Source organism: Enterobacter sp. Ap-1006, from assembly GCF_011752835.1.
In the GTDB taxonomy this organism is placed as follows: domain Bacteria; phylum Pseudomonadota; class Gammaproteobacteria; order Enterobacterales; family Enterobacteriaceae; genus Cedecea.
Window position 1 is genome coordinate 279,361 of record NZ_VWWU01000003.1, and the last position, 57,299, is coordinate 336,659.

Below are 57,299 nucleotides of genomic sequence, written 5' to 3' on the forward strand. Positions count from 1 at the left end.
GCCCGTTAAGCCCGCTGCATAAACAACACACCCATTTCTCCGTGCTGGCAGAACATTGCGAAATGTTTGTGGCCATCGGCGGGCTACCGCTTAGAAATGCTCAGGTCAACGGCGGCGGCGCAAACGACCACATGCTGAAGCACTGGCTTGAGCGTCTGGCGCAAAATGGCGTGCAGTTCGTGAACATCAGCCCGGTACAAAACGATCTCAGCGCCGTAGAAAGCGCCCGCTGGCTGGCGATTCGCCCCGGCACCGATACCGCACTGCTGCTGGCGCTTTGCCATACATTGATTGCAGAGTCTCTGCACGATGCAGCCTTTATCCATAGCCATACCGTTGGCTTCGAACAGCTGCGCCGCTATCTTTTCGGCGAACACGACGGCGTGCCTAAAACCGCTGACTGGGCGGCAGATATCACCGGCATTGATGCCGAACAAATCTTAACGCTCGCGCGTACCATGGCGGGCAAGCGCACGATGATCAATATTTCCTGGTCCATTCAGCGTGCTCGCCAGGGAGAACAGGCGTACTGGGCAACCGTGGCGCTGACTTCTCTTCTAGGCCAGATAGGCACGCCTGGTGGAGGTTTGGCTTTCGGCTATGCCTGTACCAATCTTGCAGGTGCTGCGCGTGTGCCGTTTTCTGGCCCTCGCCTTCCTGCCGGCGAGAATAAGATAAAAACGGCTATTCCCGTGGCTCGCCTGTCGGACATGTTGTTGCATCCCGGCGGTGAATATGAATTTGATGGCAAGCTCTGCCATTACCCCGATATTCGCCTCGTCTATTGGGCTGGCGGCAACGCTTTCCATCATCATCAGGATCTCAACCGCCTGGTTGAAGCCTGGCGTCGACCGGAAACCATCGTTGCCCACGAGCAGTACTGGACGGCGCAGGCGAAGTTTTCCGACATTGTGTTGCCGGTGACGACTTCTCTTGAACGCGACGATATCGGCAGCGGCAGCCATGACGGCTTTATGATTGCTATGCGCCAGCAGATCCCGGCCCTCGCGGAAGCGCAGGATGATTACACCATTTTCTGTGCGCTCGCGAAAAAATTGGGCTTTTACGACACCTTCAGCGAAGGGCGGACCGCCGCCGACTGGTTGCCGCATCTGTATGAATCGTCACGGGAGAGAGCGCAGGAAGACGGCGTAGAGCTTCCCTCTTTTGACACCTTCTGGGAGAAGGGAAAACTGGAGTTCACGCCGCCCGCTAAGCCACAAGTTTTTCTGGCCGATTTCCGTGCAGATCCGCAACGGTTCCCGCTTTCCACCCCGTCGGGAAAAATTGAGCTTTATTCAGACACCGTGGCCGGTTTCGGCTATCGGGAGTGCCCCGGCTTTCCCTTCTGGGATGAAGAAGAGGCCGCTTATCAGCAACAGCAGGCCAGGCAGTGGCCTTTGCACCTGCTTTCCAGCCAGCCACGCACCCGACTGCACAGCCAGTATGACCACGGCAGCGTCAGCCGGGCCACTAAAATTCAGGGACGCGAGCCGCTGTGGATGCACCCGGCTGATGCGCGCAAACGCGGGATCCAGGAAGGGGAAGTGGTAAAGGTATTTAATGGCCGGGGTGCCATTCTGGCTGGCGTTCACATCAGTAACCAGATCCTGCCGGGAGTGGTTCAGATCTCGACCGGAGCCTGGTATGACCCGATGGATCCTTCCACGCCGGGCTCTTTAGATAAACACGGCAATCCGAATGTGTTGACCGAGGATCGGGGCTCTTCGCGCCTGGGTCAGGGTTGCAGCGCCCAAAGCTGCCGGGTAGAAATTGAGCTTTGGAAAGAAGCAATTCCGCCGATTACCGCGTTTGATCCCCCCGAGTTTGTGGCCTGAGAGCCTGGCATAGGTAAAACGCCGGTGATTCTGCTGGCGTTTTTAGCGTTTAATCAGCGCTTGTAAATGTTGCACAGTGTCATGACCCCATACCCTCTTTAGCTCGTGGCAAAGGGAAACGGCGAGGTCGTACTCATCCTGGCTAACGGGCACATCGTCTTCATGCAAATAATCACAAATCGTTTCAAAGGCCAGTCCCGTTTCATTGTAATCGACATAATCAATTGCAAACTGGAGACGTTCGTTATCCAGCCGTCCCCGGAATAACTCGCCAAATTTTTTGACTCGACTTTCCAGGCCCGGCATCTCCTCTGCTGATGAACGCTCACTGGAAAGGAACGCCATCAATTGTTGAAAATGAGTTCGCTCATTATTTTTCATATAAATCCTGAAAACTTTCCGCGAGTGCCCCTTTCAAAAAAGCAACGCAGGCACTGACCTCACGGGAGGCTTTATTGATCGGTGGATACAGCAAAAACGCACTAAACGGCGGCACGGTGTATTCCGGCAACAGCGCGACAAGCTGGTCGTTTTTCAGCGCTTGTTGACACACTTGATACTGCAACACGCCGAGCGCTTCACCCGCCATCAGAAACGTGTAGAGCGGCCGCCAGTGATTGGCGCTGAACACCACGTTCAGCCGGGCGTTAACAATCTGGTTATGTTGTGAAATAAGCGGCAGACGGCTGTCGTTAAACAGGCCGGATACCCGTGCAAAAGCATGGTGAATCAGGTCGTCGGGGGAAGCTGGCGTGCTATTTCGCACCAAATACTCCGGGGAAGCCACCAGAATCCGCCGTACATCACCCAGTGGATGTGCCACGAAATCGCCCTCACCTGGGTCACCAAGCCTGAGTGAAATATCAACGCCCTCCGTCACCGGATCGACTACGCGATCGTTCAGGACCAGCTCAATATTCAGATCGGGATGGGTTGCTCTCAGCTTCAGCAAGGCGGGCATCAGAATTTCTTCACCCACGCCAAAGGGTGCTGCGATGCGAATCAGCCCTTTTAGCCCCACCCGCTCATCCACGACCGCCAGCGCAAGATCTGCCGCCGAAATCACGACTTTACTGCGTTCATAGAATAGCGCTCCGCTGTCGGTCATGGACATTCGGCGCGTGTTTCGCCGCAGCAGACGGGTGCCCAGGTGAGCTTCCAGCCGCTCAATCCTCTCACTCACCGCCGGCTGTCCGATGCCGATATCGCGCGCGGCGGCGGACATACTGCCCCGCTCCACCACCCGCACATAAATTCGCATTGCCGCCAGAAGATCCATGGACTGAGTATATTGGTTTTTCCGATAGATGAAAGCAGCAACAGATATCTACTGCGCCAGTGCAATTTACATAAAACTGACGGCTTATACGTTATCAAATGCTCTTACTAATCAGGAATATAATCATGGCAGAGATCAGACTTTATCTTTTCCAGTCCGGCACTCAACGCTGTAAATATCACGATATCAGGATGAATCAGGGTGAAGGGAGCCACTATGAAATCCCCGTCCCTTGGTTCCTTCTGACTCACCCCAAAGGCCATACCATTATTGACGGCGGGCTTGCGGCAGAGGGGTTGGCCGATCCTCGGGCATACTGGGGAGATACGGTCAAACATTATCAGCCGTTAATGACCGAAGAACAGGGATGTGTGGCGCAGCTGCGTGCGCTGGGCATTGAGCCGGAAGAGATTCGCTATGTATTACTTTCCCACCTGCACTCTGACCACACCGGCGCCATTGGGCGCTTCCCTAACGCTTTGCATATCGTGCAGCGGCAGGAATACAACTATGCCTTTCAGCCGGACTGGTTCACCGCAGGCGCCTATTGCCGCAAGGATTTTGCCCGCCAGAATCTGAACTGGCAGTTGCTGGATGAGGACGGTTTTGATTTGTACGGCGACGGGACGCTGCGCTGCATTTCGACCCCGGGACATTCGCCGGGGCATCAGTCGTTTCTGGTGACGCTCACCAGCGGCAAGGCATTCACGCTGGCGATTGATGCGGCCTATACGCTGGATCATTTTTATGACCGCGCGCTTCCGGGCTTGATGACCTCAGCCAGCGACGCTGCACGCTCGGTGGCAAAATTGAGAAACCTGACCGAGTGCAACGGGGCAAGGCTGATTCCCGGCCACGATCCCGATGCCTGGCCGCAGTTCACCCTGGCACCAGCCTGGTACGAGTAAGTCAGGTTCCATCTTCACTGAGCGGCACGGGCAAATTTATCGTCATCAGCAACCCGCCCTCAGCAGGCAGGCTGGCGTGGATATCCCCGTGGTGCGCATGACAGATTTCTCTGGCAATAGAAAGCCCCAGCCCACTGCCGCCTGAATCCCTTGCCCGCGAGCGCTCCCCGCGGGTGAAACGCTCAAAAATATGCGGCAGATAATCCCCGGCGACGCCAGGCCCGGTATCAAGAAACTGGATTTCAATGCCCTGCTTAAGATGGCGAAAGCGAATGGACATGCGATCGCCCTTGCTGCAATAGCGAAGCATGTTCTCAATGATAATGGTGAAGACCTGCCCCAGTCGGGCTTCATCTCCTGAGTAATAGAATTCATCTTCCGCCTCCATCGAGACGGACATCCCGGCCGCTTCCAGCTGGGGTTTTAGCCATGCTACCCGTTCATTCAGGACTTCAGAAAGCGAGAATACGCCGTGCTGGAGCGAGAGTTGCCCCGCACTCGCCAGGGAAAGGAAATGCAAATCATCGGTCAGGTGGCTGAGGTTTTTTAGCTGCGTCATCACCATATTCAGCTGTTTTTCATCCGCCGGAAACACATGGTCGATCATGCCCTGCAGCCGCCCCATAGCGGCGGTAAGCGGCGAGCGCAGTTCATGTGCGGCCGCGACGTGCGCGGCCTTAAGCTCGCGTTCGTACAGCGCCAGCTGGCTAATCATTTTATTGAAGTTGCTGGCAAAGCGAGTCACCTCCGCCGGGCATTCGTCCACCCGTTTTGCCTGTTGATTGAAATCCCCCTGAGCCACTATCTCCGCGACGTCCGTCAGGCTGCGAAACTGCGCGGCAAGCGGACGCGTGGCGCGTAAACAGCTGACGATCACAAACGGGGTCGCCATGGAAATAAAGATAAACAGCCAGCCCCAGTTGAGAGAGCTGATGGAAGGCGTGCTGTATTCAATTCCCCAGCGGGCATCCACAATTTGATGAAAACGAACAATGTCTAAGTCAGGGTTCGCCCGCAGCGTCAGAAATTCCTGGTAAGCGGCAGGCGACATGTGATGTACAACCCAGTAATACTGAACCGCGTAGATGCTCCACATCGCCAGCACGATGAAAAACAGTACGCTGACGGCCACCACGATGATACGAATCGATATCCACAGCAGGAGCGATTTGCTCTTTTTGTTGTTCATGGTTTGCAGAACCTGTAGCCAATGCCGCGCACGTTCAGAATGAGATGATCAACTCCCGCCGCCTCAAGCTTTTTCCTTAAGTTATAGACATGCGTGTCCACCACTCGCTCCAGAGCGTCGCTTTCCGGGAGACACTCTTCGAGCAAAAACTGGCGGCTGAGCGGCCTCGTCGAGGCACGCATTAACGTTTTCAAAATAGAAAACTCGGTGAGCGTTAAATCCAGGCGCAGGGGAGAATGTCCCTCATGCAACACCTGCGCAGCCAAATTGGTGACATCAACCTCCAGTGGACCCCAGCGTAAAACATCCTCTGCGGGGAGTTGGCTGGCCTGGCTGCGCCTAAGCACGGCCTGCACCCTGGCCATGACTTCGCCGGGATTGTAGGGCTTAACCACATAATCATCGGCGCCATAGCGTAAAGCGCCGATCTTGTCATAGGGTTCGCCCATGGCGGTGATCATGATGACGGGCGTATTGCCCTTTCGCCTGACGGCCGCAAGAATTTCCGTGCCGTTCATCCCGGGGAGCATGACGTCCAGCAAAATAAGATCGGGCTTCCAGGTAACCACCGTGTTCATGCCCGCCAGGCCATCCCCGGCCACCGAAACGCTATAGCCTTCGCGTTTAAGATAGGCCTCCAACACATTTGCCGCATCAGCGTCGTCTTCAATCACCAGGACCCGTTTATTTTTCATTTAATGTTACCTTGACAGTTTCTTCACAAATCCCTGGTCGTTCATTGATAAGCCCTCAGCATAATCCTTTTACTTACTGAGCTAAGTATGCACAAAAATATAAACACCTGACGATGAGAATCATTATGTTAACGAAGAAAAGCACAAAATACATAATTGCACCGCTGATAATTTCCAGTATTTCATCATCGTATGCAAGTGAATTTAATTCTGATGAAACCGTGACAACCTTTGGCCTTGGAGCTATATCCTCTCCGCGATACAGTGGAGCTAATGAACAAAACACCAGTGTTATTCCACTGATACACATTCAGATGAGTAATATCTTCTTTGATTCCATGAATGGGCTTGGCATTCATCTTCAAAGCGATAGTGGTTTATATTTCGAGCCAACATTGGGTTACGATTCAGGCCGCACGGATAAAAATTCAGGCTGGCGAAAAGGCTCGAATAAACTTAAAGGCATGGGGGATATTTCGTCTACGGTCAATTCGGGTATTGCACTTGGCTGGGCCGTCGCCCCCTGGCTGGTTTTTGAAGGTAAAACAACTCTGCCGTTAAATGATGGTCAGGGCGTATCTTATTCCACAGCAATAAGTTATATCCCGATTATGAACGAAGCTAATACGCTTACATTTCAGGCCAGCGCATTATTTGGCGATGCCCGTTATATGAATACCTGGTACGGCGTCAACGAACAGCAGCACAACCGATCAGGTTTCTCGCGCTACAGCAGCGCCGGTGGGTTTTACGGCACGGATATCAGCCTGACGCTGACCCATCAGTTCAGCGAACACTGGGGAGGCTTGTTTAGCCTGAGCTATGCCTGGCTTGATAAGAAGGCCTCCAACAGCCCCATCGTCATGAGGAAAGACGGTACGTCCGGTATGCTGGCCCTCAATTATACTTTCTGATTTCTTTTTCCATTGTGTATTCATTACAACAACAGGCCGAAGCACCGTTATGAAGATCGCGCTTATTGTGATTTTCACCTTCGTGGCATTTCTCTCCTCCACGGGAGTTCATGATTTTAAAGCGTGCCTGTACGAAAAGGGTGATTTTAACGTCTGTAATAATACAGACGTTAAAAGTATATATACAAAACACCCTCCGAAATCACCCTTATATAAAAACAACGTCAGGCGTTGTCATTCAGATAAAACAAAAAACATCGATCGTTATATTTTATCCTGCCATCTTAGAAATTTCATTAAGTCGCTACTGCAGCGCTCAACGCATAACTAAGCATTTACTAACACTGAGAGATATCAGCATGAAGATTTCCGCCAAAGTCATAGAAACCATCACCGGCTGGATAGATAATAATATTCATCGTCGATTACGAATAGAGGATGTTGCTCGCTATTCTGGCTACTCTAAATGGCACTTCCAGAGAATTTTTTTATATTATAAAGGCGAAAGTATTGGCCGATACATCAGAATCAGAAAATTACAGCTGGCGGCACAGGATCTCAAAAATACCCAGGAGCGAATCGTCGATATTTCGGTGAAGTACGGCTTTGACTCACAGCAGAGCTTTAACCGGCTGTTTACCCGCAGCTTTAAGATGTCGCCAGGAACTTACAGGAAGGCTAAAGGTGTACGGGGGTGATGTACAAAGCCTGCACTTGCGGCGCGTTGCTCCAGCGCCAAAGCAAAAGGAGCTGCCTTTCGGCAACCCCTTCGAATGTTGGCGGAAGCGCAGAGATTCGAACTCTGGAACCCTTTCGGGTCGCCGGTTTTCAAGACCGGTGCCTTCAACCGCTCGGCCACACTTCCAACGAGGCGAACTATAAACATACCCATACTTCATGTAAAGCACGATTTTGTTCAATCGCCTGAAATTTCATCATATTTGTGTTATTTGCCTGAAACAGCAGCAACATGCTCAGTTTCAAGCCGCTTTTTCTGCCCTCCGGAGAGGGCAGCGTCAGCATTAGTGCTTTTTGATGTAGAGATCCTGGGTTAAATATTTACCCAGCGTGCTCGGTGCATAACCTCCTACGTAAGGTTTCACCAGTTGAACCTTCACATAGTGGTAGATAGGGATGGTCGGGACGTCTTTCGCAAGAATATCTTCGGCCTGCTGATAGTACTTCGCACGCTCTTCCTGGGTGGTGGCCTGTGAAGCCTTAGCGATGATCTCATCGTAGGCAGGATTGCTGTATTTGGAACTGTTCTGGCTATCGCCGGTACGGAAGTTATTCAGGTAGGTCGCCGCATCATCGTAGTCGGCAATCCAGCCGTAGCGCACCAGGTCATAATTGCCGGTACGTTTGGTATCCAGCATGGTTTTCCACTCCTGGTTTTGGAGCTTCGCCTCGACGCCGATGTTCTTCTTCCACATTGAACTGGCCGCAATGGCGATGCGCTGGTGAGATTCCGAGGTGTTATAAAGCAGGTTGAACTGCAGCGGATGAGATTCGTTAAAGCCCGCCTCTGCCAGCAATTTCTTCGCCTCAGCGACACGCTTATCGTGGCTCCAGCTACCGTACTCCGCAGGCTTAAGCGTTATCCCACCAATTTTAGGTTGGCTCACCAGCCACGCAGGCTTTTGCCCCTGCCCTAACACCTTACCGGCGATGATATCTTTATCCAGCGCCAGGTTTAATGCCAGACGAACGCGTGGGTCGTTAAACGGCGCTTTGGTGGTATTGAATTCATAATAGTAAGTGGACAGATAAGGCGTGATATGGACCTGGTCCGGAATCGATTTTTTCAGTGAGGCAAAGAGCGTTTCCGGCACGGTATAGGTGATGTCAATCTCACCCGCTTTATAGCGGTTTATATCTGCTGTACCGGAAGTCACTGGCAGATAAGTCACCTTATTAATCACCGTATGAGCATCGTCCCAGTACTGCTTATTACGCTCGCCGACGACTTTCTCGTTCACCACCCACTGCGACAGCTTATACGGGCCGCTGCTCACGAAGTTGGCCGGCTGGGTCCATTTATCCCCAAATTTTTCTACCGCAGCTTCGCTCACCGGTACCATAGACGTATGGCCAAGCATCAGCAGGAAGGCCGACGTTGGCTGGTCCAGAGTCACCTGAACGGTGTTGGCATCCAGCGCCTTCACACCCAGGCTATCGACCGGCTTTTTGCCTTCGGCAATGTCATTGGCATTTTCGATATGCATCGTGCCGGGATAAGTTGCGTAAGGGGAGCCCGTTTTAGGATCGACTAAACGCTTCCAGCTCCAGACCACGTCCTGCGCGGTGATAGGTTCACCGTTGGACCACTTAATCCCCGGACGCAGATGGAATGTCCAGACTTTGTTGTCCTGGTTATCCCATTTTTCGGCCAGATGAGGTTCGATAGAACCATCGTTTTTGACGCGAATCAGGCCGTCAAAAAAGTCGCCGATAATATTACTTTCAACGTCGCTCTCCACTTTGTGGGGATCCAGCGACGCCGGTTCACTGCCGTTGTTACGTACCAGCTCCTGTTTGGCTGCAAGCTCGGTTCCTGGCGGAACGTCTGCTGCCCATGCGCTGGAAATAGCGCTGAGCAGACCCAGAGCAACCAATGATTTTGAGAATGTGTTGTTGTTTGCTTTCATGACCTACGCCTTATTAATGTTATTTAACGACGGTACGGCTAACACTCTTAGTCGGCTTTAGGTAATAAAGCAATATTTTTCAGCCACCTATAAGTGGGTGTTATGGCATTAATTTTTTACAATGTGATAAACTGCACGAGGTAAAGATGGGTAAAAAGGCTTTTGTCTAATAAAGGCGGGCATTATGCTCATGACCATAAAACACCTGTAAAAGAGAGAGTTTAGAATGGATCGCATTATTACCTCCTCGCGTGACCGTTCGTCACTGCTCAGCACCCACAAGGTGCTACGTAATACCTATTTCCTGCTGAGTTTAACGCTGGCATTTTCCGCGTTGACTGCAACCGCCAGCACCGTACTGATGCTGCCTTCTCCAGGGCTGATTCTGACGCTGGTCGGCATGTACGGCCTGATGTTCCTGACCTACAAAACCGCGGATAAACCAGTGGGCATTTTGTCTGCATTCGCCTTTACCGGCTTCCTGGGCTATATCCTGGGGCCAATGCTGAATGCGTATCTGTCCGCAGGCATGGGTGATGTTATTGGCCTGGCGCTGGGTGGTACCGCACTGGTCTTCTTTAGCTGCTCTGCTTATGTTCTGACAACCCGTAAAGACATGTCCTTCCTCGGCGGCATGCTGATGGCGGGCGTGGTGGTTGTGCTGATTGGTATGGTGGCAAACATCTTCCTGCAGCTCCCGGCTCTGCACCTGGCGATTAGCGCGGTGTTTATACTGATCTCTTCTGGCGCCATCCTGTTTGAGACCAGCAACATTATCCGCGGCGGCGAAACAAACTACATCCGCGCGACCGTAAGCCTGTATGTTTCTCTTTACAACATCTTCGTTAGCCTGCTGAGCATCCTTGGTTTTGCCAGCCGCGACTAACTGATGCCGTAATCCCTAAAAGAGAATGCCTTGTGCATTCTCTTTTTTTTGCCCTCAATCCTGCCGCATTCCGCCCTTAAGCCTACAGAGAAAATTTGCTACACTTCGCCCGATTTGACGTAAATAGCGGATAACTATGTTGACCTTTGAAGGCAGAGAAATAGAGACAGATGCCGATGGCTACCTGAAAAATAGCCAGGAGTGGAGCGAGCCGCTGGCGGAAGAGATTGCCGCCAAAGAAGGCATTACCCTGGCGGTAGAGCACTGGGAAGTGGTTCGCTTCGTACGCGAGTTTTATCTGGAGTTTAATACCTCCCCGGCCATTCGCATGCTGGTTAAGGCTATGGCGAACAAGTTCGGCGAAGAGAAAGGCAACAGCCGCTATCTTTATCGCCTGTTCCCGAAAGGCCCGGCCAAACAGGCCACAAAAATCGCTGGCCTGCCAAAACCGGTGAAGTGTATCTAGTAGCGGATACCAAAGTTGATCCATTCGCGTTCGGGTTGATACGGTTCAGTCAGAACTTTATCAACCCTGGCGCTACGTGGCCCGCCGGCTTTTAGCCACGCCAGCAGCTTTTCAACCTGCTCCGCCTCTCCGCAGGCCACCACCTCCACGCTGCCATCATCCAGGTTACGGGCATAGCCGGTTAAGCCAAGCTTTTCCCCCTCACGCTTAGTGCTGTAACGAAAGCCCACGCCCTGAACCATGCCGTGTACCCAACACTTCACGCACTGTTTGTCTGAACTCATCATTGCCTCCGCCTGAACGCTCAAAACAGTTCTAAGTCTAACAAACCCCGTCTTTTTTTCTTTGGCAGTAACCCACTCTGTGAGGCTTTCACGTGAATAAATTGCAATTAGCGGCCCTAAACCGGAAAATGGCGCCCATTTCTTAGCGAAGCAGCAAATAAATTATGAGCGTACGTTTAGTGTTAGCCAAAGGGCGTGAGAAGTCGTTATTGCGCCGTCATCCATGGGTTTTCTCTGGGGCTGTTGCACGCCTGGAAGGCAAGGCCAGTCTCGGTGAAACGGTTGATGTGGTGGACAGCCAGGGCAAATGGCTAGCCCGAGCGGCATATTCCCCTGAATCGCAAATCCGCGCCCGCGTCTGGACCTTTGATCAGGCTGAAAGTATTGATATCGCCTTCTTTACCCGCCGCCTGCAGCAGGCCCAGCAGTGGAGAGACTGGCTGGCTAAGCGTGATGGGCTGGACAGCTACCGCCTGATCGCCGGTGAATCTGACGGTTTACCGGGCGTGACTATCGATCGTTTTGGCAACTTCCTGGTGCTGCAGCTGTTGTCTGCCGGCGCAGAATATCAGCGCCCGGCCCTCGTTGCCGCCCTGCAGTCTCTCTACCCTGAATGCTCTGTTTACGATCGCTCCGATGTGACCGTACGTAAGAAAGAAGGCATGGCTTTGACTCAGGGGCCGGTCAGCGGTGAACTGCCTCCTGCCCTGCTGCCTATCGAAGAACACGGTATGAAGCTGCTGGTAGACATTCAGGGCGGGCATAAAACAGGCTATTACCTCGATCAGCGCGACAGCCGTTTCGCCACTCGCCGCTACGTTGATAATAAACGCGTCCTGAACTGCTTCTCCTACACCGGCGGTTTTGCCGTTTCTGCGTTGATGGGTAACTGCAGCCAGGTGGTAAGCGTGGATACCTCTCAGGACGCGCTGGATATCGCCAGAAAAAACGTAGAGCTGAACAAGCTTGATCTCAGCAAAGCCGAGTTTCTTCGTGACGATGTGTTCAAACTGCTGCGCAAATATCGCGACCAGGGCGAGAAATTCGACGTCATCGTCATGGACCCGCCTAAATTTGTTGAAAACAAAAACCAGCTGGCGGGCGCCTGCCGGGGCTATAAAGACATCAACATGTTAGCGATTCAGTTACTGAACCCTGGCGGCATTCTGATGACTTTCTCCTGCTCCGGGCTGATGACCACAGATTTATTCCAGAAAATCATCGCCGATGCCGCCGTAGATGCCGGGCGTGATGTACAATTTATAGAACAGTTCCGCCAGGCGGCCGATCACCCGGTGATCGCAACCTACCCGGAAGGGCTGTATCTGAAAGGGTTTGCCTGTCGAGTCATGTAGCTTGAAAAGGCGGAAATTGCCCGCATATTCGTATGCAGAGTAATGTTCCCGGGAGGTGACTATGATTGCCAGCAAATTCGGTATTGGCCAGCAGGTTCGCCATTCTTTACTGGGCTATCTGGGCGTGGTGGTCGACATTGACCCCGAGTATTCGCTCGATGAGCCGCAGGAAGACGATCTGGCCGACAATAGCGCACTCCGCGCGGCGCCGTGGTACCACGTTGTCATGGAAGATGAGGATGGCCAGGCGATTCATACCTATCTCGCCGAAGCTCAGCTCAGTTCTGAAGATGACGACGAGCACCCTGAACAGCCGTCAATGGACGAACTGGCTGCCTCGATACGCCAACAGCTTCAGGCCCCACGCCTGCGTAACTGATAAAAAACCCCGCCGATGCGGGGTTTTTCTTATTTCGCCAGCCCAAGACGAGGGATTTCAATCGCCGGGCATTTATCCATCACAACGCTTAATCCCGCATTCTGTGCCAGCACCGCGGCCTGCTCATTAATCACGCCAAGCTGCATCCATAGCGTTTTCGCTCCCACGGCGATGGCATCCTGCGCGACTCCCCAGGCGGCATCAGAATTACGGAACACATCGACCATATCAATTTTCTTCGGTACGTCCGCAAGCGTGGCATAGCCCTGCTGCCCTAACAGCGTTTTACCCGCGACCTTCGGCGACACAGGAATAACCTCATAACCTTGTTTGAGCAGGTAATCCATCACCCGATAACTCGGACGATCGGGCTTGTCGCTGGCCCCCACCAGCGCAATGGTACGGGTGGTTTTCAGGATATTTTCGATATCACTTTGTTTCATAGCGCCCCCTAAGATGTTGTCTGAAGTGTATGCCAAACCCCGTCACCCAGCCATCTTTCTACTGGATACTCAGGCGCGCAATTTCTGAAAATATGTCTATATGTTAATAAACAGGTCTCAGGAAAAACTTTGAAATATCCACTCAGCATGTTCACCAGGGAGAGTGAAATGAGAGCAGGTCTGCCACTTGCAGGGCTAATATTGATGCTACCAACCCTGGTATGGGGAACCACACTTCGCCTTTCCGCCGATGTGGATTTACTGGTTCTGGATGGTAAAAGAGTTTCCAGCTCGCTCCTTAAAGGGGCGGACAGCATTGAAATAGATAATGGGCCACATCAGTTGGTTCTGCGCGTTGAAAAAAAAATAAACAACGCACGCAGCCGATCTTCTGGGGTTTCCCCCCCGACGGTGATCAGTTTTGACACCAAAGAGATAGATCAGGTCAATATTGTTCTACCGCTAAAAGATCCCAATCATTCTGGAGCCGCCTTTCAAATTAAGCTGCAGGACGGACAGGGTCATTCCATTCCCATCCGAACCGATATTTTGGAGATAAAACCCGATCCAACCGGAACGGATTATGAAGAAGAGACACAGCGCTATAACAAATCAGGAAAAAAAGCGTCAATGCCCGGATTCGCAAACCGCATGACCAACGAAGGTATTCTGCAATTTGCCCAGGCTAATCCAGACCTTCCACCGGCGCAGTCTGAAGTGCTGACAGAGCAACGGCTGAGATACTGGTTCAGTCAGGCCGATAATCCGACCCGGGCGCGTTTTTTACGCTGGGCAAATGAGGCACCCAACCCATAGCAATGCCTCGAGATACCTCGCTTTTTTGACGTTCTGCTCTTGCAGCCCCTGGCGCTTTTAGTAATCTGTTAGCAGCCTAAAACTACCCAGGAAAAGAGAATGGAACTAACAACCCGCACCCTTGCGGTAAAAAAACATATCGCACTGGTTGCCCACGATCACTGTAAGGACGCGCTTTTGAAGTGGGTACAGCGCCACAAAGCAACGCTTGCCAACCACACTCTCTATGCCACCGGGACAACGGGTAATTTAATTCAGCGAGCAACAGGGCTTGAAGTCAACGCCATGCTTAGTGGCCCAATGGGGGGCGACCAACAGGTAGGCGCGTTAATTTCCGAAGGCAAAATTGATGTCCTGATTTTCTTCTGGGACCCGCTCAATGCCGTTCCTCACGATCCCGACGTTAAGGCCCTGCTGCGCCTTGCGACCGTCTGGAATATCCCGGTCGCCACCAACCTTTCTACCGCAGACTTTATTATTCACTCTCCGGGCTTCAATGAGAGCGTGGATATTCTTATTCCGGATTACCAACGCTATCTGAATGAACGCCTGAAATAATCACGGACGATTAGCCGCGGGCACACCCAGCCGCTTAAGTGCCTCAACAAAGACAGAAGGTTCCTGCTTGTTGAACATAAGCCAGACCCGATGACGTGCTCGCGTCAGCGCGACATAAAGTAAACGCCGCTCCTCTGCGTCCGGGAAATCCTCCGGCTGTGGCAGGAGCGCCTGCTCCATGATTGACTCCCGCGCGGGTGCCGGAAAACCTTCTTTTCCTTCCTGCAAACCAAGAATGATCACATAGTCCGCCTGCTGCCCTTTGCTGGCGTGGATAGTCATAAAATCGATGTTGAGCTTAGGCCATCGCGTTGAGGCTTTTTCCAGACTTTCCGGACGCAAATAGTGATACCGCGCCAGCACCAAAATTCGCTGTTCGGGTAAGGCATACCCACTAAGTTTGTCCAGCAAATCATCGAGCCTGTCATCGGCAAGCAGAGTTACCGCTTTTTTGTCCCCTTTAGAGAGGCTATTGAGCGGCTTACGCAGTTGATACGGATTTTGCTGCACAAAACCGTTAGCAATCTCGCCGATTCGGTCGTTAAAACGATACGTGGTATCCAGAGCGCAGCTGTCACCCTCCCCAAAATGGTGGCTAAATGCCGTGGTGAGCGTCATTTCTGCTCCGCTAAATCGATAGATTGCCTGCCAGTCATCTCCCACGGCATAAAGCGAAGTATGGGAATTCTGCCGTCTTAAAGCAGCCAGTAAGGCGGCCCGCTGGGGGGATATGTCCTGAAACTCGTCGACAAGGATATGCTTCCACGGGCTGATAAAACGCCCCTTTTCGAGCACGTTAATTGCCTGATGAATCAGCCCGGAGAAATCTACCGCCTCTTCGGCTTTCAGGGCGGCTTTCCAGCTTTTTAACAATGGCGCCATCAGCTTAATACGTTTAGTGAAGAGTTCTCTGACCTCTTCTGGCGCGCTGTCTATCATTTCAGCCTGTGAACCTCCATGCATCCGCATCAGGCCGAGCCAGCGGTCGAGCCGGCTGGCAAGCCGCTTCGCCAGGCGTTTGTCCTGCCAGTATTCACCTTCTGGAACATCCCACTCAAGCTCTTCGCTCAGCCATTGCCGCCAGCCTTTGGCCATCGCCTTCTTTTCCCGGCATTGCTGCTGCCAGCTGTCGATCAGCAACTGATGGCGAGCCGCTGTGTCGCTCTCAAGTTCACTGACTCGAGGGGCTTTTTTGCTCCCCTGTTGAATAATGTGTAGCGCCAGTGAATGGAAAGTTCTGGCAGAAATCGCTTCGGTATTAAGGCGGCTGGCTATACGCTCATCCATTTCCTGCGCGGCCTGACGGCCAAAGGCTAACAGCAGGATTTGCTCCTCTGTTGCTTCACCGCGCTGTAACAACCATCCGGCACGCGCCATAAGAACGGAGGTTTTGCCGCTACCGGCCCCAGCCAGCACCAGGAGCGAATCTTCTCCATTCACCACGGCCCTGGCCTGAGACGGATTCAGCGGCGAACTTTCAACCTGCTCAAAGAAAGCGGCATATTTTTCCAGCATCCGTTCGGTATAAGCGCTATTACGCTGGTGTCGGCGTTCTTCACCCTGTTCAAGCCAGGCTTTACATATGGACCACGCTTCCCGGCAATTTTCGAACTCACCAAGTCGGGCATGCGGTAGCGGGAGGGCTGAAATAGCTGCGCGGAGGTTATCTTGTAACGCCTGCATATCACTTCTCCGGAACCACACCTCCTTGCGGGTGCGCTGAGCAATCTCCTCTCGCTGAGCGGTTAATACTTCGGCGGCAACTTCACTCATCTCCGTGCTCCAGTTGAGCCAGAGCGAACTCAGATGATGGAAAAAGCGCTGAGTCTCCGCCCATTCGGTACCGTGCAGGCGAACTACTTTGTCATCAGGAAGAACGAATTCAAGCTCTCCCCAAACCAGGCCACGCTTACAGTTAATCGCGATTAACTGATTGAATGGAATGAGATATTCGTGGCGATCGCCTTTAACCTCAACGCCGGCAAGCAGCAGTTTGACCCGGTTATAAGGGTGCTGGGCTAAATGCTTGCCAAGAGAAGTTGCTTTGAGTTCCATTACGTTGCCCGATCCAATGTAAGAGTTATGGCTCAAGTTTAACTGCCGATGGAATGACGCTCCAGAGTAAAAACGCGTTATAATTTCTGCGGTTAATCACTCTTTATTTTTCTGTCAGGGAAGCGTCACTATGCGTACCGTACTTAATGTTCTGAACTTCGTGCTGGGTGGCTTCTTGACCACCCTCTCCTGGCTATTTGCCACGCTGGTGAGTATTGTGCTGATTTTCACCCTGCCACTGACTCGCTCCTGCTGGGAAATCACCAAGCTTTCCTTTGTGCCCTACGGCAATGAAGCCATTCATGTGGATGAGCTTAATCCACAGGGTAAAAATACGCTGCTAAATACGGGGGGGACCCTGTTGAATGTTCTCTGGCTGATCTTCTTCGGCTGGTGGCTGTGCATTATGCATATCATGGCGGGCATCGCGCAGTGTATTACCGTAATTGGGATCCCTGTAGGAATTGCGAACTTCAAGATTGCTGCCATTGCGTTATGGCCCGTTGGTCGCCGGGTTGTTCCAGTCGAAGTGGCAAGAGCAGCACGCGAATCCAATGCACGTCGCCGTTTCCAGTAAGGAGCCGTTGTGCTGACCCTAAGCCCACTGGTACGTCGTTACACCTGGAACAGCGCCTGGCTTTACAACTTGCGCATATTTATTGCCCTTGCAGGCACTGCGGCACTGCCGTGGTGGCTCGGTGAAGTCAAGCTGACGATTCCCCTCACGCTTGGCGTTGTGGCTGCCGCCCTGGCCGATCTCGACGACCGGGTAAGTGGTAGGCTACGAAATTTACTGATCACTTTAGTCAGCTTTTTCATTGCTTCAGCGTCTGTTGAGCTGCTGTTTCCATGGCCGTGGCTGTTTGCAGTAGGCTTAACGGTCTCCACCAGCGGATTTATCCTCCTTGGAGGGCTGGGCCAACGCTATGCCACCATTGCCTTTGGTGCATTGCTGATTGCTATCTACACGATGCTCGGTATTTCCCTCTACGAGCACTGGTATCAGCAACCACTATTCCTTTTAGCCGGCGCCGTCTGGTATAACCTCCTGACCTTAGCTGGCCATTTAATTTTCCCGATTCGTCCCCTGCAGGACAACCTGGCACGCTGTTATGAAAGCCTCGCTAACTTTCTGGAAATTAAAGCCGCACTGTTTGATCCTGATATCGAAGAAGAAAGCCAGGCTCCAATGCTCCAGTTGGCCATGGCTAACAGCCAGTTAGTCACCACGCTAAACCAGACGAAAAGCTCATTACTGACTCGCCTCCGCGGCGATCGGGGGCAGAGAGGGACTCGTCGAACACTTCACTATTATTTCGTAGCCCAGGATATTCACGAGCGGGCAAGCTCGTCTCATATTCAGTACCAGGCCTTACGCGATAAGTTTCGCTATAGCGACGTGATGTTCCGCTTTCAGCGTCTGCTAACGATGCAATCTCATGCCTGCCAGCAGCTCTCTCGATCAATCCTGCTGCGAGTCCCTTATCAGCACGACCCACGGTTTGAACGCGCATTTACCCATCTGGACTCCGCTCTGGACCGAATTCGTGCCAGCCATGCAACCACTTCTGAGATAAAAGCGTTAGGCTTTCTGATTACAAACTTGAGGGCAATTGATGCGCAACTGGCAAACATTGAATCAGAACAGGCCATTGCTGAGCCGCAGAACGATCCCGAGAATCGTTTAGCCGACGACAAGCTGACCGGCTTCGATGATATCTGGCAGCGGCTAAAGCTTAACCTCACGCCTGAATCCGCACTCTTTCGTCACGCAGTGCGTATGTCCCTGGTTCTCTGTGTGGGCTATGCGTTTATTCAGTTTACGGGTTTGCAGCATGGTTACTGGATACTTCTGACCAGCTTGTTTGTCTGCCAGCCCAACTACAGTGCAACCCGGCGACGCTTAGCGCTGCGTATCATCGGCACACTGGTTGGGGTGGCCGTTGGCCTGCCCTTACTTTGGCTTGTCCCATCTCTCGAAGGCCAGTTGATACTGATCGTCATTACTGGCGTGCTGTTCTTCGCTTTCCGAAATGTGCAATACGCCCACGCCACCATGTTTATTACTCTGCTGGTATTACTGTGTTTTAATCTGCTAGGAGAAGGTTTTGAAGTCGCTCTCCCGCGCGTGATTGATACCCTCTTAGGCTGCGCAATAGCCTGGGCGGCGGTGAGTTTCATTTGGCCTGACTGGCGATTCCGCCGGCTTTCACGGGTCGTTGAACGTGCGTTCAACGCCAACTGTCGCTATCTGGATGCAATTCTTGAGCAATACCATCAGGGACGTGATAACCGCCTGGAATATCGCATTGCCCGGCGGGATGCCCATAACAGAGACGCCGAGCTGGCCTCCGTGGTTTCAAATATGTCTTCCGAGCCTCGAGTCTCCGCTGAGGTGCGTGAAGCGGCGTTCCGTCTGCTTTGCCTGAACCACTCGTTTAACAGCTATATCTCTGCATTAGGTGCGCACAGGGAAAAACTCAACCACGGCGATACGTTGATGTTGCTTGATGACGCCGTCTGCTACGTTGATGACGCACTGCATCACTTGCCTGTCGATGAAGGACGCGTTCAGGCTGCCCTTACAGGGCTCTCCGCCCGCATCTCGCAGCTTGAGACTCGGGCAGACACAAAAGAACCCCTGGTTCTGCAACAAATTGGGTTATTAATTGCTCTTCTGCCAGAGATCTCTCGTCTTCAGCAACAAATCTCTCAGTGCTCCGAGTAAGGCTGGCGCCGCTGCTCATAGCGGCGCCACCAGTCCGTCAATTCTTTGCGAACATCAGCAGGCAGTACAGCCTCATGAACACCACGAATAGCGCCTGCAAGCGCGAGCAGTACTTTAATACCTACCGTTTTCCGGGTACTGCGTAATTTTAGCCATGACCGTTTTGCCCCAAAGAGTTGAAGCGTTTGTGGATCATTAATGCCCACCTCACGAAGCATAACTTCAATATTCAGGGAAAGATTGGGGAGATCCTTAAGGCGGCGAGAACGTATCTTAATTTGTGTCTTCTCCCGTTGGGCGCTTCGTAAAGCCAGGGAAGAGAGCTGGACGAGTTTATCGGGATTTTCCCAAAGCTCTTCATCGACACGATAGTAATTCAGTGCAACTGGGAGCCCCCGTTTACTGTACATCAGCGGTGGGGCCGACTTTTGGATGAAATATTCCGCGCACTGTTCACAAGCTCGAAGGTAAAGCTCATCTTCCGCCACCATAGCAAAAACCACACCGTCGACGGTCAGACTATAACCGCCAAATAACGGTCTGTAGCTGATTTTACCCAGTGACGAAAGATATTTCCGTGATTTATGAATTCTAAGAAATGTCACCTTTTTCATAATATGTCCTTATATATCAGCTGGTAAATAGCTGCTTTAGTTACTTATCCTCTTAATCCCTGAAAATAAGTAAGGTTAAAGCTAATGGCAACGACAATTTCATCGGTGTCGCTTTTGCGTACGGAAAATGCGAGACACTTTCCGAAATTCCGGTTGATCTTTGTTCGTACAGACATTACTGTATATGCATACAGTAACCCATTAGGCGGGACTCACTATGCACTCACATAACGTTCAAACTCACTTTCGTCATGTTGCAGTTACTGCGCACACCCCGGCGCAGTCTCTCTCTGATAACAGCGTACAGGGGTTAATCAGTGAAGTGGTCTACAGCGAAGAGAGCCCATGTGTTACGCAGTTTATTCTGCTACCTTTATTACAGCAGTTGGGACAACAATCCCGCTGGCAACTATGGCTAACGCCGCAGCAAAAACTCAGCCGTACATGGCTGCAGGCGGCTGGGCTGCCGCTGGCAAAAGTGATGCAGGCAAATCAGTTAGATCCTCTCTGCACCGTTGATGCAATGGTGAAAGCTTTGCAGACGGGAAATTACAGCGTAGTCATCGGCTGGCTAACGGAAGAATTAACAGATGAAGAACATTTACGGCTGACAATAGCAGCCGAAGCTGGCAATGCGATGGGCTTTATTATGCGTCCAACCAGCACAGGGACATCCGGTTCAAGACCACGAAATGGCCTAAAAATTCATTCTAGTTTGTATCATTAAGTAAATTTAGGAGAAATCCTGGAATTTTTTACGTATGCCATATAATCCGCTGTCATGATTCAAAAAGTCCCGTCATATGGCGGTTTGACGGGGTTTATTGGATAGGCGTGCCGCTCAAAAAACAGTCCATTCTGTAAAAAAATATGTATGCAAGTCGTTTTTTTTCATATGCCTGACGGACTTCACACTTGTAACTTTCCAACTACGTTGTAGACTTTACCTCGCCAGGGTTGCTCTTCATAACACCGATATATCGGTAGAGTAACAATTGAGCGTAAACCCGGGCGAAGGATTTAACCCTGGGCTTTAAATTGGTTTAGAGCTCATGGCCTTTTGGATGATAATGAGGCGCAAAAAATGAAAAAGACAGCTATCGCGATTGCAGTGGCACTGGCTGGCTTCGCTACCGTAGCGCAGGCCGCACCGAAAGATAACACCTGGTATGCAGGTGGTAAACTGGGCTGGTCTCAGTTCCACGATACCGGCTGGTATAACAAGGACCTGCAAAACAACGGTAACACCCACGAAAGCCAGCTGGGCGCTGGTGCCTTCGGTGGTTATCAGGTTAACCCGTACGTTGGTTTTGAAATGGGTTACGACTGGCTTGGCCGTATGCCTTACAAAGGCAGCGAAGTTAGCGGTGCCTTCAAAGCTCAGGGCGTACAGCTGACCACCAAACTGGGTTACCCAATCACTGACGACCTGGACATCTACACCCGTCTGGGCGGCATGGTATGGCGTGCAGACTCTACAAACACCATCGCTGGTAAAAACCACGACACCGGTGTTTCCCCAGTATTCGCTGGTGGTGTTGAGTGGGCAGTTACCCGTGACATCGCTACCCGTCTGGAATACCAGTGGGTTAACAACATCGGTGATGCACAGACCGTTGGCGTTCGTCCTGACAACGGCATGCTGAGCGTAGGTGTTTCCTACCGCTTTGGCCAGCAGGAAGAAGCTGCACCAGTTGTAGCTCCAGCTCCAGCTCCAGCTCCAGAAGTACAGACCAAACACTTCACTCTGAAGTCTGACGTTCTGTTCAACTTCAACAAAGCAACTCTGAAACCAGAAGGTCAGCAGGCACTGGATCAGCTGTACACCCAGCTGAGCAACCTGGATCCTAAAGATGGTTCCGTTGTTGTTCTGGGCTACACCGACCGTATCGGTTCCGAGCAGTACAACCTGAAACTGTCTGAAAAACGTGCACAGAGCGTTGTTGATTACCTGATCTCTAAAGGTATCCCAGCGAACAAAATCTCTCCACGTGGCATGGGCAAAGCTAACCCAGTTACCGGCAACACCTGTGACAAAGTAGCGCCTAAAGCTAAACTGATCGACTGCCTGGCTCCAGATCGTCGCGTTGAGATCGAAGTTAAAGGTATCAAAGAAGTTGTAACTCAGCCTGCGGCATAAGTTACCCTTCCTTGAACAAAAACCCCGCCATGGCGGGGTTTTTTATTGTCTGAGACTTCGCGATGGCGAGGTCGTGCACGCTTTCAGTGCTTTATTTTTTACCGAGCATAGCCTGCAGATCCTGCTTAAGCGTCGACATCTTGCTTTCCACCTTCTCTTTGCGCTCCGCATCTTCAATCAGTTGAACAACCGTTTCCGAAAGCGTATTGCCGCGACGCTGTGCAAGCCCGGCCAGACGTTGCCAGACAAGATATTCCAGATCGATGGATTTCTTGCGGGTATGCTGATGCTCAGCGTTAAAATGCCTTTTACGCCGTGCACGAATCGTTTGCTTCATGCGGTTATGCAGCGCCGGGTTCATATGCTGATCAATCCAGCTCTGAACCAGAACCGGCACATTCTCCAGCGTCAGGAGCTGCTCTACCGCCTCTTGGGCTGCACTGGCCTCAATGTATCGCGTGATTAATTCCCCTTCGCGATGCTTCTTAACCAGATACTTCCACTTCCAGCCGCTCTCGAGATTTTCCAACTGTTGATATTTCATTGTGATCTCAGTGTGACCGTGTAACTTAGTTCAGAATAACAGTTTTTCCGCCATTCGCTGAACTGAAAATCAAAGCTGTGAGAGGGATAAAACTGTGTTACTGCTTTATCCGTGTGCTACCCGAGCGATTCTTGTATAATCGCGCCTTTGACATCTCATTAAAAAATATAGCGACTTTGACGACTAATCGACTTGACTGGCGTGCCCTGGTGCCTGATACCGAAAGCTATCAGGAAATTTTTGCACAGCCTTATGATACCGACTCGGCCCCTCTTTCTGCGGTTCAACCTCGTTTAGTTTACGGGATTGAGCAACTCAACCTTTCCGTTTCTTCCGTCGATCTAATGCTGATAAAAGCCCCGGAAGAACAAGAGTATCTGGATCTAATCGCCGCGGCCGTTGAAGCATCCCATGATGAAGCCGAAGAAATCATCGGCGGACATTATCTCATTGAAGGTAATCGGGTCACCCTGCACCCGGCCGGAAACGCTGACGATAACTTTGCGTCCAGCGGAGAAGTTATTGCCGCTGACTGGGTTGAACCGGAGCAACTGTTCGGCTGCGTGCGGCAGTTTGCGGGCGAGGTGTCGCTGGAGCCCGGCCTGATCCATCGCGTGAACGGCGGCGTCCTGGTGCTGTCGATGCGTAGCGTCCTTGCCCAGCCGCTGCTGTGGCTACGCCTGAAACAAATCATGACCCAGGGGCGTTTCGACTGGATTTCACCTGACGAAACTCGTCCGCTGCCGGTAAAAATTCCGTCATTAGCGTTGGATTTCAAACTGGTCCTGGTTGGCGAGCGTGACTCGCTGGCCGATTTCCAGGAAATGGAAATGGATCTGGCTGCAGCCGCTATCTACAGTGAATTTGAAGACAACCTGCAAATTGCTTCTGCCGATGAAATGGCGCTTTGGTGTCAGTGGATCTATGCCATCGCCGCTGAGAAGTCATTGCCAGCACCTGCAGCCGATGCCTGGCAACCGCTGATTCGTGAGGCCGTCCGCTACACGGGCGATCAGGAAATGCTGCCACTCTGCCCTTCCTGGATTTCACGCCAGCTGCGTGAAGTCGCGCCGTTTACCGAAGCAGAAAGCTTTAGCGCCGAACAGCTCCAACAAATGCTTGAACAGCGTGAATGGCGCGAAGGTTTCCTGGCCGAGCGCATGCAGGATGAAATCCTGATGGAGCAAATCCTGATTGAAACCGAAGGCGAAATGATCGGCCAGATTAACGCGCTGTCGGTCATTGAATTCCCGGGTCATCCACGGGCGTTTGGTGAACCTTCCCGTATCAGTTGCGTGGTTCACGTCGGTGATGGGGAGTTTACGGACGTAGAGCGCAAGGCAGAACTCGGCGGTAACATTCACGCCAAAGGGATGATGATCATGCAGGCATTTCTGATGTCAGAGCTGCAGCTTGACCAGCAAATCCCGTTTTCGGCGTCCCTTACCTTCGAGCAATCCTACAGTGAAGTTGACGGCGACAGCGCCTCCATGGCTGAGCTTTGCGCCCTGATAAGTGCCCTGGCTAACGTCCCTATTTATCAGCACATTGCGATCACCGGCTCTGTGGATCAGTTCGGCCGTGTACAGCCCGTTGGCGGGCTGAATGAAAAAGTGGAAGGTTTCTTCCGCATTTGTCAGCAGCGTGAGTTTAGCGGTGCCCAGGGTGTTATTATTCCTCTGGCGAACGTACGTCACCTGTCGCTGCATAAAGATGTACTGGAGGCCGTCGAGCAAAATAAATTCTCGATTTGGGCAATTGACGACGTGGCTGATGCCCTGCCGTTATTGACCAATCTCCCGTGGGATGGCGAAGGGCAAAACACCCTGATGCGTGCGGTGCAGGAGCGTATTGCTCAGGCCTCGGCGCCGGATGTTCGCCAGCGCTTTCCGTGGCCGCTACGCTGGCTCAACTGGTTCAACCACAACTGATCGGACTTGTTGAGCGTACACGTGTTAGCTAACCTGCGTGCTTCATTATAAAAAGGCTTACTGTAGACATGGTAGATAAACGCGAATCCTATACGAAAGAAGATCTTCTTGCCTCAGGGCGTGGCGAACTGTTTGGGGCTGAAGGCCCGCAGCTGCCTGCACCTTCCATGCTGATGATGGACCGCGTAGTCAAGATGACCGAGGACGGCGGTAACTTTGATAAAGGTTACGTGGAAGCCGAGCTGGATATTAACCCTGACCTGTGGTTCTTTGGTTGCCACTTTATTGGTGACCCGGTGATGCCTGGCTGTCTGGGGCTTGATGCCATGTGGCAGCTGGTTGGTTTCTACCTCGGCTGGCTCGGTGGCGAAGGCAAAGGCCGCGCGCTGGGCGTGGGCGAAGTGAAATTTACCGGTCAGGTTCTCCCTACCGCGAAGAAAGTTACCTACCGCATTCACTTCAAACGCGTTGTGAATCGCCGCCTGATCATGGGCCTGGCTGACGGTGAAGTACTGGTTGATGGCCGTGTGATCTACACCGCAACCGACCTGAAAGTGGGTCTTTTCAAAGACACGTCTGCTTTCTAATACCGTTTCATCTGGCTTTACCTCGAAAGCATCCATTGTTCGCAGTGGGTGCTTTTTTGTTTCTATCGCCCGCCTGAATGACGCTTTCTTGCCGTGGTTTTTATGGCGTTAATTGCTTAAACAACGTTCGAAATCACAAATCGTGAAGATAAAAAACGCCCCCTCTTGCCTGGAAAACGTTATGCGTTATGTTGATTTTTAGTTTCTCAAATGTAACTAGAGGTTAACAATAATGTCGAATAAGTTACGTATATCTTGCCTTGCTTCTGCCGTGCTGCTCTCTACCTCCGCATTTTCTGCTGTGCCTCAGGGCTATCCGGCGGATTATCAAAAAATCATCGATGCCGCGACCAAAGAAGGCAAAGTGGTGCTCTACTCCACCACCGACACCAAAACCGCGGCCCCGCTTATTCAGGGCTTTGAGGCCGCATATCCGGGCATCAAAGTAGAATATAACGACATGAACAGCACCGAGCTGTACAACCGTTATATCAGCGAGCAGGCCGCCGGCGGTACCAGCGGTGACGTGGTCTGGAGTTCTTCCATGGACACGGCATTAAAGCTCGCCACCGACTATGCCCAGGAATACAAATCCCCGGAGCAAGGCCAGTTGCCGAAGTGGGCAGTCTGGAAAGACAAGGCCTACGGTACCACCTATGAGCCGGTCATTTTTATCTACAACAAACGCCTGATCCCAGCCAATGAAGTGCCTGACAGCCATGCAGCGTTGGCCAAACTTATCGCCAGCCAGCCCGAAAAATTCAGCAAAAAAGTCACCACTTACGATATTGAAAAATCCGGTCTCGGTTTTATGCTTTCGGTACAGGATCACAAGGCCGATCCAAATTACTTCCAAACGCTCGCCGATGTAGCCAAAGGCGGCCTTTCGGTTCAGTCCTCAACCGGCACCATGATGGAGCGAGTCTCCTCGGGTGAAAACCTGATTGGCTTCAACATTCTGGGCTCTTACGCCGAAGCCCGTGCCAAAACGGACACCTCCCTCGGTATCGCTTATCCGAAGGACTACACCCTGGTGCTGTCACGCGTCTCCTTTATCAGCAATGAAGCGAAAAACAGCAACGCGGCGAAGCTGTGGATTGACTACGTGCTGTCTGAAAAAGGGCAAAACATCCTCGCTAATCAGGCGGATATTCCTTCCATCCGCAATGATATCGACGGTGACAACGACATTGACGGCATGACCAAAAAACTCGGCAACGCCCTGAAGCCGATTCCGGTGGATGAAACCCTGCTGGAATACCTGCAGCAGAAAAAACGCCTGGACTACATCAAGCAGTGGCGCGAAGCCGCCGCGAAATAATCCTTTGATGAGGCGTGCCGTCCGGCTGCGCCTCGCTTAACCCGAACACATTAGGCTATTCAGGCTAACTGACCTGAGGGATCGTTACATGGATGCATTACGCAGAAAGTGGCAAAGCCTGCCGCGCGGCATTGTGGTGCTGATAACTGCGCTGGTTATCTATATTCCGCTGTCGTTTATCGTTATACAGAGTTTTCTCTCGGCCCCCTTCTTCTCCCCATCGAAGGAGTGGAGCCTCGAATCTTTTGAATTTATCTTCACCGACTCCGATTTTTACCTGGCGCTGAAGAGCGGCTTTATTCTGGCCTTTGGCCTGGTGGTGATTGCCATCCCGCTGGGCGGCATTCTGGCTTTCCTGATGGTGCGTACTGACCTGCCGGGCAGACGCATCATTGAGCCGCTGATTCTGGTGCCTATTTTTGTGTCACCGATGGTCTTGGGATTTGGCTATGTGGTGGCCGCAGGCCCGGTTGGCTTCTTCTCCCTGTGGGCGCAGTCGTTGCTTGGTTTCGTGCCGTGGAATATCTACGACATGTCGAGCATCGTGGTGATCGCAGGCCTGACGCATGTGCCCCACGCCTATCTCTACATCTCCTCGGCCCTGCGCAGCGTAGGTTCCGACGTAGAGGAAGCGGCTCGCACCGCAGGTGCAACGCCGCTTCAGGTGATGACAGCCGTCAGCCTGCCGATGGTGCGTCCGGCAATGCTATATGCCACCGTGCTGCTGTTCTTTCTCGGGCTGGAAGTTTTCGGTCTGATGCTCGTGCTGGGCGATCCGGAAGGCAACATGGTGCTGGCAACGTATCTCTACAAGCTCACCAATAAGCTCGGGACGCCGTCCTATCATCTGATGGCTGCCGTCGCTGTCGTGCTGATTTGTATCACTATCCCGCTGGTCATGCTGCAGCGCCGACTGATGCGCACGGCAAACCGCTTTGTCACCGTCAAAGGCAAAGCCTCTCAGGCGCGAGCCTTGCCGCTGGGTAAATGGCGCTGGGTCGCAGGCGCAGTCGTGGCGTTCTGGCTGACCGTCACCATCGGGGTGCCGCTGATTGGCGTTATCCTGCGCTCCTTTATCTCCAACTGGGGCGTGGGCGTTTCACTGTGGGATGAACTGTCGCTCAATACCTTCCGCACTATCTGGGAACAGCCCAACCTGCTGCGGGCCATCGTCAACTCAATGGCGATAGGGGTCATCGGCGGCGCGCTGGCGGTGGTTTGCTACCTGTTTATCGGCATCGCCATGCACAGAAAACCAGACAACGTGACCCGCTTCCTGGACTACAGCGTGCTGGTACCTCGTGCCGTGCCTGGCCTGCTGGCCGGTCTGGCCTTCCTGTGGGTGTTTTTATTCCTGCCGATGTGGCTGGATAACGCGCTGAAGTCCGGCTGGCTTTCCGGTATGCCGTGGTCCCAGTGGCTGCGGGATAACCTTATCGTCTGGCTACGCTCGCTGCGCAGCACAATATTCAGCGTCTGGCTGGCCTATACCGTCGTGTGGATGGCCTATGGCCTGCGCCTTATCTCGTCTACCCTGCTGCAGGTTGGGCCGGAGCTGGAAGAGGCCGCCCGCAGCACCGGGGCAAGCCGTGGGCAAATTACCCGCCACGTCACCATCCCGCTGTCGCGTTACGGCCTCATTGGCTCCTGGCTGCTGATGTTCCTGATCTTTGAGCGTGAATATTCTACCGGCGTCTACCTGCTTTCCCCTGGTACGGAAACCATCGGTTCCATGCTGGTTTCGCTGTGGGCCGCGGGCGCCATCGATATTGTCGCCGCACTTTCCTTTATTAATATTCTGTTCGTGGTGTTAGGGCTCGGCATTGCCCTTCGTTTTGGAGTGAAATTACATGATTGAGTTATCGGTCGAGAACCTGCACTTAACCTACGGCGACAACCCCGTGCTGAAAGGCGTTTCCATGGAGCTGAAGCGCGGCGAAGTCGTGTCTTTGCTTGGCCCTTCCGGCAGCGGCAAAACGACGCTGCTGCGCGCCGTCGCCGGACTGGAAAAACCCACCCAGGGCACAATTGTTATCGGCAAAAGCAACGTTTACGACGGCGCATCCCGCAAAGAGATCCCGGCCGAAGAACGTAATCTTGGCCTGGTCTTCCAGTCTTATGCCCTGTGGCCGCATAAAACCGTCTTTGAAAACGTCGCTTACCCGCTCAAGCTGCGTAAAGTGGCGACGGCGGAAATCAACCAGCGCGTACAAGCCGTTTTGGATCAGTTGGGGCTTGGGCACCTCGGCCAGCGCCACCCTTATCAGCTATCCGGTGGGCAGCAGCAGCGCGTCGCGATTGGCCGGGCGCTGGTTTATAACCCGCCTGTGATTCTGCTTGATGAACCGCTTTCCAACCTGGATGCGAAGCTGCGCGAAGAAGCCCGCGTCTTCCTGAGAGAACTGATTATCAAGCTAGGGCTGTCGGCGTTAATGGTCACCCACGATCAGAACGAAGCGATGGCCATTTCTGACCGTATTCTGCTGCTGAATAACGGCAAAATTGAGCAACAGGGCACCCCGCAAGAGATGTATGGCTCACCGAAAACGCTGTTCACCGCCGAGTTTATGGGCAGCAATAACCGCCTGAACGGTAAAGTGACTGAGGTTCGCGACGGTAAAGCACGCATTGAGGGCAGCGGCTGGGCGCTCTGGGGCAAAGCTGGGGCTGGCGTCGTGGCCGGGCAGGAAGGGACGGCGGTGATTCGCGTGGAGCGCGTACGGATTGCCGATCTGCCGGGGGAAAACGGAATGACGCTACCGCTGTTAACCAGCATGTACCTCGGCGATCGCTGGGAATATCTCTTCCGAACCTCTGGAGATGATTTCGTGATTCGCGCCTACGGCAATGATATGCGCGATGCTCAGCCGCATCACCTCCAGTTGCCAGAGCAGCACGTCTGGATTTTCCCTAAACCCTGATCGATGTTACACCGGTCCAAAAAGGCGAAACCTCCGCGATGCGGAGGTTTCTTTTTCTAAAGAGACAGTGATTACGCAGTAACCGCCCTGTCTTCCATGGCTTCTCGCCAGCCTCCCATCCAGTAGGACCTCTGATTCAGAGTCTGATACGGACAAATCTCTTTTGAGCGTCCGGCGATACCTGCCTGATAACCACGTTGATGTGCCCGTTCCAGGCGATCTCGTTTTTGTCTCTTCATGCCTCGTTTCCCTCATTACATTGTCTGGTGGAAAAGAAAACAGTGATTACAAAATGTGCAACCACGGATAAGCAATAACGCGAAATTCAGTGAGCGTCAATGCGCAAAATTCACGCCAATGTCATATTTCCGCGATATTCTGGTTATCTTTTCGACAAAAACTGAGACGCGCCTGTCGCTAACCGGTTCAGCAAAAAAGAAAAGCTGCGACCACCCGAAGGTGAAAATCGCAGCTTTTTTGTACCAATCATTTTACCTATCAATTAAGGCGTGTGAGCGCCGAAGCAATACTCTTCGCTTCCTGCTGCCAGCCCTGAGCCAGGGTTTTCACCATGGCATCGTAGCCGTCATCCTGTTGCTTCAGTTCGATATGGAACGGGCGCTTAATAATTTCGCCCTGACGCTTCAGGAGCCACTCTCCGCTGACAATGACCTTGCCATCATAGCGGCCGTGAAAACCGGTTACATTGACGCTCAACGCATCCTGATCGTGGCCTAGCGGCTGAGAGGCAACCACCCAGCCTGGCAATGCGCTGCTGAGATTACTGACCAGCGCGTTGCGCAACTGCTGGTCAAGCGGGCTGGCCCAAAGATTACTGGTGGCGATGACATACTGCACATCAGTTGTCTGGTAAACCACCCCAGTGCCGGCGAGGAAATCAGGCACGGTGACCTGATCGACCCACAGCAAGTGGCTTCCAGGCTGGCTCACGGCCTGCATAGCAGGCTGTGAAGTTTGCGGCAGCTGATAGTACGTTTTGCCATTGTCGCTCCCGCTACAGGCGGAAAGCGCTAAGACGGCGGCTAGCGTGAGCCACTTTTTCATGGTTGTGCCCTCTTCGGCTGCGGATCCTTTTTATCCTTCGCTTCAAATATCAGCGAGTTGCTCTTGTCGTTCAGCGTACGCAATACCGGCTGCAGCTCGCGCAGCACCTGATCAAGACGCTGCATATCCGCCACCATCTTGTTATAGGCCGCCGAGCCCGGCTGGAAGCCCTGCATACTGCGGTTCAGCTCGCGAAGCGTTTTCTGCATATCTTCCGGTAACTGCTGCATCGACTGACTGGAAGTAATCTTGTTCAGATTGTCCAGCGTCTGCTGCAGGTGGCGCATCGTTTTCTGGCTTTCAGCCAGCGTATTCGTGGCCTGTTCCAGCATCGGGTTAATCGGCAGGTTGTTGATTTTATCCAGCGTCTCCAGCAGTTTTTGCTGAATTTGCGCCAGGCCACCGCTCACCGTTGGAATAAGCGGGTAGCCCGCGATTTGAGGCAGATCGCCCAGCGCTTTCTCTTTCGGATAGAAATCAAGATCGATAAACAACGCTCCGGTCACCAGGCTCCCGGTTTTCATCGAGGCACGCAGTCCGCGCTTGATCAATACCTGCAGATTGGTCGAGATATCCGCGCCATCTTCAAGCATATTTTTCAAGCGTTCTGGCTCAATGCGGATCAGCACCGGAATGCGGAAATCGTCATTCAGGCTTTGGCGCATTTTTTCGTTGAAGAACGGAACCTGTGCCACCGTCCCCAGGCGAATGCCGCGGAATTCCACCGGCGCACCTGGCTGCAGGCCACGAACAGAATCTTTGAAGAACATCAGGTAATCGATATGGTTGGTATACAGCGAATCCTGAATACTTTTCTGATCGTCAAACAGCTGGAAGTCAGCGCCCGTTTCAACCGGCTTGCCCCACTCCCAGCCTTCAGGCACGTCGAAGCTGACGCCCCCACTAAACAGCGTGGTTAACGACCCCATCTCCACGCGCATCCCCTGGGCGGACATATCCACGGCGATGCCGCTGTCTTTCCAGAAACGGACGTTGCTGGTAATCAGCCTGTCGTTTGGCGCCGCAATAAACAGCTGGTAGCTAATCGCTCGCTTATTGGTATCAAAGGTGCTGGTTTCCACCGAGCCTACGCGGTAGCCGCGGAACAGCACCGGATCCCCCGGGGTAAGCTGGCCCGCTTTTTTACTGTCGAGCGTAATGCGAATGCCTTTGGCATCAGGTGGCGCCAGCGGCGGCGCATCCAGCAGAGCATAATTCTCGGGCTGCTCGCCTTTGGTCCCCGGCTGCAGCTCAATATAGGCGCCGGACAGCAGCGTGCCGAGCCCGGAGATCCCTTCGCGCCCCACCTGCGGTTTTACCACCCAGAACACGGAATCTTTGTGCAGCAGCTTCTCCATCCCGGAATTTAGCCGCGCCTTAATTTCTACATGGTGTAGATCGTCCGTTAGCTGTGCACTCTCCACTACCCCAACGTCTACGCTGCGGCTTTTGATGGTGGTTTTACCGCCCTCAATCCCTTCTGCGTTGGCGGTGATCAGGGTCACTTCCGGCCCCTGATGACTGTAGTGATAAAACAGGATCCAGGCGCCAATCAGCGCCGTTACGATGGGAAAGATCCAAACCGGCGACCAGTTTTTTACCTTCTGCACTTTCGCCTCGCCGTGCTTATTTTCCATGTTCGGAAGACTCCTCATCAGTTACATCGTCAGCGCGATCCCAGGACAAGCGAGGGTCAAAGGTCATCGCAGCAAACATCGTCAAAATCACTACACAGGCAAACATTAACGCCCCCATAGCCGGGTAGATATTCATCAGCCCGCCCATGCGCACCAGCGCGGAGAGAACGGCAATCACAAACACGTCGATCATCGACCAGCGGCCGACAAACTCAACAACTTCATAAATCAGGTGCATCCGCTCGCTGTCACGTTTGCCGTGCCCTTTTGCATCCCAGCACAGCCAGGCTATAGCGATCATTTTTAGCGTAGGCACCATAATACTGGCGATAAAAATCACCATTGCCACCGGATAAGATCCCTCACTCCAGAGCAGGATCACCCCGGCCAAAATGGTGGAAGGATATTTGCTGCCCAGCATTTCGGTGACCATGATCGGCAAAATGTTTGCCGGCAGATAAAGCATAATGGAGGTGATCAGCAGCGCCAGCGTCCACTGCAGGCTGTGCCTGCGGCGAACGTGGCCGTGTGTCCCGCAGCGTGGGCAGACCAACGTATCCGCCTCAACGATAGCCGTGCAGCAGGAACAGGAGCGCAGCCCCTGCTTAATCCCCGACACGCCAACTTTTAACGGATGGTGCACTGGCGGCATGGGCGCAATATCATCCCAAAGCCAGCGCCGGTCCACGCACTGGAAGGCTCGAAGCTGCAAAATGCAGAACAGGCACCAGGGAATAAAGCTGCTGCCCACGCCAATGTCCCCATAGGCCATCAGCTTCACGAAGCTAACCAATACCCCGGCGAGGAAGATTTCCGCCATGCCCCAGCTTTTCAACTGGAACAGCACTCGCGCCAGCCAGCGTTTAAGCCCAAAAGGTAATTTTGCCTGGTTGACCAACAGCAGGATGGTTATCAGGCAAAAAGCCGGCACCGCCTGAACAAAAAGCAGAAAGAAGGTGCCGAGGCTGGCGTAATCCTCGGAAAACATCACGCCGGGAATTTGCATCAGCGTGACTTCGCTGCTGATCCCGGCCACCTTCATATTGATGAAAGGAAACAGGTTAGCCAGCAGCAGCATAAACAGCCCCGCCAAAGCGTAAGCCGTTGGCCGCTGACGCGGCAAAAACCACTGCGTGACTAACGGAGTGCCACAGCGCGGGCAGGAGGCTTTGTGGCCATCCTGCAGGGCGGGCAGCGCCACCAGCAAATCACATTGTCGACACAAAATATGCGAGCGATGGTGGTGCGTGGCACACATCGTAACTCTCCTTAGATTACGAGCCGTTTTTCAGCGCTTCCAGGTACTCCCAGCGTTCAAATGCTTCTTCCAGAGCCTGTTCAGCCGCGGCCATTTCCGCCAGGACTTTTTGGGTCACATCGTGCGGCTGGTTGAAGAAATCAGCATCAGCGATCTTCGCCTGCAGCGTGCCTAAATCGGCTTCAAGCTGCTCAAGCCGTTGAGGCAACTGCTCTAATTCGCGCTGCAGGTTATAGCTTAGTTTGCTATTGGCACGTTTAACAGGTTCTGCTTTTTGCGATTCGACCTTCTCGGATTTAGCCGCAGCAGCCTGACGCAGCGGCTGAGCAGAACCCTGCTGGCCTTTGGCATCATGGTAACCTCCGACATAGCGACCAATTTTGCCCTGGCCTTCGAAGATCCAGCACTCGGTCACGGTATTGTCGACAAACTGACGATCGTGGCTGACCAGCATCACGGTGCCCTGGTAACCATCAATCAGCTCTTCCAGCAGCTCCAGGGTTTCGACGTCCAGATCGTTGGTTGGTTCATCGAGGATCAGCAGGTTGCTAGGTTTTAAGAACAAACGCGCCAGCAGCAGACGGTTGCGTTCCCCACCGGAAAGCGCACGCACCGGCGTCATCGCGCGTTTAGGATGGAACAGGAAGTCCTGCAGGTAACCCAGCACATGGCGCGGCTTGCCGTTCACCATCACTTCCTGCTTACCTTCCGCCAGGTTATCCATCACGGTACGGTCAGGATCCAGCTCGGCACGGTGCTGATCGAAGTAGGCCACTTCCAGCTTGGTACCGCAGTGTACGCGGCCACTGTCGGCCTGAAGCTGGCTCAGCATCAGCTTCAGCAGCGTGGTTTTGCCACAGCCATTCGGCCCTACCAGCGCGATTTTATCGCCACGCAGCACCTGCGCGGAAAAATCACGCACCAGCGTTTTACCGGCAACCTGATAGTTAACGTCTTCCATCTCGAAGACAATTTTGCCTGAACGACTCGCTTCTTCCACCTGCATCTTCGCGCTGCCCATCACTTCACGACGCTCTCCGCGTTCGCGACGCATCGCTTTCAGGGCACGAACGCGCCCTTCGTTACGGGTGCGACGGGCTTTGATGCCCTGGCGGATCCACACTTCTTCCTGCGCCAGCTTGCGGTCAAACTCGGCGTTCTGTAACTCTTCCACGCGCAGGGCTTCTTCTTTTGCCAGCAGATACTGATCGTAATCGCCAGGGTAAGACACCAGCTTGCCGCGATCGAGATCGACAATGCGGGTGGCCATATTGCGGATAAACGAACGGTCGTGGGAGATAAAGATAATGCTGCCCTGGAACTCTTTCAGGAAGCCTTCCAGCCAGTCAATGGTTTCGATATCGAGGTGGTTAGTCGGTTCGTCCAGCAGCAATACGCGCGGAGAGCTGACCAGCGCACGCCCCAGCGCGGCTTTACGCAGCCAGCCGCCGGACAGCGCAGACAGCTCGGTATCCGCTTCCAGACCAAGCTGCTCCAGCACTTCGTTAATACGGCTATCAAGCTGCCACAGGCCCTGATGATCGAGGATCTCCTGAATGCGAGCCATCTCGTTGAGGTTCTTCTCGCTCGGATCGCTCATTACTTTGTGGGAGATATCGTGGTAGGCCTTCAGGTATTCCGCCTGCTCTTCCACCCCTTCCGCCACAAAGTCATACACCGTGCCCGCAACGTTACGCGGCGGGTCCTGCTGCAGGCGAGCGACGATCAGATCCTGCTCATAAACCATGCGGCCATCGTCCAGCGGGACTTCGCGGTTGAGGATCTTCATCAGCGTTGATTTGCCCGCGCCGTTACGGCCGACCAGACAGACGCGTTCGTTTTCTTCGATGTGTAATTCGGTGTTATCTAACAGCGGCGCGTCGCTAAACGACAGCCAGGCACCGTGCATACTAATTAATGACATGACTATTAATCCCGGGATTCGTGAGTGACTAACCAGCAGTTATGGATCTGGCGGTTGCGCGCAAAGTCCTGCGACTGCGTTTTTTGTGTAATTTCCTGTGCAACCAGGCCCAGCTCCGCCAGGCCGGCGAAGTCCATTTTGAAGCCACGTTTATTGTTGGAGAACATAATGGTACCGCCGCGACGCAGCAGGCGCTTCAGATCTTTCATCAGCGCAAGGTGGTCACGCTGCACGTCGAAAGAGTCTTCCATACGCTTGGAGTTAGAGAACGTCGGCGGGTCAATGAAGATCAGGTCGAACTGTTCGTCGCTGTCGCGCAGCCAGCCCAGGCAATCCGCCTGCACCAGCCGATGGGCGCGGCCGGTCAAGCCGTTCAGGCGCAGGTTGCGCTCTGCCCATTCAAGATAGGTACGGGACATATCTACCGTAGTAGTGCTTTTCGCCCCACCCAGCCCCGCGTGTACCGTTGCAGTACCGGTATAAGCAAACAGGTTCAGGAAGTCTTTGCCTTTGCTCATCTGCCCCAGCATGCGGCGGGCAATGCGGTGGTCGAGGAACAGGCCGGTATCCAGATAGTCGGTCAAGTTGACCCACAGGCGAGCGTCATATTCGCTCACTTCCATGAAATCACCCTTTTCGCCCATCTTCTGGTACTGGCTTTTCCCTTTCTGACGTTCGCGAGTTTTTAACACCAGCTTGTTAGTCGGCAGTTCAAGCACCGCAAGCGTTGCCGCGATGACGTCAAACAGACGCTGGCGGGCTTTGTTTGGATCGATGGTTTTCGGGGGCGCGTACTCCTGCACCACAACCCAGTCGCCGTAGCGGTCAACCGCCACGTTGTAATCAGGCAGATCGCCATCGTACAGGCGATAGCATTCGATGCCTTCCTGACGCGCCCACTTGTCGAGCTTCTTGACGTTTTTACGCAGGCGGTTGGCGTAATCTTCGGCAATCTGGCCGCTGGCTGCGGCAACGCCGGCAGGATTAGCCGCCAGCTGATAGTTTTTCTGTACGCAATCCAGCGGGCCGTTTTTGGCTTTAAACTGGCGGTCAGCGCGCAGCTGCAGGCAGCTCAGCAGCTCAGGGGAGGCGCTGAACAGCGACAGATGCCAGCCGCCAAACTGGTTTTTCAGGTGGCGGCCCAGCAGGCTGTGCAGGGCAATCAGCGCCGGCTCGCTTTCCAGACGTTCGCCGTATGGCGGGTTGCTGATAACCGTCCCCGCCGGGCCTTCCGGCAGCGGATTGACCAGGTTCGCCACATCCTTAACGTCGAAGCTGATCACGTCAGCCAGACCCGCACGGCGGGCGTTGGCACGGGCGCGTTCAATCACGCGACTGTCGTTATCAGAGCCATAGAAGCGAGACTGATATTCAGTCAGGCCGCGACGGGCGCGAACCTGGGCTTCGGTTACCACCTCTTTCCAGACATCGGCATCATGCTTCGCCCAGTTCAGGAAGCCCCAATGCTTACGGTGCAGGCCCGGCGCACGATCGGTGGCGATCATCGCCCCTTCAATCAGCAGAGTGCCGGAGCCGCACATCGGATCCAACAGCGGCGTGCCGTGCTGCCAGCCGGAGCGCATCACGATAGCCGCTGCCAGCGTCTCTTTAATAGGGGCCGCGCCGGTTGCATCACGGTAGCCGCGCTGGTGCAGGCCTTCGCCGCTGAGATCCAGGGCGATGCTGGCGGTATCTTTATTCAGCCAGACGTTAATGCGCAGATCCGGCTGCTCGCGATCGACATCCGGACGCGGCAGGTTTTTACGTGTAAAGGAGTCAACGATCGCATCCTTTACCTTCAGCGCCCCGTACTGACTGTTGCGAATGGTTTCGTTCAGGCCGCTAAAATGCACGGCAAAGGTTGCGCCCGGCCCGAACAGCGCCGGCCAGTCGATCGCCATCACGCCGAGATAAAGATCAAGATCGCTGTAGACTTTACATTCACTGAGCGGCAGCAAAATGCGCGAAGCCAGGCGGCTCCACATCAGGCTTTGATAGAGTAGACGAGTATCCCCCTGGAAATGTACGCCGCCCTGAACCACCTGGCAGCCCTGGGCCCCCAGGTTTTCTAGTTCAGTTTTTAACAGCTCTTCAAGCCCACGCGCCGTACTGGCAAACAGAGAATTCATATCGTCACTTATCAGGTAAAAAGAAAATTGTGGCGCATTATAGCTAATCCGCAACGCATGTCATAAAGTTGCCCTCTTATATTTACTTCCCACGGAGGGCGCCGTGATTACTTTGTCTCAACTCTTTATTCACCCGGTAAAATCCATGCGCGGCCTGGCGCTCTCCCACGCGCAGGCAACCACCAGCGGCCTGGCCTTTGACCGCATCTTTATGATTACCGAGCTGGATGGCACCTTTATTACCGCCCGCCAGCATCCGCAGATGGTGCTGTTCACTCCCGCATTCGTGCATGACGGCCTTTATTTATCCGCCCCGGACGGCAGCTCGGCCAGCATTCGCTTTGCTGACTTCGCCGCAACGCCGGAGCCGACAGAAGTCTGGGGCACGCACTTTACCGCGCTCATTGCGCCCGATGAAATTAATCAGTGGCTGAGCGGGTTCTTCTCTCGCCCGGTGCAGCTGCGCTGGGTTGGCGAGCAGCCCACCCGCCGGGTGAAACGCCACGAAGAAGTGCCGCTCTCTTTTGCCGACGGTTTCCCTTATTTGCTGACCAACGAAGCTTCGCTGCGCGACCTGCAAAACCGCTGCCCCGCCAGCGTTAAAATGACCCAGTTTCGCCCGAATATCGTGGTGACCGGTGCCTCTGCGTGGGCGGAGGATACCTGGAAAGTCGTGCGTATTGGCGGGGTCACTTTCGACGTGGCTAAACCCTGCAGCCGCTGTATTTTTACGACGGTTAGCCCGGAACGCGGCCTGAAACATCCGAGTGGAGAACCGCTCAAAACGCTGCAGGGGTTCCGCACCGCGCAGGATAATAGCGGCGCAGTAGATTTCGGTCAGAATTTGATTGCCCGTAACAGCGGAGTTATTCGCGTGGGCGACGAACTGGAGGTGCTGGCCCACAGGCCGGCGAATGTTTATGGCCCCGGCGAAGTGGTGGAAAGCCTCGAACCTCAGAGCCAGCCTGAAAGCAGCGTCAGCATCGACTGGGAAGGCACGACTTTCCAGGGCAATAACCAACAGATTCTTTTGGAACAGCTGGAAAACAAAGGGATCCGCGTCCCCTATTCCTGCCGGGCAGGGATATGCGGGAGCTGTCGGGTTAGGTTGCTGGATGGCGAAGTGAAAGCACTGAAGAAAGGCGCAATTGGCGCGGACGGCACCATTTTATGCTGCAGCTGCGTGCCTACAGGGAATGTGAGCGTGGCGTCGCGCTAAACGGCCTGATCGAGACTGAGGCCGCTGCTTAAAGGCTGCGGTTTCAGCCGGTCATTCATCACTTTAATGGCATCCCCAAGCTGCATCGTGCGGCCAGCTAACGTGAGCCCCTGCTGAGCAAGCAGGCAAAGTGCGGCATTGTCACCGGTTTCCACCACCAGCAGGTTCACCTGCTGCATATTCTCGCTTAGCCACACGCAGGCCCCTTCCCCTACTTCTGGCTGCCAGCCGTCGCCGTGGGAGACAAAATGCCAGCTTTTCGGCATCTGCGGCTTGAGGAAGCGAATCGCCACCAGGGCGTTGAGCACCAGCTCGGCACGCTGTTCTTTCCCCAACGCTAAATCACGACATTTTTCTTCAAAGGAGAAAAAAAGTGCCGCATCATCAACACAAAATCCTGAATTTTCAAAAGCATCCGGGGTTAGCATTTTACGAGGAAAGCGCGAACGGAAAAGCATACCATTGGCCAAGTCGAGCATCATTCGATCGTGCTCTTCATCGAAATACCAACGCCAGTTATCGTCTGGTTTTATTCGCATAATGCTTACCCTTCATTTATCCCGCTGCTGAATTGCCACTCAAATTCTCACCATATTAATAAAAGACCAATATGTTTAAATAAGCAACAGTAGCGGAATATAAAACAACCAGGGCCGAAAATAAAGCCCTGGTTGTTTACAAAGCGTAAATGATCAGAGATGGGTAACGATTTCTTTAATCAACGGCGGGCCTTTAAAAATGAAGCCTGAGTATATTTGAACCAGGGAAGCGCCAGCCGCCATCTTCTCGCGAGCGGCAACGACGGAATCAATCCCTCCTACGCCAATAATCGGCAGGCGGCCATTTAATTCCTGAGACAGGCGGCGAATAATTTCCGTGCTTTTTAATTGTACAGGACGCCCGCTTAAGCCCCCGGTTTCATCGCAGTGTTTCATGCCCTGAACAAGGCTGCGGTCTAAAGTAGTATTGGTTGCAATGACCCCGTCAATATTATGGCGAACTAAACTGTCTGCCACCTGGATCAATTCTTCTTCAGAAAGATCCGGTGCGATCTTCACCGCCACGGGAACATATTTATGGTGGATCGCTTGCAGCGCTTGTTGCTTATTTTTAATGGCGCTTAAAAGATCGTCTAACGCTTCACCATATTGCAAAGTACGCAGCCCTGGCGTATTCGGTGATGAGATATTGATCGCAATATAGCCAGCATATGGATAAATTTTATCCATGCAGATCAGATAATCATCTTTCCCCTGTTCAACGGGAGTATCTTTGTTCTTGCCGATATTAATCCCAAGCACGCCGTCGAAATGCGCTTTTTTAACGTTTTCGACCAGGTTATCCACCCCGAGATTATTAAACCCCATGCGGTTAATCAGCCCTTCGGCTTCCACCAGACGGAAGATACGCGGCTTGTCGTTCCCCGGCTGCGGACGCGGCGTCACGGTGCCAATCTCAATGGAGCCAAAGCCCATCGCACCGAAGGCATCGATACATTCCCCGTTTTTATCCAGGCCCGCGGCTAAGCCGAGCGGATTCTTGAACGTTAACCCCATGCAGGTCACAGGTTTTGACGGCACGTTCTGACGCACCAGCCACTCAAGCGGCGTTCCGGTGACAAAGCGTAATTGCTGAAAAGTTAACTCATGAGCGCGCTCTGGATCGAGCTGAAAAAGGGCTTTACGAACGAAGGGGTAGTACATGAACTCTCCTGGATTCCCGGTGTGCAGACCGGGGCGTTATTATTCACGATCCGGGGGATGATTGGAATTGACCTGTCGCAAAAAAGCCTGAATAGATGCAAACGTTTTCTTTCCCGGCGCGCAATATGCGCTTTTTCGCAAATCTATCCCGGAAAAATCACTTAGCCACGGAAATCATCTCTGCGAGTATCACGCTAATTGTTATCAATGTTAGATAAAAGCAAACAATTAGTTATAAGGAGTCGTGATGCGTGTGATTACCCTGGCCGGAAGCCCTCGCTACCCGTCCCGTTCCAGCTCGCTGCTGGAGTATGCGCGGGAGAAGCTGAGCGCCCTTGATGTTGAAGTTTATCACTGGCACTTACAGAACTTCGCGCCTGAAGACTTGCTCTATGCAAGGTTCGACAGCCCGGCGCTGCTGGCGCTCACCGAACAACTCAGCACTGCCGATGGCCTGATTATCGCCACGCCGGTTTACAAAGCCTCGTTTTCAGGCGCGCTAAAAACGCTGCTCGATTTGCTCCCCGAACGCGCCTTAGAGAAGAAGGTTGTTCTGCCTCTCGCCACCGGCGGTACCGTGGCGCATATGCTCGCCGTGGACTATGCCCTTAAACCGGTGCTGAATGCGCTCAAAGCACAGGAGATCCTGCACGGCGTTTTCGCCGACGACGGCCAGATAGCCGATTACCAGCACAAACCTCAGTTCACGCCTAACCTACAAAAACGTCTGGACGAAGCGCTGGAAACCTTCTGGCAGGCGCTCCACCGCCGTGACTTTGCGGTACCTTCGCCGTTTAACGCCCGAGGGGTGAGCCATGTTTAATTTGCTTAAACGCCGCTCTCCATGGCTCGCTTTTGCAGGCCTGCTCGCTTTTTCAACCTATAGCAACGCCTCGGACAGCGGCCCGGAACAGCTGCGCATTGGTTACCAAAAAGGCTCCGTCAGTATGGTGTTAGCCAAAAGCCACCAGCTCCTGGAGAAGCAGTACCCGAACACCAAAGTCTCGTGGGTTGAGTTTCCCGCCGGGCCACAGATGCTGGAGGCGCTGAACGTCGGCAGCATCGATTTGGGCAGCACGGGCGATATCCCGCCTATTTTCGCGCAGGCCGCCGGGGCGGATCTGCTGTATGTAGGTGCCGAGCCGCCCAAACCGAAAGCAGAGGTGATTCTGGTCCCCGAAAATAGCCCCCTGAAAACCGTGGCGGATTTAAAAGGCCATAAGATTGCCTTCCAGAAAGGCTCCAGCTCACACAACCTGGTGTTGCGCGCGTTGCAACAAGCCGGACTGAAGTTTTCCGATATTCAGCCCGCTTACCTGACCCCCGCCGATGCCCGCGCGGCCTTTCAGCAGGGGAACGTCGATGCCTGGGCTATCTGGGATCCGTACTATTCGGCGGCACTGTTAAACGGCGGCGTTCGCGTCTTAACGGACGGCAGCGAGCTGAATCAAACCGGGTCGTTCTATTTAGCTTCCCGCCCTTATGCAGAAGCGAACGGCCCGTTTCTTCAACAGGTACTGAAAACCTTTAGCGACGCCGACGCGCTCACCCGCACGCAGCGGGCAGCAAGCGTAGCGCTTCTCGCCAAAACGATGGGCCTGCCTGAAGCAGTCATCGCCACTTACTTTGACCATCGCCCTCCTTCAGAAATTACGCCGGTCAACGAAGCGACTGCCGCCAAACAGCAAAATACCGCCGACCTGTTTTATGAAAATCGCCTTGTTCCAAAGAAAGTCGATATCCGAACCCGCATCTGGCAACCCGCCGGCACGACATAAGGAGCTAAGTCATGAGTCTGAATCTGTTCTGGTTCTTACCTACCCACGGGGATGGGCACTATCTTGGCAGCGACACGGGCGCACGCCCGGTCGACTATGGCTACCTGCAACAAATAGCTCAGGCTGCAGACCGCATCGGCTTCACCGGCGTGCTGATCCCGACCGGGCGTTCCTGCGAGGATGCCTGGCTGGTGGCGGCCTCAATGATCCCGGTCACTCAGCGGCTTAAGTTCCTGGTCGCGCTGCGCCCGAGCGTTGTCTCCCCTACTCTTGCCGCTCGCCAGGCCGCCACGCTGGACCGACTTTCCAACGGACGAGCCTTGTTTAACCTTGTGACCGGGGGCGATGCTGAAGAATTGGCTGCGGAAGGGGTATTTCTGGACCATGAAGAGCGCTATGAGGCCTCTGCAGAGTTTACGCACATCTGGCGACGCGTCCTGGAAGGTGAAACCGTCGACTATGACGGCAAGCACATCCAGGTGAAAGGCGCGAAGCTGCTCTATCCCCCGGTGCAGCAACCTCGCCCACCGCTTTATTTTGGCGGATCGTCCGATGCCGCTCAGGATCTTGCGGCCGAGCAGGTTGACCTTTACCTGACCTGGGGCGAACCTCCACATTTGGTAAAAGAAAAGATCGAGCAAGTTCGGGCGAAAGCTGAAGCGCGGGGGCGGCAAGTTCGCTTTGGTATTCGCCTGCACGTTATCGTGCGGGAAACCAACGAAGAAGCGTGGCAGGCGGCAAACCGACTTATTTCTCATCTGGATGACATTACCATCGCCAGGGCACAGGCCGCTTTTGCCCGAAGCGACTCCGTCGGGCAACAGCGCATGGCCGCCCTGCACGGCGGTAAGCGAGACAAGCTGGAGATCAGTCCTAATCTTTGGGCCGGTGTCGGTCTGGTTCGCGGTGGGGCTGGCACCGCGCTGGTGGGCGATGGGCCAACCGTCGCGGCCCGCATAAACGAGTACGCCGACCTGGGCATCGACAGCTTTATTCTTTCCGGCTATCCGCATCTGGAAGAAGCCTACCGCGCAGGCGAACTGCTGTTCCCTCACCTTGACGTGGCGATCCCAGAAATTCCTCAGCCGCGACAGGTTCAGGAAAAAGGCGAAGTCATCGCCAACGATTTTATCCCGCGTAAAGTGGCGCAGAGCTAGGGAGGCACCATGCAAGCGTCCGTGCACAAAGTCTTGCTGCGCCTGGCCCCCTGGGCACTGCCGGTGGCGATTGTGCTTCTCTGGCAATTAGCTTCGTCTGCAGGCTGGCTTTCCACCCGTATTTTGCCCTCTCCCGAGGGCGTCGTGCTGGCTTTCTGGAGCCTCTCAGCCAGCGGTGAACTCTGGCAGCATCTGGCTATCAGCTCCTGGCGTGCCGTGATTGGTTTCAGCATCGGCGGATCGCTGGGCCTGATCTTAGGTCTGATCAGCGGCCTGTCGCGATGGGGCGAACGCCTGCTGGACAGCTCTATTCAGATGCTGCGCAACGTTCCGCACCTGGCGCTGATCCCGCTGGTGATCCTGTGGTTTGGTATCGACGAAACGGCCAAGATCTTTCTGGTGGCGCTCGGGACGCTGTTTCCTGTTTACATCAATACCTGGCACGGCATCCGCAATATCGATCGTGGCCTGCTGGAAATGGCGCGCAGCTACGGCCTTTCCGGGCTTAGCCTGTTTGTGCACGTCATTCTGCCCGGCGCGCTGCCGTCGATCATGGTCGGCGTACGTTTTGCCTTAGGCCTGATGTGGCTGACGCTTATTGTCGCCGAAACGATCTCGGCAAATTCAGGGATTGGCTATCTGGCGATGAATGCCAGGGAGTTCCTGCAAACCGACGTGGTGGTGGTGGCCATCGTGCTGTATGCGCTGCTGGGCAAACTCGCCGATGTCAGCGCCCGCCTGCTGGAACGCGTCTGGTTACGCTGGCATCCGGCTTATCAATTAAAGGAGGAGACGGTATGACAACTGCTCGTCTGAATCAGGGCACGCCGCTGTGGCTCAACGGCGTCAGCAAACGCTACGGCGATAAAAGCATTCTCAATCAGCTTGAGCTGCGTATCCCCGCCGGGCAGTTCGTGGCGGTGGTCGGCCGCAGCGGCGGCGGCAAAAGTACCCTACTGCGCCTGCTTGCCGGGCTGGAAACGCCCAATCACGGCGCGCTATTCGCAGGCGGTGCACCGCTGCGGGACAGCCAGGATGATACGCGGCTGATGTTTCAGGACGACAGGCTGCTGCCGTGGAAAACGGTGATAGATAACGTCGGGCTCGGGCTGAAAAATAACTGGCGAGACGCGGCTCTTCAGGCGCTCACCGCCGTTGGGCTTGAAAATCGGGCCAATGAGTGGCCAGCGGCACTTTCCGGCGGGCAAAAGCAGCGTGTAGCGCTGGCGAGGGCACTCATCCATCGCCCGCGCCTGCTGTTGCTCGACGAACCGCTGGGCGCGCTGGATGCCCTGACGCGTATTGAGATGCAGGAGCTGATTGTTTCTTTGTGGCAGGAGCACGGCTTTACCGTGCTTTTGGTCACCCACGACGTCAGCGAAGCCGTCGCCATGGCCGATCGCGTGTTGCTTATAGAAGAAGGGAAAATTGGCCTGGATCTGACGGTTGATTTACCGCGCCCGCGCCGCCTGGGCTCGGTGAAGCTGGCCCAACTGGAGGCTGAGGTGCTGGCCAGAGTGATGAAACGAGGTTCTGAGGAGCCGGCGCGCCATGTGCGCACCGGCTGATTTAATACCCTATCCCTGAAAGGGCCAGGGGCAAAGATTACGCCAGCGCTTTGGCAATCTTCTCGAACAGATCCCCGGACAGGTTTTCCAACCCTTTCAACTGCTCCAGCGCGACACGCATCTTAGCCTGACGTTCTGCGTCATAACGCTTCAGGCGAATCAACGGCTCTACCAGACGAGAGGCAATTTGCGGGTTGCGGCTGTTCAGCTCGGTCAGCATCTCGACCATAAACTGGTAACCGCTGCCGTCTTTGGCGTGGAACGCGGCCGGGTTGGCTGAAGCAAACGCGCCAATCAGAGAACGTACGCGGTTCGGGTTGCCCAGGCTGAAAGAACGGTGATTCAGCAGCTCGCGAACCTTCGCCAGCGTGTTGCTGCCCGGGCTGGTCGCCTGCAGCACAAACCACTTATCCATGACCAGGCCATCTTTGTGCCATTTCTCATCGTACTCAGCCAGCAGCGCTTCACGGCATGGCAGCTGCGCGGCCACCGCGGCGGACAGTGCGGCAATAGAATCGGTCATATTGTCCGCCTGCTGATACTGCTCGCGTACCAGTTGCTCAGCAAGTTCAACGTCACCAAACGCCAGATAGCGCAGGCAAGTGTTGCGCAGCGCACGCTTGCCGATATCACCGTGATCCACGCGATAGCTGTCGAGCTTATTGGCGTTATAGATAGCCAGGAACTCGTCGGCCAGCTCTGCTGCGAGGGTGCGGGTCAGCGCCCCGTGAACTTCAGCAATGGCGATAGGATCGATGGTCTGGAACAGCTCGGCAATTTCATTCTGCGAAGGCAGCGTCAGGATCTCCGCGGCGAGCGCCGGATCGATCTTCTCATCCAGCAGAATGGCGCGGAATGCGTCAGCCACGTGCAGCGGCAGAGAAAGCGGCTGCCCTTGCTGGCTGCGGTTCACGTTGATCTTGATGTAGTTTGCCAGCAGGCTTTGCGCCGCATCCCAACGGGAGAAGTCGTTTCGCGCGTGGCGCATCAGGAACGTCAGCTGCTGGTCGCTCCATTTGTACTCGAGCTTCACCGGCGCAGAGAATTCGCGCAGCAAAGACGGCACCGGCTGGAAGTAGACATTGTCGAAAACAAAGGTCTGTTCGGCCTGGGTCACGTTCAGCACGTGGTGCACCGGGTGACCGTCCTTCTGCAGCGGAATGACCTTCCCTTCGTTATCGTATAGCTCGATATCAAACGGGATATGCAGCGGGTGTTTTTCCTGCTGTTCGGCGGTCGGCGGTGTCATCTGGCTGATAGTCAGCGTGTAGTGCTCAGTTTCCGGGTTGTAGTCGTCACGCACGGTGACAACCGGCGTCCCGGCCTGGCTGTACCAGCGGCGGAAATGAGACAGGTCAACGTTGGAAGCATCTTCCATCGCCTGCACGAAGTCATCGCAGGTCGCCGCGCTGCCGTCATGGCGTTCAAAGTAAAGCTGCATGCCCTTCTGGAAGTTTTCTTCGCCCAGCAGCGTGTGCAGCATACGAATCACTTCCGAGCCCTTCTCATACACCGTCAGGGTATAGAAGTTATTCATTTCGATAACTTTGTCCGGGCGGATCGGGTGCGCCATCGGGCTGGCGTCTTCGGCGAACTGCATCGCGCGCATGGTACGCACGTTTTGAATACGGTTAACTGCGCGAGACCCCAGGTCAGAGCTGAACTCCTGGTCACGGAAGACGGTTAAGCCCTCTTTCAGGCTCAGCTGGAACCAGTCACGGCAGGTGACGCGGTTGCCGGTCCAGTTGTGGAAATACTCGTGGCCGATGACGCGTTCAATGTCGAGGTAGTCTTTGTCAGTCGCGGTTTCGGCGCGGGCCAGGACATACTTCGAGTTGAAGATATTCAGCCCTTTGTTTTCCATCGCCCCCATATTGAAGAAGTCGACGGCGACTATCATATAAATGTCGAGGTCATACTCCAGGCCGAAGCGGGTTTCATCCCACTTCATGGACGCCTTCAGCGAGGTCATCGCCCAGTCAGCGCGATCCAGATTCCCGCGGTCAACAAATAGCTCCAGCGCAACGTCACGGCCGGAACGGGTTTTGAAGCTGTCGCGCAGGACGTCAAAATCACCCGCCACCAGCGCAAACAGGTAGCAAGGTTTTGGGAACGGATCCTGCCACTGCACCCAGTGACGGCCATTTTCCAGCTCGCCTTCGGCAATGCGGTTGCCGTTAGCCAGCAGATACGGATATTTGTTTTTGTCGGCGATGACTTTGGTTGTGAAGCGCGCCAGGACGTCCGGGCGGTCCAGGTACCAGGTGATATGGTGGAAGCCTTCAGCTTCACATTGGGTACATAACGCTTCGCCGGATTGGTACAGCCCTTCAAGAGCGGTGTTGGTTGCCGGGCTGATTTCGTTCACAATCGTCAGCGTAAAGGCGTCAGGAACCTGCTCCAGAATGAGCGCGCCATCTTCCTGGCGATAGTGCGGCCAGGCGCTACCGTTTACGGCAATGGAGACCAGCGTGAGGTCTTCGCCATCAAGATGCAGCGGAGCGCCCGCTTCGCCCTGACGGACAATTTTGCTGACTGCGGTGACCTGAGTTTTTGTGGCATCAAGGTCAAAGGTCAAATCGATATCGGTTATCGTATAATCCGCCGCGCGATAGTCGTGGCGATATTTGGCTTGTGGCTGTTGTGTCATAAAAAACCTTATACATCGTCCGTAAGATAACGAACTTCAGTCTATTCCTGTTGCCGGAATGTTGCTACGCAGAATCTTCATCTTTGGCGGCCGATAGCCCAAATTTTTTACCGCTTTATGCGGTATTACGCTTTTCTCTCCCGCCTCTTCTGGCACGGAACTCTTCCTTGTCCTCAACCACTCAATGCAGCCCCTTCCTCCTGAGAGAACTTAATATGCGTATTCCTCCTTCCGGCCCCATGGCTTTTCATCAGGCCGTTGCCCAAAACGATATTGCTACCATCCAAAAGCTAAGGCAGCAGGGCTATAAACCCGTCGCTCTGGATCAGCACGGAAACTCACCGCTGGATGCGCTGGCTAACCGCCGAGATATTGACGGCACTACGCGGGCGCGGCTTTACCACAGCCTTTTGGCTTCGCTGAATCCCAGCGCGCCGTCGGGCTATATCAAGCCGGAAGCTTTTCATGGCTCTCCCTGGGGCTTTGAAATATTGCGCAGTGGCGCGCTGAAAGGCGGCGTGAACGATCCTAAGGGCGGTTCACAGTCGCTGGAGGGAAAAGTGTTTTTCTCCGATCGAACTCGGGAGTCAAGCAACAAATTTGAAACGCGTGAGAACCTTCGCCAGAAACCGCGCGTGTACGCAAAGGGATTGGGCATTAAGCCCACCACGGTGGAGACGCGCTCGAACCTGTACGTGCTGAGCAAAGCCATTAATCATGCTTCTTCTGCCAGCCATTTCCCGGCCTCAACGCTGACGCTAAAAAGCAGCAATAATCTGGAAGAGGCGGTGTATGACAGCCTGGTGCGCCTTTTGTCGAATAACGGCTATCGCCTAAAAAAGGAAACGCCGGAGCAAATCCTGCAGCAAACCGGCGTCCCGGCGCATATCAAATTCGTGGATAACAGCCATCCGCCTTCCGGGGAACAAACGCGGAAACTGATCGGTAGCGCCTTTCAGCGTATTGAAAACGAAATGGTGAGCGGGAAATTGCCGTTCCTGAATCTGCTCAACAACGGGCAAACCCTGCCGCTGGTGTTTGGCTTCAGTAAAGTGAATAACCTGAAAACCCATACCATCCATAATTCGTTGAGCAATACCGCCTCGATGTTTAACTACCAGGCTGAAAACCATCCCCTGAGCGGGACAGCGAACGGCGGCAAGCTCAAAGAAATTGAAGTGAAATCCCTGGCCGATCTTGCCACGCTGACGCTTGCCTGTAAGGTACGAAACGTCGCGTTACCGAAAGACGCGCTGATTCGTATCAACCCAACCCCGAATGAAAAAAAACAGCACGGGCTGAAGGCGCTGTATCTGGATGCATCCGCACTCGCCAGATTCAGTCACGCACTGCTCGGGTCAGGCACAACGAATATGGGCAGGATGACGCTCGAGCAACTTCAATCGCTGAATCACACCCTGCGTGAAAAAGCGGAGAACGGCAGTCTTCGCATTCGTTAGCTGCCAGTCAACATCGGCGGCCATTCGCCGCCGGTGATTTCACCGAGAAAAGGATGTCGCACGTTTTGTTTAGTACTCTAAACACCATTTAATTCAATGTATTGAACTCTATTATAGCGCTAAACATTTCATAAACTGCCCCAGAGCCTGCCCGTCTAATGTTGTGATCCTGCTTCAATAAACAGATAATCAGGGTATACTCCCGCGTCTTAATTTGCCCGGACTGATGGAAACGCTCCTGTGAGAGGATGCTGAAACGCGCCATGACACGACACGCTTCCCCGATTTTGCAAACGCTTCTGGATACTGACGCCTATAAGCTTCATATGCAGCAAGCGGTTTATCACCGCTATTACGACGTAAATGTCGCAGCGGAATTCCGCTGCCGCGGCGACGATCTGCTGGGCATTCATGCCGAGGCTATTCGTGAGCAGGTCGCGGCTATGCAGCACCTGCGCCTCAGCGACGAAGAATTTCACTGGCTGAAAAGCCTGCCTTTTTTCAAAGCCGATTACCTCGACTGGCTGCGTGACTTCCGCTATGACCCTGCTCAGGTTCAGGTGACCAATAATCATGGTCACCTGGATATCCGCCTAAGCGGCCCCTGGCGGGAAGTCATCATGTGGGAAGTTCCCCTGCTGGCGGTAATCAGTGAAGTCGTTCACCAGCATCGCGCCCCCGGCGTGACACCAAAAATGGCGCTGGATCACCTGGAAACTAAGCTGCAGGAATTTAACACGCTGACCGCCGGGCTGGATCTTTCCCATTTCCGCCTGATGGACTTCGGCACCCGCCGCCGTTTCTCTCGGGAAGTGCAGCAGGCGATTGTCGAGCGCCTCAAGCAGGAGCCGTGGTTTATCGGCACCAGCAACTACGATCTGGCCCGCCGGCTTGATCTTACGCCGATGGGCACCCAGGCCCACGAGTGGTTCCAGGCGCATCAGCAGATAAGCCCGGACCTGGCTAACAGCCAACGTGCAGCGCTGCAGGCGTGGCTGGACGAATATCCCGACCAGCTAGGAATAGCCCTGACTGACTGCATCACCATGGATGCCTTCCTGCGTGATTTCGGCAAGGAGTTTGCCACGCGCTACCAGGGGCTACGCCATGACTCCGGTGACCCGGTTGAGTGGGGAGAAAAAGCCATTGCCCACTACCAGAAGCTGGGTATCGATCCGTTAAGCAAAGTGTTGGTATTTTCAGATAACCTGGATTTAAACAAAGCCGTGGAGCTGTACCGCCGCTTCTCATCCCGGGTTAACCTCAGCTTTGGTATCGGCACCCGCCTGACCTGCGACATTCCGCAGGTTAAGCCGCTGAACATCGTGATTAAGCTCGTGGAGTGCAACGGTAAGCCGGTGGCTAAGCTTTCGGATAGCCCGGGAAAAACCATCTGCCACGACAAAGCCTTTGTTCGGGCACTGCGCAAAGCCTTTGACCTTCCGCTGGTTAAAAAAGCCAGCTGATTCAGCGATAATCGGTGAATAGCCGCTTCGCTATTCACCGCCCTTCTCTCATTCCTTTATTTCTTCATAAGTAACGCGAATTCTGCTTGTCTGATGGCGTGCGACAGGTAACATAGATAACCCCCACCTGTGGGTTACTATTTTTTTTGTCATTGACCATTTAATAGAGAGAAAACTATGAGCGTTGTGCCTGTAGCCGACGTACTCCAGGGCCGTGCCGCCGTTGACAGCGAAGTCACCGTGCGCGGGTGGGTACGTACTCGAAGAGATTCAAAAGCTGGTATCTCCTTCCTCGCCGTCTACGACGGTTCCTGCTTTGATCCTGTACAGGCCGTCATTAATAATTCTCTGCCCAATTACAATGAAGACGTGCTGCGCCTGACCACCGGCTGCTCCGTGATTGTTACCGGCAAGGTGGTCGAGTCTCAGGGCCAGGGCCAGGCATTCGAACTTCAGGCTACCAAAGTTGAAGTGACCGGCTGGGTTGACGATCCGGATACTTACCCGATGGCGGCCAAACGCCACAGCATTGAATACCTCCGCGAAGTGGCTCACCTGCGTCCGCGTACCAACATGATTGGTGCCGTGGCTCGCGTGCGTCACACGCTGGCTCAGGCGCTGCATCGCTTCTTCCATGAAAATGGTTATTTCTGGGTATCGACTCCGCTTATCACCGCTTCCGACACCGAAGGTGCCGGTGAGATGTTCCGCGTTTCAACGCTGGATCTGGAAAACCTGCCTCGCACCGCAGAAGGCAAAGTCGATTTTGATAAAGACTTCTTCGGGAAAGAAGCCTTCCTGACCGTTTCCGGCCAGCTGAACGGCGAAACCTACGCGAGTGCGCTGTCCAAGGTTTATACCTTCGGGCCAACCTTCCGCGCGGAAAACTCCAACACCAGCCGCCACCTGGCGGAATTCTGGATGCTGGAGCCGGAAGTCGCCTTTGCCGATCTGGACGACGTTGCCGGTCTGGCCGAAGCGATGCTCAAGTACGTCTTTAAGGCTGTTCTGGAAGAACGCATGGATGACATGAAGTTCTTTGCCGAGCGCGTGGACAAAGAGGCCATTGAGCGCCTCGAACGCTTCATCTCCGCAGACTTCGCCCAGGTGAACTACACCGATGCGGTCGACATCTTGCTGAACTGTGGGCATAAGTTTGAAAACCCGGTTTACTGGGGCGTCGACCTCTCCTCCGAGCACGAGCGTTACCTGGCCGAGCAGCACTTCAAGGCACCGGTGGTGGTGAAAAACTATCCGAAAGACATCAAAGCTTTCTATATGCGCCTTAACGAAGACGGTAAGACCGTTGCCGCGATGGACGTCCTGGCGCCAGGCATCGGTGAAATCATCGGTGGTTCCCAGCGTGAAGAGCGTCTGGATGTGCTGGATGCGCGCATGGCTGAAATGGGTCTGAATAAAGAAGATTACTGGTGGTACCGCGACCTACGCCGCTACGGCACCGTGCCGCATTCCGGTTTCGGCCTGGGCTTTGAGCGTCTGATCGCCTATGTTACCGGCGTTCAGAACGTGCGTGACGTGATTCCGTTCCCACGTACCCCACGTAACGCCAGCTTCTAAGCTAACAAAAACCAAAGGCCAGCTTTTCGCTGGCCTTTTTTACAATTGACAATAAAAGGTCTATTTTCTTCAACGCTCATTAAGCAAACGTCAATTTCAACCTCCATTCCCGACTACCCGGTTACCAACTGTTTCTATCTCACACTCTTTAACAAAAATTGCGCTTAAGTTTGCTCGCGTTTCAAATCGGTGCTGGGCATAGCACAATCGTTCACTTTTCACACAGACATCTGGACATCCAAAAACAAGTCAAAAAATGAACAACTGTGAGCAAGAAACACCCATTCATTGAGCTTATGCGGATTAAACATAAGTAATTCATATATATATGTTAACAAGCGAAGCATTTTTGTTGCGCTAAGAATGAAATTTGAAATGGTTCACAAAGTTCCCTAAAATTAATATTTAGTTACACATATTTTCTTTTTGAAACTCAATGTGCGCATTTGTAGCACTTTCAGGCTAGCGAAACGGTTTCATGGATGGAAAGATGCCAGACAGATACAGAAAGACACCAAACTATCATCAATAGTTCCGTAAAGAATTATTGACGGCAGTGGCAGGTGTCCATAAAAACCACAATGAGGGTAATAAATAATGATGAAGCGCAATATTCTGGCAGTGGTTATCCCTGCTCTGCTGGTAGCCGGTGCAGCTAACGCTGCAGAAATCTATAACAAAGACGGCAACAAAGTTGATCTGTACGGTAAAGCGGTAGGTCTGCACTATTTCGCTAAAGACAATGGTGCACATAGCCCAAATGGCAATGGTGACCAGACTTACGCTCGTCTGGGCTTCAAAGGCGAAACCCAGATCAACAGCCAGCTGACCGGTTATGGCCAGTGGGAATATAACTTCAGCGGCCACAACTCTGAAGGCGGTACTGACTCTCAGGCTGACAACAAAACTCGTCTGGCCTTCGCTGGTCTGAAATTCGGTGACGCAGGCTCCTTCGACTACGGTCGTAACTACGGCCTGGTTTACGATGCAATCGGCGTGACCGATATGCTGCCAGAATTTGGTGGTGATACCGCCAACAGCGACAACTTCTTCTCCAGCCGTAACGGCGGCCTGGCCACTTACCGTAACCACAGCTTCTTCGGCCTGGTTGACGGTCTGGACTTCGGCGTTCAGTACCTGGGTAAAAACGATCGTGGGAACAACAGCGCTGACGATATCATCCGTTCAAACGGTGACGGCTGGGCGACCTCCGCAAGCTACACCGCTGATGGCTTCGGTGTTGTCGGCGCATACGGCGCGGCTAACCGTCTGGCAACGCAGAACAGCCTGAAATACGGCAACGGCAACGGTAAAGCTGAGCAGTGGGCAACCGGTCTGAAATATGACGCGAACAACATCTACCTGGCCGCGCTGTACGGTGAAACCCACAACGCAACTCGCCTGAAAATCAACGGCACAAAAGGCTACCTGAACAAAACTCAGGACTTCTCCGTTGTGGCACAGTACCAGTTCGATTTCGGCCTGCGTCCATCCATCGCTTACTACAAATCTAAAGCGAAAGATGTTGAAGGTATCGGCAGCGAAGACTACATCAACTACATTGATATCGGCGCAACCTACTACTTCAACAAAAACATGTCTACCTACGTTGACTACCAGATCAACCAGCTGGACAAAAACAACAAGCTGGGTGTAGGTTACGACGACACCGTTGCTGTTGGTATCGTTTACCAGTTCTAATTTCAGCCATTTGTTTGTCTGAAATGTTTAAAAACAGGGCTTCGGCCCTGTTTTTTTATGGCAAAAAAGTAGAATAAACCCGATGTTATCGCTAACCGTCTCTTTTTGTCGCAAACGGTTGGCAATTCGTAAAACAGCAGTTAACCTGAAAGCGATTTCCCCCGATATCACTAATGGAACCCGTCATGTTTGAGAACATTACCGCTGCCCCTGCCGATCCTATTCTTGGTCTGGCTGACCTGTTTCGCGCCGACGACCGTCCAACCAAAATTAACCTCGGCATCGGGGTCTATAAGGACGAGACCGGTAAAACCCCTGTCCTGACCAGCGTGAAGAAAGCTGAGCTTTATCTGCTGGAAAATGAGACCACCAAAAACTATCTGGGCATTGATGGTATTCCAGAGTTTGGCCGCTGCACGCAAGAGCTGCTGTTCGGCAAAAGCAACGCGCTTATTGCCGACAAACGCGCCCGTACGGCGCAAACCCCAGGCGGGACCGGTGCGCTGCGCGTTGCCGCTGATTTCCTGGCGAAAAACACCTCAGCAAAACGCGTCTGGGTGAGTAACCCAAGCTGGCCTAACCACAAAAGCGTGTTTAACGCCGCTGGCCTGGAAGTGAAAGAGTACGCCTACTATGATGCGGAAAATCACAGCCTGGACTTTGATGGCCTGGTGGCCAGCCTGCAGGCGGCGGAAGCCGGTGACGTGGTGCTGTTCCACGGCTGCTGCCATAACCCTACCGGGATCGATCCTACCGCCGACCAGTGGAAAACGCTGGCAGAGATGTCGCTGGCCAAAGGCTGGCTGCCGCTGTTTGACTTTGCTTACCAGGGCTTTGCTCGTGGTCTGGAAGAAGATGCCGAAGGCCTGCGTCTTTTCGCAGCCGGCCACAAAGAACTGCTGGTGGCCAGCTCCTACTCCAAGAACTTCGGTTTGTACAACGAACGCGTGGGCGCTTTCACGCTGGTTGCCGCCGATGCCGACACCGCTGACCGTTCATTCAGCCAGGTGAAATCAGTTATTCGTGCTAACTACTCCAACCCACCGGCACACGGTGCCTCCGTTGTGGCGACTATTCTGAGCAACGACGCGCTGCGTACCATGTGGGAACAAGAGTTGACCGATATGCGTCAGCGCATTCACCGCATGCGTCAGCTGTTTGTGAATACCCTGCAGGAGAAAGGCGCCAACCGCGACTTCAGCTTCATCATTAACCAGAACGGGATGTTCTCGTTCAGCGGCCTGACCAAAGAACAGGTTCTCCGCCTGCGTGAAGAGTTTGGCGTTTACGCCGTCGCATCTGGCCGCGTTAACGTGGCGGGCATGACGCCGGATAACATGGCGCCGCTGTGCGAAGCCATCGTTGCCGTGCTGTAATCACCACGCATAGCAAAAGAGCCGCATAAGCGGCTCTTTGTTTATTGGAAACCCGTTTTACCAGACCGGCTGCTCATCCTGCAAAAACGGATTATGCAGGCGTTCATAGCCCAGCGTAGACATTGGGCCGTGGCCGGGAATAAAGGTCACATCATCCCCCAGCGGCAGCAGCTTACGTTTGATCGAATCAATCAACGCCGCATGGTCACCACGCGGGAAATCGCTGCGCCCCACTCCGCCTTTAAAGATAACATCGCCCGAAACCAGTAAACGAGAGGCCGCATCGAAGAAAACGATATGACCAGGCGTATGCCCCGGACAATGCAACACCTGTAAAGTTACATTCCCTACGGAAACACATTCCCCTTCGTTTAACCAGCGGTCCGGCGTCAAAGGCTGACACTCGTCGAGGCCAAACATCCGGCTTTGCTGCGGCAGTCCCTGCAGCCAGAACTCATCTTCTTTTTCCGGCCCCACAACGGGCACGCCGTAATGTGCCGCCAGCTCAGCCGCCGCGCCGACGTGATCGAGATGACCATGCGTCAACAGAATTTGGCTAATCTGCACGCCTTTTTGCGCCACTTCTTGCTTAATGCGCGCCGCATCGCCGCCGGGATCCACCAGCGCTGCCTGCTGCGTTTCCTCGCACCAAATAAGAGAACAGTTCTGGGCAAAAGCCGTGACCGGAATAATGTGATAGTTCATGCTGCTCCATTACCGACAACAAAGCCGGATTCCGTTGTTTTACCAGTGCCTTACCGGCCCGGTATCAATATGCACAAAGTCGCTGCTGGGGTAGTATCCTACACCACCTGCCCGCATAGATAATGCTGCTTTGCGAATATTGCTTAACGAAACGCCTTCAATATGAAAATCCATCGCCTGGCCTTTAGTGTGGTAGCTTTTTTTCGCCACACCGCGGCTGTGAGCACGGAGTTCATTATTGGTGTCGATGGAACGGTAGCCGGAAACCAGCTGGACCGGTTTGTTAGTCCCCAAAAGCCCCTGCAGGCGATAGAGTTGGTCGAACAGGGAAGGATCGATGGATTTAATCTTGTTCGCCCGGTAGTCCCGGAAGAAATGATTAAGTCTTGCTAATTCATCCTGAATATAGCCTCTGCCATCAAAAAACTCAGCTTTCAGTGACTCTCCAGTATGCAGGTTATTGAGAGTCAAAATACGCGGGCGTGGTGTCGAGAGGGTGGCAAACGACGGCAAAGGCATGAGAGCGGCACCGAAAGCCACGCCCCCCAAAGCCAGTAGCTTGCGGCGATTAGCGTCAAATTTGTCCATGATATCCAGGTCTACAGGTAATAAAATGATGGTTTAATATGCACTTTTGCGCACAGCCATCGCACCATAGCTGCCCGAATCCGGGGAGTCAAGGCACGATAAAACCCAGCAACGGCGGGCCCTGCAGAGGGCCCGGCTGCGTTTTACATTTTCTACGACCACTAATTCATTAGAAATGTTGCGTTTAGCGGATTAATAACCCGGCTTTTGCGAGGTTTTGTGCGCCAGATCGCGCGGTGAGATCATAATTGTAAATATCTGTACGAAACTCGGTGCGGCCATCTTTTCCGACAAAAGCGGTCAGATAGTACAGATTAACCGGAATGTTATGGCGGATATTGACGTATTTAGTGTTCCCTTCCTGCAAGGTACTGGATATACGGGAATCATTCCATCCGGCATCCTGCAACAGCATATTTGCCAGCTCAGACGCCTTGTTGACGCGTACACAGCCTGAACTCAGCGCCCTTGCATCCTTCTGGAAGAGGTTATGATTGGGCGTGTCGTGCAGGTAGATGGCGTCAGAACTCGGCATATTGAACTTGTAGCGCCCAAGCGAGTTCTGCGTGCCGGGCTTCTGCTGGAAGCGGAACGGCAGATTATTCTCGGTGATCGTCGACCAGTCTACGCGCCACGGATCGATCATCTCCGCATTGTTGCTCCAGCCGCGAATCACGCTATAGCCGTGCTGTTCCAGGTAACCCGGATTCTGGCGAACCTTTGGCAAAATATCTTTTCGCGCCAGCGTTGGCGGCACGTTCCACGGTGGGTTAACCACAACGTTGTTCAGCGCGCTGCTCATCATCGGGGTTTTACGATCCGGACGCCCAACGATAAC

Annotated in this window: 52 protein-coding genes and 1 tRNA gene (2 of these 53 only partly in view); 30 read left to right on the forward strand and 23 right to left on the reverse strand. The window is 53.7% G+C overall.

What is annotated here, in order from left to right:
* Positions 1–1,838, forward strand: partial view of a molybdopterin-dependent oxidoreductase gene (locus F3J28_RS09580; protein WP_166875325.1) — the 3' portion only. The gene continues 469 nt to the left of window position 1, outside the view; the window shows 1,838 of its 2,307 coding nt (coding positions 470–2,307); its start codon lies off the left edge, out of view; it ends in the stop codon at positions 1,836–1,838.
* 42 nt (positions 1,839–1,880) lie between these two features.
* On the opposite strand, the gene F3J28_RS09585 is transcribed toward F3J28_RS09580, so the two are convergent.
* Both F3J28_RS09585 and F3J28_RS09590 read right to left on the reverse strand, forming a co-directional pair.
* A complete protein-coding gene (locus tag F3J28_RS09585) occupies positions 1,881–2,219 on the reverse strand; it encodes a MafI family immunity protein (RefSeq protein WP_286178086.1) in 339 nt (112 codons plus the stop codon).
* On the reverse strand, positions 2,209–3,099 hold the full coding sequence (locus tag F3J28_RS09590; RefSeq protein ID WP_502706898.1) for a LysR family transcriptional regulator: 891 nt from the start codon (positions 3,097–3,099) through the stop codon (positions 2,209–2,211). Before F3J28_RS09590 ends, F3J28_RS09585 begins: the two co-directional genes overlap by 11 nt.
* 143 nt (positions 3,100–3,242) lie before the next feature.
* On the opposite strand from F3J28_RS09590, the gene attM reads away from it, so the two are divergent.
* Positions 3,243–4,025, forward strand: coding sequence for an AttM family quorum-quenching N-acyl homoserine lactonase (gene attM / locus F3J28_RS09595; RefSeq protein ID WP_166875330.1), 783 nt, complete (start codon positions 3,243–3,245; stop codon positions 4,023–4,025).
* Position 4,026: 1 nt separating this feature from the next.
* Here attM and F3J28_RS09600 read toward each other — a convergent pair whose 3' ends face one another.
* The gene (locus F3J28_RS09600; RefSeq protein ID WP_166875333.1) at positions 4,027–5,214 is read right to left on the reverse strand and encodes a sensor histidine kinase; all 1,188 of its coding nucleotides are present in this window, start codon (positions 5,212–5,214) and stop codon (positions 4,027–4,029) included.
* The gene (locus F3J28_RS09605) at positions 5,211–5,909 is read right to left on the reverse strand and encodes a response regulator (protein ID WP_166875335.1); all 699 of its coding nucleotides are present in this window, start codon (positions 5,907–5,909) and stop codon (positions 5,211–5,213) included. Before F3J28_RS09605 ends, F3J28_RS09600 begins: the two co-directional genes overlap by 4 nt.
* A gap of 125 nt (positions 5,910–6,034) precedes the next feature.
* Here F3J28_RS09605 and F3J28_RS09610 point away from each other — a divergent pair, with 125 nt between their 5' ends.
* Entirely contained in the window at positions 6,035–6,823 is a 789-nt protein-coding gene (locus F3J28_RS09610) for a MipA/OmpV family protein (protein ID WP_166875337.1), read from the forward strand.
* 359 nt (positions 6,824–7,182) lie between these two features.
* Positions 7,183–7,521, forward strand: coding sequence for a helix-turn-helix domain-containing protein (locus F3J28_RS09615; RefSeq protein ID WP_166876555.1), 339 nt, complete (start codon positions 7,183–7,185; stop codon positions 7,519–7,521).
* A gap of 79 nt (positions 7,522–7,600) precedes the next feature.
* Here the strand turns inward: F3J28_RS09615 and F3J28_RS09620 are convergent.
* Together F3J28_RS09620 and F3J28_RS09625 are read right to left on the reverse strand one after the other, a co-directional pair.
* Positions 7,601–7,688, reverse strand: a tRNA-Ser gene (locus F3J28_RS09620).
* Between the two features lie 157 nt (positions 7,689–7,845).
* On the reverse strand, positions 7,846–9,471 hold the full coding sequence (locus F3J28_RS09625; RefSeq protein WP_166875340.1) for an ABC transporter substrate-binding protein: 1,626 nt from the start codon (positions 9,469–9,471) through the stop codon (positions 7,846–7,848).
* Positions 9,472–9,697: 226 nt separating this feature from the next.
* Here F3J28_RS09625 and yccA point away from each other — a divergent pair, with 226 nt between their 5' ends.
* Together yccA and tusE are read left to right on the forward strand one after the other, a co-directional pair.
* Entirely contained in the window at positions 9,698–10,357 is a 660-nt protein-coding gene (gene yccA / locus F3J28_RS09630) for an FtsH protease modulator YccA (protein ID WP_039291604.1), read from the forward strand.
* A gap of 136 nt (positions 10,358–10,493) precedes the next feature.
* Entirely contained in the window at positions 10,494–10,823 is a 330-nt protein-coding gene (gene tusE, locus F3J28_RS09635; protein ID WP_008461270.1) for a sulfurtransferase TusE, read from the forward strand.
* On the opposite strand, the gene yccX is transcribed toward tusE, so the two are convergent.
* Positions 10,820–11,110, reverse strand: a complete 291-nt coding sequence (yccX, locus tag F3J28_RS09640; protein ID WP_166875342.1) for an acylphosphatase — start codon at positions 11,108–11,110, stop codon at positions 10,820–10,822. The two genes, tusE and yccX, sit on opposite strands and share 4 nt — an antisense overlap.
* A gap of 161 nt (positions 11,111–11,271) precedes the next feature.
* On the opposite strand from yccX, the gene rlmI reads away from it, so the two are divergent.
* Both rlmI and hspQ read left to right on the forward strand, forming a co-directional pair.
* The gene (gene rlmI, locus F3J28_RS09645) at positions 11,272–12,462 is read left to right on the forward strand and encodes a 23S rRNA (cytosine(1962)-C(5))-methyltransferase RlmI (RefSeq protein WP_008461267.1); all 1,191 of its coding nucleotides are present in this window, start codon (positions 11,272–11,274) and stop codon (positions 12,460–12,462) included.
* Positions 12,463–12,523: 61 nt separating this feature from the next.
* Positions 12,524–12,841, forward strand: coding sequence for a heat shock protein HspQ (gene hspQ / locus F3J28_RS09650; RefSeq protein WP_008461265.1), 318 nt, complete (start codon positions 12,524–12,526; stop codon positions 12,839–12,841).
* Between the two features lie 29 nt (positions 12,842–12,870).
* Here hspQ and F3J28_RS09655 read toward each other — a convergent pair whose 3' ends face one another.
* Positions 12,871–13,284 (reverse strand): CoA-binding protein, encoded by a 414-nt coding sequence (locus F3J28_RS09655; protein ID WP_166875345.1) that lies wholly within the window; start codon positions 13,282–13,284, stop codon positions 12,871–12,873.
* A 168-nt stretch (positions 13,285–13,452) separates the two neighbouring features.
* Here F3J28_RS09655 and csgI point away from each other — a divergent pair, with 168 nt between their 5' ends.
* Together csgI and mgsA are read left to right on the forward strand one after the other, a co-directional pair.
* Entirely contained in the window at positions 13,453–14,100 is a 648-nt protein-coding gene (gene csgI, locus F3J28_RS09660) for a curli synthesis inhibitor (protein ID WP_166876558.1), read from the forward strand.
* Positions 14,101–14,199: 99 nt separating this feature from the next.
* A complete protein-coding gene (gene mgsA / locus F3J28_RS09665) occupies positions 14,200–14,658 on the forward strand; it encodes a methylglyoxal synthase (protein ID WP_008461260.1) in 459 nt (152 codons plus the stop codon).
* Here the strand turns inward: mgsA and helD are convergent, their stop codons facing one another.
* Positions 14,659–16,713 (reverse strand): DNA helicase IV, encoded by a 2,055-nt coding sequence (gene helD, locus F3J28_RS09670; RefSeq protein WP_166875348.1) that lies wholly within the window; start codon positions 16,711–16,713, stop codon positions 14,659–14,661. It lies immediately after the preceding gene.
* Between the two features lie 130 nt (positions 16,714–16,843).
* On the opposite strand from helD, the gene F3J28_RS09675 reads away from it, so the two are divergent.
* Both F3J28_RS09675 and yccS read left to right on the forward strand, forming a co-directional pair.
* Entirely contained in the window at positions 16,844–17,290 is a 447-nt protein-coding gene (locus tag F3J28_RS09675) for a YccF domain-containing protein (RefSeq protein WP_008461256.1), read from the forward strand.
* A 9-nt stretch (positions 17,291–17,299) separates the two neighbouring features.
* Positions 17,300–19,441 (forward strand): YccS family putative transporter, encoded by a 2,142-nt coding sequence (gene yccS, locus F3J28_RS09680; RefSeq protein WP_166875351.1) that lies wholly within the window; start codon positions 17,300–17,302, stop codon positions 19,439–19,441.
* Here the strand turns inward: yccS and F3J28_RS09685 are convergent.
* Entirely contained in the window at positions 19,426–20,055 is a 630-nt protein-coding gene (locus F3J28_RS09685) for a TfoX/Sxy family DNA transformation protein (RefSeq protein WP_166875354.1), read from the reverse strand. The two genes, yccS and F3J28_RS09685, sit on opposite strands and share 16 nt — an antisense overlap.
* Before the next feature lie 217 nt (positions 20,056–20,272).
* On the opposite strand from F3J28_RS09685, the gene sulA reads away from it, so the two are divergent.
* Both sulA and ompA read left to right on the forward strand, forming a co-directional pair.
* Positions 20,273–20,782, forward strand: coding sequence for an SOS-induced cell division inhibitor SulA (gene sulA, locus F3J28_RS09690; protein WP_166875356.1), 510 nt, complete (start codon positions 20,273–20,275; stop codon positions 20,780–20,782).
* Between the two features lie 357 nt (positions 20,783–21,139).
* Positions 21,140–22,195: a porin OmpA gene (gene ompA, locus F3J28_RS09695; RefSeq protein WP_166875358.1), complete on the forward strand. Its 1,056-nt coding sequence runs from the start codon at positions 21,140–21,142 to the stop codon at positions 22,193–22,195.
* A gap of 91 nt (positions 22,196–22,286) precedes the next feature.
* Here ompA and matP read toward each other — a convergent pair whose 3' ends face one another.
* Positions 22,287–22,739, reverse strand: a complete 453-nt coding sequence (gene matP / locus F3J28_RS09700) for a macrodomain Ter protein MatP (protein ID WP_008461251.1) — start codon at positions 22,737–22,739, stop codon at positions 22,287–22,289.
* 176 nt (positions 22,740–22,915) lie between these two features.
* On the opposite strand from matP, the gene F3J28_RS09705 reads away from it, so the two are divergent.
* The 5 genes from F3J28_RS09705 to F3J28_RS09725 all read left to right on the forward strand — a co-directional run bounded on the left by F3J28_RS09705 (position 22,916) and on the right by F3J28_RS09725 (position 29,499).
* Positions 22,916–24,670 (forward strand): AAA family ATPase, encoded by a 1,755-nt coding sequence (locus tag F3J28_RS09705; RefSeq protein ID WP_166875361.1) that lies wholly within the window; start codon positions 22,916–22,918, stop codon positions 24,668–24,670.
* A gap of 68 nt (positions 24,671–24,738) precedes the next feature.
* On the forward strand, positions 24,739–25,257 hold the full coding sequence (gene fabA, locus F3J28_RS09710) for a bifunctional 3-hydroxydecanoyl-ACP dehydratase/trans-2-decenoyl-ACP isomerase (protein WP_008461248.1): 519 nt from the start codon (positions 24,739–24,741) through the stop codon (positions 25,255–25,257).
* A 232-nt stretch (positions 25,258–25,489) separates the two neighbouring features.
* Positions 25,490–26,578, forward strand: coding sequence for an ABC transporter substrate-binding protein (locus tag F3J28_RS09715; RefSeq protein WP_166875364.1), 1,089 nt, complete (start codon positions 25,490–25,492; stop codon positions 26,576–26,578).
* A gap of 88 nt (positions 26,579–26,666) precedes the next feature.
* Entirely contained in the window at positions 26,667–28,436 is a 1,770-nt protein-coding gene (locus tag F3J28_RS09720) for an ABC transporter permease (protein ID WP_008461246.1), read from the forward strand.
* Complete coding sequence (locus tag F3J28_RS09725; protein ID WP_166875366.1) at positions 28,429–29,499, forward strand: ABC transporter ATP-binding protein; 1,071 nt, start codon at positions 28,429–28,431, stop codon at positions 29,497–29,499. Before F3J28_RS09720 ends, F3J28_RS09725 begins: the two co-directional genes overlap by 8 nt.
* 71 nt (positions 29,500–29,570) lie before the next feature.
* On the opposite strand, the gene rmf is transcribed toward F3J28_RS09725, so the two are convergent.
* From rmf to rlmKL, 6 genes are all read right to left on the reverse strand, one after another.
* Entirely contained in the window at positions 29,571–29,738 is a 168-nt protein-coding gene (gene rmf / locus F3J28_RS09730) for a ribosome modulation factor (protein ID WP_008461244.1), read from the reverse strand.
* Between the two features lie 259 nt (positions 29,739–29,997).
* On the reverse strand, positions 29,998–30,564 hold the full coding sequence (gene pqiC / locus F3J28_RS09735; protein WP_008461243.1) for a membrane integrity-associated transporter subunit PqiC: 567 nt from the start codon (positions 30,562–30,564) through the stop codon (positions 29,998–30,000).
* On the reverse strand, positions 30,561–32,201 hold the full coding sequence (gene pqiB / locus F3J28_RS09740; RefSeq protein ID WP_008461242.1) for an intermembrane transport protein PqiB: 1,641 nt from the start codon (positions 32,199–32,201) through the stop codon (positions 30,561–30,563). Before pqiB ends, pqiC begins: the two co-directional genes overlap by 4 nt.
* Positions 32,191–33,459 carry a membrane integrity-associated transporter subunit PqiA gene (pqiA, locus tag F3J28_RS09745; RefSeq protein WP_166875369.1) on the reverse strand — a complete coding sequence of 423 codons (1,269 nt, stop codon included), beginning with the start codon at positions 33,457–33,459 and terminating at the stop codon, positions 32,191–32,193. Before pqiA ends, pqiB begins: the two co-directional genes overlap by 11 nt.
* Before the next feature lie 16 nt (positions 33,460–33,475).
* Positions 33,476–35,383: an ABC transporter ATP-binding protein gene (locus F3J28_RS09750; RefSeq protein WP_166875372.1), complete on the reverse strand. Its 1,908-nt coding sequence runs from the start codon at positions 35,381–35,383 to the stop codon at positions 33,476–33,478.
* Between the two features lie 5 nt (positions 35,384–35,388).
* Positions 35,389–37,512, reverse strand: a complete 2,124-nt coding sequence (gene rlmKL, locus F3J28_RS09755; RefSeq protein WP_166875375.1) for a bifunctional 23S rRNA (guanine(2069)-N(7))-methyltransferase RlmK/23S rRNA (guanine(2445)-N(2))-methyltransferase RlmL — start codon at positions 37,510–37,512, stop codon at positions 35,389–35,391.
* A gap of 103 nt (positions 37,513–37,615) precedes the next feature.
* On the opposite strand from rlmKL, the gene F3J28_RS09760 reads away from it, so the two are divergent.
* On the forward strand, positions 37,616–38,731 hold the full coding sequence (locus tag F3J28_RS09760; protein ID WP_166875377.1) for a YcbX family protein: 1,116 nt from the start codon (positions 37,616–37,618) through the stop codon (positions 38,729–38,731).
* On the opposite strand, the gene F3J28_RS09765 is transcribed toward F3J28_RS09760, so the two are convergent.
* The gene (locus F3J28_RS09765) at positions 38,728–39,270 is read right to left on the reverse strand and encodes a cell division protein ZapC (RefSeq protein WP_166875380.1); all 543 of its coding nucleotides are present in this window, start codon (positions 39,268–39,270) and stop codon (positions 38,728–38,730) included. The two genes, F3J28_RS09760 and F3J28_RS09765, sit on opposite strands and share 4 nt — an antisense overlap.
* Before the next feature lie 153 nt (positions 39,271–39,423).
* Positions 39,424–40,434, reverse strand: coding sequence for a quinone-dependent dihydroorotate dehydrogenase (pyrD, locus tag F3J28_RS09770; protein ID WP_039291554.1), 1,011 nt, complete (start codon positions 40,432–40,434; stop codon positions 39,424–39,426).
* A gap of 247 nt (positions 40,435–40,681) precedes the next feature.
* On the opposite strand from pyrD, the gene ssuE reads away from it, so the two are divergent.
* From ssuE to ssuB, 5 genes are read left to right on the forward strand one after another with little or no spacing between them, the layout of a single operon-like run.
* Positions 40,682–41,257 (forward strand): NADPH-dependent FMN reductase, encoded by a 576-nt coding sequence (gene ssuE / locus F3J28_RS09775; RefSeq protein ID WP_008461226.1) that lies wholly within the window; start codon positions 40,682–40,684, stop codon positions 41,255–41,257.
* On the forward strand, positions 41,250–42,212 hold the full coding sequence (locus tag F3J28_RS09780) for a sulfonate ABC transporter substrate-binding protein (protein WP_166875383.1): 963 nt from the start codon (positions 41,250–41,252) through the stop codon (positions 42,210–42,212). The genes ssuE and F3J28_RS09780 overlap by 8 nt, the downstream gene beginning before the upstream one ends.
* Before the next feature lie 11 nt (positions 42,213–42,223).
* A complete protein-coding gene (gene ssuD, locus F3J28_RS09785) occupies positions 42,224–43,369 on the forward strand; it encodes an FMNH2-dependent alkanesulfonate monooxygenase (RefSeq protein WP_166875386.1) in 1,146 nt (381 codons plus the stop codon).
* Between the two features lie 9 nt (positions 43,370–43,378).
* Positions 43,379–44,170: an aliphatic sulfonate ABC transporter permease SsuC gene (ssuC, locus tag F3J28_RS09790; RefSeq protein WP_166875388.1), complete on the forward strand. Its 792-nt coding sequence runs from the start codon at positions 43,379–43,381 to the stop codon at positions 44,168–44,170.
* Positions 44,167–44,937 (forward strand): aliphatic sulfonates ABC transporter ATP-binding protein, encoded by a 771-nt coding sequence (gene ssuB / locus F3J28_RS09795; RefSeq protein WP_166875391.1) that lies wholly within the window; start codon positions 44,167–44,169, stop codon positions 44,935–44,937. The genes ssuC and ssuB overlap by 4 nt, the downstream gene beginning before the upstream one ends.
* 37 nt (positions 44,938–44,974) lie before the next feature.
* Here the strand turns inward: ssuB and pepN are convergent, their stop codons facing one another.
* Positions 44,975–47,587, reverse strand: coding sequence for an aminopeptidase N (pepN, locus tag F3J28_RS09800; RefSeq protein ID WP_166875393.1), 2,613 nt, complete (start codon positions 47,585–47,587; stop codon positions 44,975–44,977).
* Between the two features lie 215 nt (positions 47,588–47,802).
* Between pepN and F3J28_RS09805 the strand changes: the two genes are divergently transcribed.
* From F3J28_RS09805 to F3J28_RS09825, 5 genes are all read left to right on the forward strand, one after another.
* Positions 47,803–49,047, forward strand: a complete 1,245-nt coding sequence (locus F3J28_RS09805; RefSeq protein WP_166875396.1) for an ankyrin repeat domain-containing protein — start codon at positions 47,803–47,805, stop codon at positions 49,045–49,047.
* Positions 49,048–49,310: 263 nt separating this feature from the next.
* A complete protein-coding gene (pncB, locus tag F3J28_RS09810; protein WP_166875399.1) occupies positions 49,311–50,513 on the forward strand; it encodes a nicotinate phosphoribosyltransferase in 1,203 nt (400 codons plus the stop codon).
* A gap of 177 nt (positions 50,514–50,690) precedes the next feature.
* Positions 50,691–52,091, forward strand: coding sequence for an asparagine--tRNA ligase (gene asnS / locus F3J28_RS09815; RefSeq protein ID WP_008461212.1), 1,401 nt, complete (start codon positions 50,691–50,693; stop codon positions 52,089–52,091).
* A 597-nt stretch (positions 52,092–52,688) separates the two neighbouring features.
* Positions 52,689–53,792, forward strand: coding sequence for a porin OmpF (gene ompF, locus F3J28_RS09820; RefSeq protein ID WP_286178094.1), 1,104 nt, complete (start codon positions 52,689–52,691; stop codon positions 53,790–53,792).
* Positions 53,793–53,977: 185 nt separating this feature from the next.
* Positions 53,978–55,168, forward strand: a complete 1,191-nt coding sequence (locus F3J28_RS09825) for an amino acid aminotransferase (RefSeq protein WP_166865822.1) — start codon at positions 53,978–53,980, stop codon at positions 55,166–55,168.
* 57 nt (positions 55,169–55,225) lie between these two features.
* Here F3J28_RS09825 and F3J28_RS09830 read toward each other — a convergent pair whose 3' ends face one another.
* From F3J28_RS09830 to ldtD, 3 genes are all read right to left on the reverse strand, one after another.
* A complete protein-coding gene (locus F3J28_RS09830; RefSeq protein ID WP_008461206.1) occupies positions 55,226–55,873 on the reverse strand; it encodes an MBL fold metallo-hydrolase in 648 nt (215 codons plus the stop codon).
* A gap of 39 nt (positions 55,874–55,912) precedes the next feature.
* Complete coding sequence (mepK, locus tag F3J28_RS09835; RefSeq protein ID WP_008461203.1) at positions 55,913–56,461, reverse strand: peptidoglycan L,D-endopeptidase MepK; 549 nt, start codon at positions 56,459–56,461, stop codon at positions 55,913–55,915.
* A gap of 184 nt (positions 56,462–56,645) precedes the next feature.
* On the reverse strand, positions 56,646–57,299 hold the 3' end of the coding sequence (gene ldtD, locus F3J28_RS09840; protein WP_166875402.1) for a L,D-transpeptidase. It continues 1,185 nt past the right edge of the window; 654 of the gene's 1,839 nt are visible here — the last part of the coding sequence; its start codon lies off the right edge, out of view; it ends in the stop codon at positions 56,646–56,648.

What these genes read in the sequence shown, in the direction of transcription:
- F3J28_RS09610 (WP_166875337.1), top strand. Translation starts at nt 6,035, where the DNA reads ATGTTAACGAAGAAAAGCACAAAATACATAATTGCACCGCTGATAATT.
- F3J28_RS09780 (WP_166875383.1), top strand. Translation starts at nt 41,250, where the DNA reads ATGTTTAATTTGCTTAAACGCCGCTCTCCATGGCTCGCTTTTGCAGGC.
- F3J28_RS09750 (WP_166875372.1), bottom strand. Translation starts at nt 35,383, where the DNA reads ATGTCATTAATTAGTATGCACGGTGCCTGGCTGTCGTTTAGCGACGCG.
- mepK (WP_008461203.1), bottom strand. Translation starts at nt 56,461, where the DNA reads ATGGACAAATTTGACGCTAATCGCCGCAAGCTACTGGCTTTGGGGGGC.
- F3J28_RS09625 (WP_166875340.1), bottom strand. Translation starts at nt 9,471, where the DNA reads ATGAAAGCAAACAACAACACATTCTCAAAATCATTGGTTGCTCTGGGT.
- yccA (WP_039291604.1), top strand. Translation starts at nt 9,698, where the DNA reads ATGGATCGCATTATTACCTCCTCGCGTGACCGTTCGTCACTGCTCAGC.
- F3J28_RS09600 (WP_166875333.1), bottom strand. Translation starts at nt 5,214, where the DNA reads ATGAACAACAAAAAGAGCAAATCGCTCCTGCTGTGGATATCGATTCGT.
- sulA (WP_166875356.1), top strand. Translation starts at nt 20,273, where the DNA reads ATGCACTCACATAACGTTCAAACTCACTTTCGTCATGTTGCAGTTACT.
- F3J28_RS09605 (WP_166875335.1), bottom strand. Translation starts at nt 5,909, where the DNA reads ATGAAAAATAAACGGGTCCTGGTGATTGAAGACGACGCTGATGCGGCA.
- yccX (WP_166875342.1), bottom strand. Translation starts at nt 11,110, where the DNA reads ATGATGAGTTCAGACAAACAGTGCGTGAAGTGTTGGGTACACGGCATG.
- F3J28_RS09830 (WP_008461206.1), bottom strand. Translation starts at nt 55,873, where the DNA reads ATGAACTATCACATTATTCCGGTCACGGCTTTTGCCCAGAACTGTTCT.
- F3J28_RS09805 (WP_166875396.1), top strand. Translation starts at nt 47,803, where the DNA reads ATGCGTATTCCTCCTTCCGGCCCCATGGCTTTTCATCAGGCCGTTGCC.
- asnS (WP_008461212.1), top strand. Translation starts at nt 50,691, where the DNA reads ATGAGCGTTGTGCCTGTAGCCGACGTACTCCAGGGCCGTGCCGCCGTT.
- rmf (WP_008461244.1), bottom strand. Translation starts at nt 29,738, where the DNA reads ATGAAGAGACAAAAACGAGATCGCCTGGAACGGGCACATCAACGTGGT.
- matP (WP_008461251.1), bottom strand. Translation starts at nt 22,739, where the DNA reads ATGAAATATCAACAGTTGGAAAATCTCGAGAGCGGCTGGAAGTGGAAG.
- F3J28_RS09725 (WP_166875366.1), top strand. Translation starts at nt 28,429, where the DNA reads ATGATTGAGTTATCGGTCGAGAACCTGCACTTAACCTACGGCGACAAC.
- ompF (WP_286178094.1), top strand. Translation starts at nt 52,689, where the DNA reads ATGATGAAGCGCAATATTCTGGCAGTGGTTATCCCTGCTCTGCTGGTA.
- ssuD (WP_166875386.1), top strand. Translation starts at nt 42,224, where the DNA reads ATGAGTCTGAATCTGTTCTGGTTCTTACCTACCCACGGGGATGGGCAC.
- pepN (WP_166875393.1), bottom strand. Translation starts at nt 47,587, where the DNA reads ATGACACAACAGCCACAAGCCAAATATCGCCACGACTATCGCGCGGCG.
- fabA (WP_008461248.1), top strand. Translation starts at nt 24,739, where the DNA reads ATGGTAGATAAACGCGAATCCTATACGAAAGAAGATCTTCTTGCCTCA.
- ompA (WP_166875358.1), top strand. Translation starts at nt 21,140, where the DNA reads ATGAAAAAGACAGCTATCGCGATTGCAGTGGCACTGGCTGGCTTCGCT.
- pqiA (WP_166875369.1), bottom strand. Translation starts at nt 33,459, where the DNA reads ATGTGTGCCACGCACCACCATCGCTCGCATATTTTGTGTCGACAATGT.
- pqiC (WP_008461243.1), bottom strand. Translation starts at nt 30,564, where the DNA reads ATGAAAAAGTGGCTCACGCTAGCCGCCGTCTTAGCGCTTTCCGCCTGT.
- F3J28_RS09585 (WP_286178086.1), bottom strand. Translation starts at nt 2,219, where the DNA reads ATGAAAAATAATGAGCGAACTCATTTTCAACAATTGATGGCGTTCCTT.
- F3J28_RS09590 (WP_502706898.1), bottom strand. Translation starts at nt 3,099, where the DNA reads ATGCGAATTTATGTGCGGGTGGTGGAGCGGGGCAGTATGTCCGCCGCC.
- F3J28_RS09825 (WP_166865822.1), top strand. Translation starts at nt 53,978, where the DNA reads ATGTTTGAGAACATTACCGCTGCCCCTGCCGATCCTATTCTTGGTCTG.
- F3J28_RS09720 (WP_008461246.1), top strand. Translation starts at nt 26,667, where the DNA reads ATGGATGCATTACGCAGAAAGTGGCAAAGCCTGCCGCGCGGCATTGTG.
- ssuB (WP_166875391.1), top strand. Translation starts at nt 44,167, where the DNA reads ATGACAACTGCTCGTCTGAATCAGGGCACGCCGCTGTGGCTCAACGGC.
- rlmI (WP_008461267.1), top strand. Translation starts at nt 11,272, where the DNA reads ATGAGCGTACGTTTAGTGTTAGCCAAAGGGCGTGAGAAGTCGTTATTG.
- csgI (WP_166876558.1), top strand. Translation starts at nt 13,453, where the DNA reads ATGAGAGCAGGTCTGCCACTTGCAGGGCTAATATTGATGCTACCAACC.
- F3J28_RS09715 (WP_166875364.1), top strand. Translation starts at nt 25,490, where the DNA reads ATGTCGAATAAGTTACGTATATCTTGCCTTGCTTCTGCCGTGCTGCTC.
- pyrD (WP_039291554.1), bottom strand. Translation starts at nt 40,434, where the DNA reads ATGTACTACCCCTTCGTTCGTAAAGCCCTTTTTCAGCTCGATCCAGAG.
- F3J28_RS09655 (WP_166875345.1), bottom strand. Translation starts at nt 13,284, where the DNA reads ATGAAACAAAGTGATATCGAAAATATCCTGAAAACCACCCGTACCATT.
- F3J28_RS09615 (WP_166876555.1), top strand. Translation starts at nt 7,183, where the DNA reads ATGAAGATTTCCGCCAAAGTCATAGAAACCATCACCGGCTGGATAGAT.
- pqiB (WP_008461242.1), bottom strand. Translation starts at nt 32,201, where the DNA reads ATGGAAAATAAGCACGGCGAGGCGAAAGTGCAGAAGGTAAAAAACTGG.
- attM (WP_166875330.1), top strand. Translation starts at nt 3,243, where the DNA reads ATGGCAGAGATCAGACTTTATCTTTTCCAGTCCGGCACTCAACGCTGT.
- F3J28_RS09685 (WP_166875354.1), bottom strand. Translation starts at nt 20,055, where the DNA reads ATGAAAAAGGTGACATTTCTTAGAATTCATAAATCACGGAAATATCTT.
- helD (WP_166875348.1), bottom strand. Translation starts at nt 16,713, where the DNA reads ATGGAACTCAAAGCAACTTCTCTTGGCAAGCATTTAGCCCAGCACCCT.
- hspQ (WP_008461265.1), top strand. Translation starts at nt 12,524, where the DNA reads ATGATTGCCAGCAAATTCGGTATTGGCCAGCAGGTTCGCCATTCTTTA.
- tusE (WP_008461270.1), top strand. Translation starts at nt 10,494, where the DNA reads ATGTTGACCTTTGAAGGCAGAGAAATAGAGACAGATGCCGATGGCTAC.
- F3J28_RS09675 (WP_008461256.1), top strand. Translation starts at nt 16,844, where the DNA reads ATGCGTACCGTACTTAATGTTCTGAACTTCGTGCTGGGTGGCTTCTTG.
- rlmKL (WP_166875375.1), bottom strand. Translation starts at nt 37,512, where the DNA reads ATGAATTCTCTGTTTGCCAGTACGGCGCGTGGGCTTGAAGAGCTGTTA.
- mgsA (WP_008461260.1), top strand. Translation starts at nt 14,200, where the DNA reads ATGGAACTAACAACCCGCACCCTTGCGGTAAAAAAACATATCGCACTG.
- ssuC (WP_166875388.1), top strand. Translation starts at nt 43,379, where the DNA reads ATGCAAGCGTCCGTGCACAAAGTCTTGCTGCGCCTGGCCCCCTGGGCA.
- ssuE (WP_008461226.1), top strand. Translation starts at nt 40,682, where the DNA reads ATGCGTGTGATTACCCTGGCCGGAAGCCCTCGCTACCCGTCCCGTTCC.
- pncB (WP_166875399.1), top strand. Translation starts at nt 49,311, where the DNA reads ATGACACGACACGCTTCCCCGATTTTGCAAACGCTTCTGGATACTGAC.
- F3J28_RS09765 (WP_166875380.1), bottom strand. Translation starts at nt 39,270, where the DNA reads ATGCGAATAAAACCAGACGATAACTGGCGTTGGTATTTCGATGAAGAG.